Source organism: Bradyrhizobium sp. WBOS08 (genome assembly GCF_024585125.1).
GTDB classification, from domain to species: Bacteria; Pseudomonadota; Alphaproteobacteria; order Rhizobiales; family Xanthobacteraceae; genus Bradyrhizobium; species Bradyrhizobium japonicum_B.
Window position 1 is genome coordinate 2,433,238 of sequence record NZ_CP028988.1, and the last position, 57,671, is coordinate 2,490,908.

Genomic DNA, 57,671 nt, shown 5'->3' on the forward strand with positions numbered 1-57,671 from the left:
TGACGCCTGACCGTTCACTCATCGTCGTCGAGGACGATGCCGGCTTCGCGCGCACGCTGAAGCGCTCGTTCGAGCGCCGCGGCTACGACGTCGTGCTGGCCGCCTCGATCGAGGAGGTGCGCCAGGTGCTGGAGCAGCGCTCCTTCGGCCATGCCGTGGTCGACCTCAAGCTTGGCGGCGCCTCGGGCCTTGCCTGCGTCGAGCTGCTGCACGCACACGACCCCGACACGCTGATCGTGGTGCTCACCGGCTTTGCCAGCATCTCGACTGCCGTGGAGGCGATCAAGCTGGGCGCCTGCCATTATCTGGCAAAACCCTCGAACACGGACGACATCGAAGCCGCCTTCACCAAGGCCGCGGGAAACGCCGAGGTCGCCCTCGACGCACGGCCGACCTCGATCAAGACGCTGGAATGGGAGCGTATCCACCAGACCCTGATCGAGACCGATTTCAACATCTCGGAAGCGGCCCGGCGGCTTGGCATGCACCGGCGCACGCTGGCAAGGAAGCTCGAGAAGCGGCCGGTCAAATAGTGAAGGCGCAGGGTGGGTTAGCTCAGCGGAGGCGCAAAGCGCATCTGCTGGGCGTAACCCACCACTTCTCTCGATGCGGATGCAAAAGCTGGTGGGTTACGCCGCGCGATTGCGCTTTGCGCAATTACGCGGCTAACCCACCCTACAAACTGCATTCCAAACAAAAAGCTCGGCCGAACGGCCGGGCTTTTGATTGCTTGCGATCGACGCGAGGCGCTTACGCGGCCTCGTCGGCTACGGTGGTGTCGTCGCCATCGCTATCGTCGGCCTCACCCTCGGCATCCGCCTCACCCTCGGCGGCTTCCGCCTTGGCGTTGCGGCGCGGGCTCTTGGCGAGCTGGGCCTCGATCTCCTTGACCGCTTCGGTCTCGGTCGAGTGCTGCACCACCGCGATCTCGCGGGACAGGCGATCGAGCGCCGCTTCATAGAGCTGGCGTTCGCTGTAGGACTGCTCCGGCTGCGATTCCGAGCGATAGAGGTCGCGCACGACCTCCGCGATCGCGACGATGTCGCCCGAATTGATCTTCGCTTCGTATTCCTGGGCGCGGCGCGACCACATGGTGCGCTTGACCCGGGCGCGGCCCTTGAGCGTCTCGAGCGCCTTCTTCACCAGCGTCGGCTCGGACAGCTTGCGCATGCCGACATTGGCGACCTTGGCGGTCGGCACGCGCAGCGTCATCTTGTCCTTGATGAAGTTGATGACGAACAGCTCGAGCTTCGCGCCGGCGATCTCCTGCTCCTCGATGGCCAGGATCTGGCCGACGCCGTGAGCGGGATAGACGACGAATTCGTTGGCCTTGAAGCCCTGGCGCTGGGTCACGACCTTCTTTTCCTCGACCTTCGGCGCAGCAGCGGGCTTCGCGGCCGGCTTGGCAGCGACGGGAGCCTTGGCAGCGACGGGAGCCTTGGCAGGAGCAGCAGCAACGGGAGCCTTCGGCGCGGCGGGCTTGGCAGCGGGAGCCTTGGCGGCAACGGGCTTGGCAGCAGCAGGCTTTGCAGTCACAGACTTGGCAGCAGGCTTGGCAGCGGTCGCTTTCGCGGCCGGTTTGGCAGTCTTGTTAGGCATTGCGCTTCTTTTGTTCTTCGAGGACTTTGCAGCCGGCGCCTTCGTCGCGGTCCGACCCTTGGATGCGCTACGGCTGGCCGCGGCGACTTTTTTGGCCTCCTTATGGGAAGCCCTCGCTGAAGTACTCTTTTTACGCGTTTTCTGTGACACAGCCTGCGCGCGGAAACTGCCACGCCCCTGTTCGACATTGGTTTCACGGGAACCCAGAGGGGCCAAGGGGGCTGACGGGGTTCGGCTTAATGTGCCCAATATAGCACATTTCCCGCAAAAATCAATGATTTAGGGGTCTTCAGGGCTGGTTTTCGGCAGCGGTGCCGCTATTAGGGTTAAGTTTGGGCCCGATTTAATCGCCGGAGCCGGGGTTCGGAGAAAAATATTTCTCGAACTTGCCTTCCATGCCGTCGAATTCCTTGGCGTCGGCAGGTGATTCTTTCTTCTGGGTGATGTTCGGCCAGCTCTTGGCGTAGTCGGCGTTGACCTGGAGCCACTTTTCCAGGCCCGGTTCCGTATCCGGCTTGATGGCGTCGGCGGGGCATTCCGGCTCGCACACGCCGCAATCGATGCACTCGTCGGGATGGATGACGAGCATGTTGTCACCCTCGTAGAAGCAGTCGACCGGGCAGACCTCGACGCAGTCGGTGTACTTGCACTTGATGCAGTTTTCAGTGACGACGTAAGTCATCCAACGCTCCGAAAAGCTCTTTTAGAAGTCGCGGCTTGCCTAGCGCGGATGGCCGGGCGCCGCAAGGTCGACAAAGCCCGATCATGACGGCTTTGCGTGTTTGATCGACCAAGAAATGAATGCGATGCGCAATTAATTGCGCATCCCGAGCTCCTCGTAGAGCACGCGGGCCGCGGCAGCATCGCCGCGGCGCTCGCTAAAGCTTGTCACTCTCAACACGCGCACCGTGCGGTCGAGCGCGATGGTGAGCACGTCGCCGACCTTGACCGCGTGCCCCGGCGAGGTCTCGCGGGTGCCGTTGATGCGGACATGGCCGCTGGCCACGAGCTCGGCCGCGGAGGTGCGCGCCTTCACCACCCGCGCGTGCCACAGCCATTTGTCGAGGCGCTGCCGCTCGGTCGTGGCTTTACTCCCTTGAACGCGTTTTCTTCACGCGAACCGCTCCGCACTTCGCTTGAAAACGCGATGTCACTCCTTGCGGCCGGACAGCTGCTCTTTCAGCGCGGCGAGCTTGGCGAACGGCGAATTCGGATCGGCGGGCCGGTCGCGCTCGCGCGGATTTGCGCTCGAGGCGTAGGGCCGCAGCGACGGACCGGACTCGCGATCCCGGCGGTCGCGGCCCTTGTCGCGGTCGCGGCCACGATTGTCGCGGCCCTTGTCGCGATCGCCGCCGAACTTGCCCTTGTCGCGATCACGCCCCTTGTTGTCGCGATCCCTGTTGTCACGATCCTTGCCCTCGAAGCGGCGCTGCTTGTCGTCGCGCCCCTCGGGACGCGGCGCGCCTTCGCCGCCACCTTCGCGCGGCTTGCGGAAGTCTCTGCCGCCGTCCTTGCGATGGCCGCCGTGACGATGGCCCGGCTTCGCGCCTTCGGCGGCTTCGCCGGGCGCGGCGCTCGCAGCGCCGGCCTCGCTGCCCGCCTGCGGTCGCGGCTGATGCTGATGACGCTGGTGGCGGTGGCGCTCGTGGCGCGGCTTGCGGTCCTCGTGACGGCCGCCGGGACGCCAGACCTCGACCAGCTCGGGCTCGGCGGGCGTGGCCGCGGCCTCAGGTGCGGCAGCGTCGGGCGACGCAGCGGCTTCCGTTGCGGCGACCTCCGTTGCGGCGGCTTCGGCGGCAGCCGCCTCGAGGCCGGCGGCCTCCGGGGACGCGGCAGGCTCTTCCGCCGGCGGCGCGATGCCGGGGGCGTCTTCCGGCGTCACGGGCGCTTCGGCGGAGGCTTCCGGCGCGGGCGCGGCGTCGTGAGCCTGCTCGTCCTGCGGCCCGAGGCCGGGAGCATCTTCGACGGTGACGGCTTCAGCGGCAGCTTCGGTGGATGCGGCCGGCGCCTCGGGCAGGCCGGCAACGGCCTCAGCCGCGGTCTCGGCGCTGCCTTCAACCGGCGGCGTCTCTGCCGCGACCGTTTCAGTCACGACCTGCTCGGCCGCGACCTGCTCAGCGACGACAGGCTTCGGCGGCAGCGGCGGACGCTTCTCCATGCGATAGCCGAGCGCGCGCAGCACCGACGCAAAATCCTCGCCGGCGGAGCCGGTGAGCGAGGTCATCGCCTGCGTCACGACGAAGCTGCGGCCATCGAAGGCGCCGGCGGGCTTCTCGCCGGATGCGTTCTCGCGCCAGGCCAGCGCCGGGCGGATCAGATCGGCCAGACGCTCCAGAATGTCGACGCGCACGGCGCGTTCGCCGGCCTGCTTGTAGCCGAGCACGCGATAGGCATCGCGCGGCAGCGCCTTGTCGACCGGGAACGAGGTGCGCCCAGAGGAGGCCAGATGCTGCGCGCCCGACAGCGAGGACAAATCGACATTGTCCTGCTTCAGCGCCCACAGCAGCGCGGCGAGCGCGCGCGCGGCGGGCTTGAGCAGGCCGGGGAAATAGATGTGATAGGCGCCGAAGCGGACGCCGTATTTGCGCAGCACCGCGCGCGAGGACTGGTCGAGATCCTTCAGCTCGCTCGCGATCTTGGGACGCTCGAGCACGCCGAGGGCCTCGACGAGCTGAAAGGCGATGCCGCGGGCGATGCCGGTGACGTCCTCGGCCTTGGAGAGCTCGAACATCGGCCCGAGCAGCTTCTCGATATGGGTCTTGAGCCAGAGCTCGAGCCGCGCCTGCACCTTGTCGCGGGGGGCGCCGGTCAGGCGCTCGTCGGAGATGATGCGGATGCGCGGATGCAGCGCGTCCTCTGCGGCAGACAGCCGCGCCACGGCATCGCCGGTCCAGCGGATGATGCCTTCCGAGGTCAGCACGAACTGGTCGTCCGGCGCGTTGCCGAGCCGTTCGGCGCGCATGTTGATCTCGCCGGCGAGCACCGCTTGCGCTGCAGCCTGCAAGGCCTTCGCATCGGAGCCGGCTTCCGCCGCGTCCGGTGCAAAGGTGAAGCCGTCGAGGCGGCCGATGACATGGCCTTCGACGATGACTTCGCCGGTCTTGCCGATTTCAGTATTCAAGCTCGTGTTCTCCCGCAGGCGGCGCATCAATACACTGGTCCGGCGATCAACGAAACGCTCAGTCAAGCGTTCATGGAGCGCATCCGATAATTTATTTTCGACTTCCCGCGTGATTCCCTGCCAGCGCTCGGGGTCTTTCAGCCAGTCCGGGCGGTTGGCGACGAAGGTCCAGGTGCGGATCTGCGCGATCCGGGCCGACAGCGTGTCGATATCGCCGTCGATGCGGTCGGCCTGGGTGACCTGGGCTTCATACCAGGCATCGGGGATGCAGCCCTTCCGCATCAGGAAGCCGTACAGCGTGGTCACCAGCTCGGCATGGGCGGCCGGCGACAGTTTTCGGTAGTCGGGGACCTGGCAGGCCTCCCACAGCCGTTCCACCGCGACCTTGCCATGCGCGATATCGCGCACCTCGACGTCGCGGGCGGCATGGTCGAGCACGCGCATGTCCTCGGCGATGGGCGCGCGCGTCAGCGCCTCGTGGCCGGGCGCGAGGTTGAGCGACACCTGCAGCGCGCCGAGCGAGGAGAAATCCAGCCTCGAATTGCGCCATTGCAGCATCTTCACGGCATCGAAGGTGTGGTTCTGCAGCGCATTGACGAGCTCGGGCTCGAACGGCGCGCAGCGGCCGGTGGTGCCGAAGGTGCCGTTGCGGGTGGCGCGGCCGGCGCGGCCGGCGATCTGCGCGAATTCGGACGGCGTCAGCCGGCGGAACTGATAGCCGTCGAACTTGCGGTCGGAGGCGAAGGCGACGTGGTCGACGTCGAGATTGAGGCCCATGCCGACGGCGTCGGTGGCGACGAGATAATCGACGTCGCCGTTCTGAAACATCTCGACCTGCGCGTTGCGCGTGCGCGGCGACAGCGAGCCCAGAACAACAGCAGCGCCGCCGTGCTGGCGGCGGATCAGCTCGGCGATGGCGTAGACTTCATCGGCCGAGAACGCGACGATGGCGGTGCGGCGCGGCTGCCGCGTGATCTTGCGGTCGCCGGCAAATTCCAGCTGCGACAGGCGGGGCCGGGTGATCATGGACACGCCGGGCAGCAGGCGCTCGATGATCGGGCGCATGGTGGCAGCGCCCAAGAGCAGCGTCTCGTCGCGGCCGCGGCGGTTGAGGATGCGGTCGGTGAAGACGTGGCCGCGCTCGAGATCGGATGCGATCTGCACCTCGTCGACGGCGAGGAAGGAGAGGTCGAGGTCGCGCGGCATCGCCTCGACGGTCGAGACCCAATAGCGCGGATTCCTGGGCTTGATCTTCTCCTCGCCGGTGACGAGCGCGACCGCCTCGCTGCCGACCCTTGCGGCGATCTTGTTGTAGACCTCGCGCGCGAGCAGGCGCAGCGGCAGGCCGATCATGCCCGAGGGATGCGCGAGCATCCGCTCGATGGCGAGATGGGTCTTGCCGGTGTTGGTGGGACCGAGCACCGCGGTGACGCCAGCGCCGGGCACGCGATCGGACGCTGTGCGCTCGGAAGCGAAGGGGGAGGAGGAAAAAGCCATGTCTGAGGGATTAGGTAGTGGCGATTTGGGCGAATGTCAGTGCTGGATTGGGGCGGGGAGGTGCATGGCCCCAAATGCGGGTACCGCTGTCATCGCCCGGCTCGACCGGGCGATCCAGTACGCCGCGGCGGTCGTGACAAAGCCGAAGGGCCTCGGCGTACTGGATGCCCCGGTCAAGCCGGGGCATGACAGCGGAGGGTGGGGAAGCATCGCCGAAAATCCCGCGCAACTGTCTCACTTTGCGACGCTTTTCCTGTCCGCCTTAAGCTTCGGAACGACTTGAGAACGAATCGCGGCCGAATCGCTGACTCCAGATTGAGTCCCGTTCCGTTCACGCAAGATGTCGCGCCAGTCCTGTCGGTGACGACTAGATGGAGTTTTCGCTCCTCGGACAAGTGACGTTTCGAGGGCGGAACGCCTTAAGTTGGGGACGGCGCGGAGTCGAATCAGAATCGGGGAGGAGTCAAATGGATTCCCGGCGGAGACCGGCCCAACCCATTTTTTGCGAAAACAACCCCATGCACAGTAGAACGGCCATTGAATTTGCTTGCTTTTTAGACCTGCTCCGTCCCTGTCATTCCGGGCCGGCGCGCAGCGACGAGCCCGGAATCCATCGGGCCGCAGAGACGGTCGCCCGATGGATTCCGGGCCCGCGCCTGCGGCGCGGCCCGGAATGACGGCGGTGGTTAGGCCCTACTGCGTCTTCGCCACGCGCGGCGGTTGGGCGGTGGTGACGAAGCTGGTGGCTTCCAGCATGGCCGGGCCGAGCGGCGTCGGCACTTTCAGCCAGAACGGGACCAGGATGCGGGTGCCCGCGACCGGCGCGAAGGCGATCTCGATGTTGCGCTGGGTGGCGAGGTACTTGATCACGGGGCGGTCGGGGATGTAGCCGGCGACCGGCACGAAATAGAGCGAGCAGACCACGACCGGGCCGCGATAGCCCTTTTCCGCCTTCACGGTCTCCATGCGCTTGAAATCGAGCTTGAGGTCGTAGCGCATGCGGCCGTCGAACACCGGGGCTGAGCTGTGGCAGGCCTCGGGCGAGACGGGGTCGCCATTGCCGGGCACGCGCAGCAGCGAGGCCGTCATCGGGTCCCAGACGCCGCGGCGATGGGCGTCGGTGACGACGATGCGGTCAGGATCGACCGGCGGCTCGGGGAGGATGGAAAAATCCTTCACGTTGCCCTTGTCGAGCGTGATGCGGATCTCTTCGGTCTTCTTTTGCGTGGTGGTGGAGGCCTGGTAGCCGGTCGCAACCAAGGCGCCATTGACGATGCGGCCCTGCGCTGCGCCGGTGCCGGAGCCGCCGGTGAACGACTTCAGCAGGCCCGTGGTGCCGCCGGCCGCGGCGGCCGAATACACGTCGTCCTGGATATCGATGTTCCAGCCGCCCTTGCCGACCGGAATGCCTGCCAGCGAGGCCTCATATTGCGCCTCGAGCTTGCCCTGCGCCGCCGCCGGCACCGCGCCCCATACCATCCCCAGGCCGCAAAACGCCGCCAGCCAGCCGGCCAGGCGCGGCCGCAGGGAGCGCGATGGGAGCGCAGAAAAGGGCGATATCAGCACGAAACAATCCAATCGGGCCGCGATATGCTGTTACTTAAGCCAGAAACCGCTGCAAGCAATGTGTCCGGGCCTATCGAACCGGGAACTCCACCGGACTCTTCGATCGCGAATACGCCCTTTATATGATGGTAACGCGCGACAAACATTGCCGTTTTGGTGATGGGACGGTAACCCTCTCTCCCCGTATTCCACTGTCATGCCCCGCGAAAGCGGGGCATCCAGTACGCCGCGGCCCCTCGACTCCGGCCGCGCCGCCTCGGAGTACTGGATCGCCCGCCTGCGCGGGCGATGACACCTCGCGTGGGGCAAAGCGCAGGGCAGGAACCCCCGCCCAAAACCTTGACATCCCTTTCTACCTCGGAGCAGTGATGGCCCCGGAGTAGCGGCCTGGCGTGCCCGCATGGCCAGCGAAGCCGGCAAGGCCCAGTACCAGGCCCGCACGATCTGCGAATGCATCCATGCCCGATGGCGAAACTGGGACCTCAGGCAATTGACCGTCCGCGGCATCGAGAAGGTCCGAGCCGTCGTGCTCTGGTACGCCCTCACCAACAACATCCTGCAAGGACACCGGCTCGCAAAAGCATAGGCAGCACAGCCATACCCGACATCCGATACCGATGTCCTGACATCAACGGGACCGGCGCTCACCCCACTTTGATGTCAAATGCCCAAATGGCTCACAGGCTCTACGCAATCTTCGCTTTTGGCTTGCCCCGCACCATGATCAGCGCCGCGGCAACAACCTCCAGCGCGACGCAGAGATAGAACGGCAGCGAATAACCGCCGGACCAGTCGCGCAGGGCCCCGACGACGCCCGGGCCGAACGCGTAGGTGACCTGGTTGATCGCGGTGTTGAGGCTGATCAGCACGCCGAACGCGGCACTGTCGAACTCCCGCTGCACGATCAGCGACGGCAGCGTGATGAGGTTGCCGACGGAGAAGCCGAACAAGGCGCAGGCCGCGATCAGCACATAGTCGTCGTGCAGGTTGATGACGACGAGGAGCGCCGCGGCCTGGCTGAGGAACGACAGCGCGGACGCCAGGCGCTGGTTGAGGCGGTCGATCACCAGCGAGAAAAGCACGCGGCCGACCACCGCCATCGCGGTCAATACCGCGACCGCGACGGCGGCGCGCTCGCGGCCGATCACGGGATCGAGGAACGAGATCAGGTGCACGATGAAGCCGACCTGCGCGAACAGCACCAGGGCGAAGGCGACGGTCACCGTCAGGAAGCCGACGTCACGCAGCGCCCAGGCGCGGATCTGCGTCGATGATTGCGGCCTGGAATTCGCCGCCGCGTGCCGGCGGTGGTGATCGGGCGGCCGGCCGACGAGAACCAGGATCACCGGCAGCAGCAGCACCAGCATGGCCCCGGCGGCGATGTACATCGCGCTGGCGAAACCGACATGGCCGATCAACATGACCAGCAGCGGCACCCCGGCAATGCCGCCGAAGCTGGCGCCGTTGAGCGCGAGGCTGATCGCCATGCCGCGCTTGTGGTCGAACCACAGGCTGATCGTGTTGGTGATCATGGCGAGGCTGGTGCCGGCCCAGCCGAAGGCGAGCACGGCATTGGCGAGATAGAGCTGCCAGGGCTCGCGCACCGCGCCGATCGCGACGCTGGCTGCCGCCATCGCCAGCGTGCCGGCGACCAGGCTGAGGCGCGGACCGTATGTCCGCACGGCTTCGCCGACGAACACGACGAGCAGCGCGCCGAACAGATAGAAGAACGTCGTGCCGGAGGAGATCAGCGTGGTCGGCCAGCCCCGCGCGCGCTGCAGCTCAGCGACATAGACGCTCTGGCCGTAGAAGCCGAGGCCCCAGCCGAAGGTCGCGAGCAGGAAGCAAACCGCGACGATGCGCCAGCCTTCGTAACGGAGCGAGGATTCGTCAAGCGTGGGATGTCGAGAATTGTCGAGCATTTCATCTGCCGTTCGTTTCGCTCCGTCATGCCCGGACTTGTTCCGGGCATCCACGTTCTTCTTCCGACGTGGCTAGACGTGGATGGCCGGGACAAGCCCGGCCATGACGACATCTAAATTGCCTTCTTCAGAAAATCACTTCGACCGCGATCGAAGCATCAACGCTGCTGACAGCCTCCTGCCAACCTAGACCGCGTCCGGAAACTCGCCCATCGCCGCGTCCAGCCGCGCCTTGCGACGACGGGCCCAGGAGACCAGCGAGAGCACGATGAGGCCGAGCACGACCGGCGGAAACACCACGAGGTTCACCGCAGACCAGCCGTAATTGGCGAGCAGTTGCCCCGAGGCGAACGAGCCGAGCGCCATCATGCCGAACACCAGGAAGTCGTTGAAGGCCTGCACCTTGTTGCGCTCCTGCGGGCGGTGCGTCTCCAGCACCAGTGCCGAGGCGCCGATGAAGGAGAAGTTCCAGCCCACGCCGAGCACGACGAGCGTGGCCCAGAAATGCATGGCCGTGAGGCCCGAAAGGCCGATACCGGCAGCGCCCGCTTCCAGCAGCAGGCCGACGGCCACGATCTTCGGGGCGCCGAAGCGGGCGATCAGCGCGCCCGTGAAGAAGCTCGGCCCGTACATGGCGACGATGTGCCATTGAATGCCGAAATTGGAATCGGACACGGACAGGCCGCACATCTGCATGGCGAGCGGCGCCGAGGTCATCACCAGGTTCATCATGGGATAGGAGATCACGCCGCACAGCGCCGCCGCGATGAAGCGCGGCTGCGTCACGATCGTGAGAAGGGGCCGGCCGCCGTGCAGGTCGGCCGGCCCGGGCTTCGGAATGTCGACGCCGGCGACGATGCCCATCGCGATCAGCGCCACGGCCGCCTGCACCAGGAAGCTGAAGGCGAACAGATAGGGCTGCCAGACGTCCATGGTCCATTGCACGAGCTGTGGACCGAGCACGCCGGCGAACACGCCGCCCGCCATCACCCAGGACAGCGCCTTGGGCCGGTAGGCCGCGCTGGCGCCGTCGGCCGCGGCGAAGCGATAGGATTGTGCGACGGAGCCGTAGAGGCCGCCGAGGAAGGTCGCGACGCAGAACAGCGCGAACGAGCCGTGCAGAATCGCGAACGAGCCGAGCAGGCCGGTCAGCGCGCCGAGGCCTGTGCCGATGACGAAGGCGACGCGGCGGCCGAAACGGCGCGAGATCGCGCCGGTCGGCAGCGTGCCGGCGGCGAGCCCGAGCACGTACATCGACAGCGGCACGGTCGCGAGCGACATGTCGGGTGCGAGGGTGGCGCCGACGATCGAGCCGGTGGCGAAGATCACGGCCGAGTTGGCACCGGTCAGCGCCTGGGCTGCGGCGAGGCGCACCACATTGGCGCGCGCGCGGGCGTCGTCGGCGATCTCGTGGGCTGCAGTCACGTCAAGCATCGGCTTTTCCGCCCCCAACGGGCTTTCAAGGGGCTCTCAGGGCTCTGTTGATTCCCGGCACTATGGAGGGACGCAGGAGGGCGGGCAACCGGCGCAAACGGGCGCAGGCCATGCCTCTGACGCAATCGGCGCAATGATAGCGGCTCGCGCCCTTGACGGCTTGCGCTCGATCAAATCTGATCCGCCGCGATTTTCCCGGGAGTTTCCTTCATGTCCGTCGACGACAGGCCCACGCTTCAAGCTCCCGACGACGATCCCTTCCTGTGGCTGGAGGAGATCGAAGGCAAGCAGGCGCTCGATTTCGTTGAGCGGCAGAACCAGCTCACGCTGCAGGCGTTCGGCGGCAAGGCCTACGAGCACGACCGCGACGTCCTGGCTGCGATCTACGACCGGCCCGACAACATTCCCTATGTCACCCGGCGCGGCTCCGATCTGCACAATCTCTGGAAGGATGCCGCCAATCCGCGCGGCCTGTGGCGGCGGACCACGCTTGCGGAGTTTCGCAAAACCACCCCTGCGTGGGAGACCATGCTGGATATCGACAAGCTCGCCGCGAGCGAAGGCGAGGACTGGCTGCTGAGCGGGATCGCCACCATGCCGGGAAGCTCGCGCGCGGTGCTGAGCCTGTCGCGCGGCGGCAGCGACGCCGTGACGCTGCGGGAATTCGACATGGCGACGAAGAGCTTCGTGGCGGACGGCTTCACGCTGCCGGAGGCGAAGGGCGGTCTCGACTGGCTCGATGCCGATACGCTGCTGCTGTCGAGCGCGCATGGCGAGGGCATGGCGACGAGCTCGGGCTATGCTCGAACGGTCCGGTTGTGGCGGCGCGGCCAGCCCGTCGATCAAGCTGAGGTGATCATCGAGACCGTTGCCGATCACATGACGATTCATGGCATGGTCGACGACACCGGCCCTGAGCCGCGGGCCTGGATCGTCGACCAGATCGATTTCTTCAATCACGCGATCTGGCTGCGCGACGCAGCCGGCAGCATGACGAAGCTCGATCTGCCGACCGGCATCTGGCTGCAGGCCCATGGCGACTGGTTCGCGATGAAGCTGCGCAAGGACTGGACGGCCGGGGGCCGGACCTACGCCACCGACACCGTGCTCGGCATCTCGCTCTCGGCGTTCCTCGCCGGCAGCCGCGATTTTGCGGTGCTGTTCGAGCCGGCGCCGCGGCGCGCGCTGCAGGGCCTGTTCTGGGCGGCGGGCAGGCTCGTGCTGTCGATCCTCGACGAGTTGCGTCCGCGCTTCGAGATCCACACGCCGTCCGCGACCGGCTGGAGCCGCGAAACGCTTGCCGGCCTGCCTGAGATCGGCGTCGTCGACGTCTGGCCGCTCGATCGTCACCCCTCCGAGAGCAACGGCGATCTGCTCGCCAACGTGCAGGATCCGCTCACGCCGCCGTCGCTGCTGTTGCTCGAACGCGGCGTCGCCAGCCCGATCGTGCTCAAGCAGGCGCCGAAGACCTTCACCGCCGACGGGCTCGTGGTGACGCAGCACGAGGCGGTCTCGATCGACGGCGAGCGCATTCCCTATGTGCAGACCGGCCCCGCCAAGGAGACCGGCGATGCACCGGTCTATATGAGCGCCTATGGCGGCTTCGGGCTGGCCGTGAAGCCGTACTACAATTCCTCGCTCGGCAAGCTGTGGCTGGAGCGCGGCGGCACGACGGTGCAGGCAAACTTGCGCGGCGGCGGCGAGTTCGGCACGCGCTGGCACGATGCCGGGCGGCTCGCGGGCAAGAAGCTGTCGCACGACGATTTCGCGGCGGTCGCGGCCGATCTCGTGCGCCGCGGCGTGACGCAGCCGAAGCGCATCGCCGCGCAGGGCGGCTCGAACGGCGGCATCCTCATCACCAACATGCTGGTGCGCTATCCCGAGCGCTTCGGTGCGCTGTTCTGCACCATCCCGCTGGTCGACATGCGCCGCTACACCAAGCTGCTCGCGGGCGCGAGCTGGATGGCGGAATATGGCGATCCCGACAAGCCCGAGGAATGGGACTGGCTGAAGACCTATTCGGCCTACCATAATGTGAGGGCCGGCCAGCCCTATCCGCCGATCCTGATCGCCACCACGCGACGCGACGACCGCGTCCATCCCGGCCATGCCCGCAAGATGGCGGCGAAGCTGCAGGCGATGGGCTATGAAGCCTGGTTCTACGAGCCGGCCGCCGGCGGCCACGGCTACGGTAAGGACAACAAGGAGCGCGCGGGATTCGAGGTGCTCGGCTTCCGGTTCCTGAAGGAGAAGATCGGGTGGGGGGATGGGGAGGCGTGAGATGTCCTGTGAAAGGTGATAGCTCACGGGCGGCCCTTGCCTCTCCCGCGTGCGTGCGGGAGAGGCCGACGCGCTCGCAGAGCGCGGCGGGTGAGGGCTTTATCCTCTTGGGGAATGTCCCATTGCGGAGACACCCTCTCCCCAACCCTCTCAGCGCGAGCGAAGCTCGTCGCGGCCCGCAAACCGGGGAGGGAGCGCACTGGCTGCGTAGCTACCGCGCAAACACCAGCGTGAGATTGTTCGCGGGCATGTCGATGGAATCGACGAGACGAAGGCCCACGGCCATCGCGAGCGTCTCGACATCGCCGATGTCGCGCACGCCCCATTCGGGATTGCCTTCGCGCAAGGAGGTGTCGAACACCGCATTGCTGAGCGCGGTGTGCTTGCCGTCGCGCTTGAAGGGGCCGTAGAGGAACAGCTTGCCGTCGGCGCGCAGATAGCGGCCGGCGCCGGCGAACAGGCCCTCGGCCACGGCCCAGGGCGCGATGTGGATGACATTGGCGCAGAACACGGCGGCAAGGCTCGTCGGCGCCTGCCCGCTCTTCATCTCGGGACACCAGTCGGGATCGGTGAGATCGATCCGCAGCGGTGAGCGGACGTTTGGCAGGCCGGCATAGACGCGCCAAGCCTCGATGCTCCTGAGATGGCGCTGATTGAGGTCGCTCGGCCACCAGACCAGGCCGGGCGTGTGGCGGGCGAAATGGACCACGTGCTGCCCTGTTCCGCTGCCGAGCTCGACCACGTTGCCGGTCAGGCCAGCGAGTTGCTGTTCCAGCGCGGCCCAGATCGGCACGTGATTGCGATGGAACGCCGGCGCGTCGAGCCGCCCATCCGGCTCGACCCGTCCACCATCCCTGCCAAACTCGACGACATATTCAGCCAAGCGAGATCCCCAAAATATGCGAACAGAAAAGGAAAGGCCCGAGGGCCAAACGCCCTAGAATAATTTGCTAGTGCCGCCCTATTGGATGAACGAACTATCTCATGAGTTGCAATGCGGAGGATATTAACTCCATTTTGCCGCGTGCATAGTCTTGATTGTCAGGCGATGCCCTTTGTGCTTTGGAACGCGCTATATATTTCCGCAAATGAGATCATCGACATAACGCTCGGGACGATGCCTTGACCGCTTTTCCTTGCAAGCCTGCCATCCTGGTGGCGCTGGTCCTCTGCGCCGGCACGGCTGCGGCACGGGCGCAATCCAGTGTGGCCGACGGCCAAAAGCTCGCGTTCGACCGCGGCAAGGGCAATTGCCTGACCTGCCACGTCATCAAAGGCGGCGACCTGCCGGGAACGATCGGTCCGGAGCTGAAGGACCTCAGGGCCAAGTATCCCGACCGCAACGAGCTGACCGCGATCATCTTCGACGAGACCAAGCGCAATCCGCAGACCATGATGCCGCCGTTCGGCCGCAACCGGATTTTGACCGAGCAGGAGATCAGCGCGATCGTTGATTTCCTGCAGACCCTGTAACGGCCGGCTGCCAGGAGACCAGAGATGACCATGACTACCGGCCCCCTTGCGACACGACGCCTGATCCTTCAGGGCGCGGCCTCCGTCGCACTGCTCGGCCTTGGCAATCTACCGTTTGCCCCCGCGCGCGCCGCGGCCAACGACAAATATCCGGAAGAGGCCTTCAAGCAGAAGCACGAGGCCGACGCGATCAAGGCGCTTTACGGCAAGACCGCCGAGCCCTCCGACAAGGTCAAGCTGGATGCGCCCGAGATCGCCGAGAACGGCGGCGTCGTGCCGGTGTCGGTGACGACGACGCTCGACAAGGTGAGCTCGATCTCGTTCCTGGTGGCCGAGAACCCCTACGCGCTCGCGGCGTCCTACAAGATCGCCGAGGGCACGCTTCCGGCCGTCGCCAACCGGCTGAAGATGGCCAAGACCACCAAACTGGTCGCCATCGTCGAGGCCGACGGCAAGCTCTACAGCGCGACCAAGGAAGTGAAGGTCACCGTCGGCGGCTGCGGCGGCTAGGAGGATCGGTCCGATGGCATCAAGCATTCGCGTGCGCGCAACATCCAACGGCGACATCACCGAGGTGCAGGCGCTGATCCAGCATCCCATGGATACCGGCCTGGTGAAGGATCCCAAGGGCGAGCTGATCCCCGCGCACTACATCCAGCAGCTGAAATTCGAATGGAACGGCAAGGACGTCTTCGTCGCCGATTGGGGCACCGCGGTCTCCAAGGATCCCTATGTGAAGTTCAGCTTCAAGGGCGCCAAGAAGGGCGACGAGCTCAAGATCTCCTGGACCGACAACAAGGGTGGCTCGGATACGACCACCGCGAAGATCGCGTGATGAAGACCCGGTCTGCCCTGTTGCTTGGCTCGCTCAGCGCCGCGCTCGTTGCGTTCGCCCTCGCCGCTCCGCGCGTCGTCGCAGCCGACAAGGTCGATCCCGTGGCCGACGCCAAGGCGTTCCGGAACTTCTTCTTCCAGAAGTTTCCCGACGTGAAGCACGAGGACTTCGTCAACGGCCCGTACTCCATGAACGCCGATTTGAAGCGGCAGTGGCAGGAGAAGGAGGAATTCCCGCCCTACGAGTTCGCGCTCGAGGCCGGCAAGGAGATGTTTGCGACGCCGTTCAAGAACGGCAAGACCTATGCCGACTGCTTCCCGAACGGCGGTATCGGCGTCCGCCAGAACTATCCTTATTTCGACACGAAGGAAGGCAAGGTCATCACGCTGGAGCTCGCGCTCAACCGCTGCCGCGAGGCCAATGGGGAGGCGCCCTATTCCTACGTCAAGGACGAGATGGCCTCGCTGACCGCCTACATGGCCTACACCTCGCGCGGTAAGCCGATGGACATCAAGATCCCCGACGATCCGCGCGCGCTCGCAGCCTTCGAGAACGGCAAGCGCTATTTCTACACCCGCCGCGGCCAGATGAACTTTTCCTGCGCAAGCTGTCATGTGCAGAGCCCGGGCGAGCGCATCCGCGCCGAGATCCTGGCGCCGGCGCTCGGCATCGTGAACGCGATGCCGATCTACCGCTCCGAATGGAGCGGCATGGGCACGACCAGCCGCCGCTTCGTCACCTGCAACAGCCAGACCCGCGCGGTTCCGCTGGAGCCGCAGGCGGACGAATACCGCGACGTCGAATATTTCCTGTCCTACGTCGCCAACGGCCTGCCGATATCGGGCCCGGGAGCGCGGCCATGAAGCGGACACTTGCTCTCGCCATGCTGCTCGCGCTCGGCCTCGCCGCCACGGCGCGCGCGGCGAGCGAAGCGGACTACAAGGCGGCGTACAGCGCCGCCGAAGCCGCATCGAAGGAGGCCGCCGGCTTGCGCAACCAGTGGACCGTGACCGTCTCGATGCTGGCCGCGGCCAGGAAAGCGGCCGATGGCGGCGACTTCGACCGCGCCATCGCCGCAGCCAGGGAGGCCGAGGCGCTGGCAAAGGCGTCGATCTTCCAGGCGACGTCCGAAAAAGAAGCCTGGAAGGCGATGGAAATCCGCTAGACTGGCCTCAACTGGACCAGTCTTGCGACCATTGAGGGCGCGGAGAATTTTTGGATGGCGATCCGCCGCCGCGATTTCCTGAAGTCTGCAGGCCTTGCCGCCGCATCGCTCGGTCTGCCGCGGCTCGCACGAGGCGCCGAGACCGGGAGCATCTACGATCTCGAGCGGTTCGGCAATGCGCGCATCCTGCACATCACCGACACGCATGCACAGCTGAACCCGGTTTATTTCCGCGAGCCCAGCGTCAATATCGGCATCGGCGAGATGGCCGGACGGCCGCCGCATCTGGTCGGCCGCGCCTTCCTGGAGCGGTTCGGCATCCGCTCCGGCAGCGCCGATGCCTATGCCTTCACCTGCGTCGAATTCGAGAAGTCGGCAGGCCGCTTCGGCAAGCTCGGCGGCTTTGCCCATCTGAAGACGCTGGTCGATCGCTTGCGCGGCGAGGTCGGCGAGCAACGCTCGCTGCTCGTCGACGGCGGCGATCTCTGGCAAGGTACCGGGCTCGCCAATGTCACGCAGGGCCGCGACATGGTCGAGGTCGCCAACCTGCTCGGCATCGAAGCGATGACCGGACATTGGGAATTCACCTATGGCGAGCAGGCGCTGCGCGACAATCTCGAGCGCTTCAAGGGCGAGTTCCTGGCGCAGAACGTCTTCCTGACCGAGGAAGCCGCATTCAACGACGCCCTCGCCTTCGACAAGGCCACGGGACGCGTGTTCAGGCCGTCGATGATCAAGGAGATCGGCGGCCATCGGGTCGCGATCGTCGGCCAGGCCTTCCCTTACGTGCCGATCGCGCATCCGAAGCGGTTCACGCCGGACTGGAGCTTCGGCATCCGCGAGGAGGAATTGCAGAAGCATGTCGATGCCTTGCGCGGCACCGACAAGGTCGATGCCGTGATCCTGCTGTCGCACAACGGCATGGATGTCGACCTCAAGCTGGCAATCCGCGTCACCGGCATCGACGTCATCCTCGGCGGCCACACCCATGATGCCGTGCCGCAGCCGATTGCGGTGAAGAACGCCGGCGGCATCACGCTCGTCACCAATGCCGGCTCCAACGGAAAATTCCTCGGCGTGCTCGATCTCGCGATCGACAAGGGCAAGGTCAGCGACGTTCATTATCATCTGCTGCCGGTCTATTCCGAGCTGCTGAAGCCCGATCCGGCCATGGCCGAGCTGATCGGCCGGCTGCGCGCGCCGCATGTGACCGATTGGTCGGAGAAGATCGCGACACCCGACCGCCTGCTCTATCGCCGCGGCAATTTCTCCGGACCGGTCGACGAGCTGATCTGCACCGCGCTCCGCACCGAGCTCGACACCGAGATCGCGCTGTCGCCGGGCTTCCGCTGGGGCGTCACCGCGCTCTCCGGCCAGGCGTTGACCATGGAGGATCTGCTCGCGGAGACCGCGATCACCTATCCCGAGACCTATGTGCAGGAGATGACGGGCGCCCAGATCAAGGACGTGCTGGAGGACATCTGCGACAACCTCTTCAACGCCGATCCGTACTACCAGCAGGGCGGCGACATGGTGCGCGCTGGCGGGCTCAGCTACACCTGCACACCGACTGCCGCGATCGGCAGCCGCATCTCGGATTTGAGGATCCATAATGGCAAGGCGGTCAGCGCCGGCCATCGCTACAAGGTTGCAGGCTGGGCTTCGGTCAACGAACAGCAAGGCGCGCCGGTGTGGGAGGTCGTCGGCAAATATCTGCGCTCGGGCCGGATGTTTCAGGAGCGGCTCGGCTCCGGGGTCACGCTCAAGGGCGTCGACGACAATCCAGGCATCGCGGGGCAGGGATGAGGCGTGCACAGATCCTATCCGCGCTGATGCTGGCGCTGCTCGCCTTCGCCGTCCCGCCGACGTCGGCGCAACAGGTGCCGCTCCAGGACAAGCCATTCGCCGAGCACAGAATCGTGCTGCAGCTCTCCGATGGCGATGCCAAGAAGCAAGCACTGGTGCTCAGCGTCGCCAACAATCTGCTGAAGGCCTACGCCCCCGACAAGATCGCGCTCGAAGTGGTGGCGTTCGGCCCCGGCATCGACCTCCTGCTGTCAGGCAGCGAGCGCCGCAAGCAGGTCGAGAGCCTGATCGCTCAGGGCGTGCGCTTCGACATCTGCCTCAACACGGTGGACACGATCGAACGCGAGACCGGCAAGCGGCCGGAATTCATCCCCGCGGCAACGCCGGTGCAGGTCGGCGTCGGGCAGATCCTGTTTCTGGCGGAGAACGGGTACACGCTGGTGCGGCCGTAAGGGGGGCCGTCCCGAGTTGTGGCACTCTGTTGCCCACTCTCGGTGTCATTCCCCGCGAAAGCGGGGAATCCAGTACGCCGCGGCTTCTCCGTCCCCCTCGCTGTCTCTGGAATACTTGATCGCCCGCCTGCGCGGGCGATGACAGCTGTGGATGGGAAACAGCGCTGCCCCTTCGCTCAACAATAAGAATCTTCTAAATTCTCCTGCCTACACAGTGAATTGCTTCTCTTTCCGGCCCGTAATGTAGTAGAATCTCCAAAATTAGTTCCACTGCCGGACTTCCTGCCATGATCTTCCGCCAGCTCTTCGACAGCGTTTCGGGCACCTACAGCTATCTCCTTGCCAGCCGCTCCGGCGGCGAGGCACTGATCCTGGATCCGGTGCTGGAGAAGGTCGACCGCTACTGCCAATTGCTACGCGAGCTCGACCTCAAGCTGGTCAAGGCGGTCGATACCCATCTGCATGCCGACCACGTCACCGGCCTCGGCGAGCTGCGCGACCGCACCCATTGCATGACCGTGATGGGCGACCAGACCAAGGCCGACGTGGTGGCGATGCGGGTCGCCGACGGCGACAAGGTGACGATCGAGGGTCTGTCGCTCGACGTGATGTACACGCCCGGCCACACCGACGATTCCTATTCCTACCTGATGGGCGATCGCGTCTTCACCGGCGACACGCTCCTGATCCGCGGCACCGGCCGCACCGACTTCCAGAACGGCTCCTCGCGCGCGCAGTACGATTCGATCTTCAACCGGCTGCTGAAGCTGCCGGACGAGACGATGGTGTTCCCGGCGCACGACTACAAGGGCGACACCGTCTCCACCATCGGCGAGGAGAAGCGCTACAATCCCAGGCTCCAGGTGCGCTCGGTCGACGAATATATCGAGCTGATGGCCAATCTGAAGCTGCCCAATCCGAAGATGATGGACGTGGCGGTGCCGGCCAACATGCATGTCGGCCTGCATCAGGAGGCGCTCGAGAAGGAGGGCCGCGCGCTCAGCGCGACTGAAGCGATCCGCAGTCTCGGCCGGCCGGATATCCTGCTGGTCGATCTGCGCGAGGGCAACGAGCGCGCCAAGCACGGCATGCTCGAAGGCGCACTGCACGCGCCGTATCAGTCGGTGGAGGAAAGCCTCAAGCCCGGCGGCATGCTGCGCGAGGTCGCAGCCGCCACCGGCCGCCGCATCGTGTTCTTCTGCGCCTTCGGCGAACGCTCGGCGATGGCGGTGGCGGCGGCGAAGGAGGCCGGCCTTGCCAATACGGCGCACATCGCCGGCGGCCTGGATGCCTGGAAGAAGGCCGGCGGGCCGCTCGTGCACTGACGGCCCCACGGGGCTTCTTGAGATAAGTCAGCAACCGCCCACATATTCGGACTAGGATCGGATGCAGCATCACCATCCGGGACCAGCCATGAGCAAGACCGCCAAGCCGAGCGCGCCACCCAAGCCTGCCGACGAGAAACCGGCGGACAGCAAGGCGAAGAAGCCGCTGCCACGCGACATCGACGACGACGATTACGAAGACGGCGACATCGCAACACCGAAGCGCGACCGTTATGGTCTCGATGACGAGCCGTTGTGAGGGTGTGAAGCTTCCCCACGAACAGTGCGTTCCCTCCCCTTGCGGGTATGGCTATCGCATATGAATGACACGGGGGCTGTCTGGGCTTGCTCCGCCTCTCCCGCTTTGCTTGCGGGAGAGGCCGACGCGCCCCGGGCGATGCAAAGCATCGTCCCGCGCGCGTCGGGTGAGCGTTCTCGCCGCGCTGAGACGCCCTTGGTTAGTCTCAATAGTCCCCGCACGGAGACACCCTCTCCCCAGCCCTCCCCCGCAAGCGGGGGGAGGGAGCGCAGTGTGTCCAACAGCATCATCAAGATTGCAGCAGCTGCGCCCGCCCTACCTGCCATGCGCTTGCGTTCATGGACAAATAACCGCCCTTCGATAGTTTCCGCATTCTGAAGGAGCAAATCGGAACTGCAATGGTCGACATCCTCGCCGCACCGCAGCAAGGCAAGGCGGACAGCGCGCTGCGCACGCTGACGGGAATCTCGATCGCGCATTGGGTCAGCCATTTTCATCTGCTGGTCCTGCCGATGCTGTTCCCGTTTCTCAAAGCGCAGCTCGGCGTCGGCTATATCGAGCTCGGCTTCGCGCTCACCGTGTTCGCGGTGGTGTCCGGACTGACGCAGGCGCCGACCGGCTATCTCGTCGATCATTTTGGCGCCCGCAGGATCCTGCTGATCGGCCTCACGCTGGGCGGCTTTGCGCTGATCCTGCTCGGCCTGCATCTCAGCTATGTCTCGCTGATTGCCTGCGCCGTGCTGCTGGGCCTCGCCAACAGCGTCTATCATCCCGCGGACTACGCGATCCTGGCCGCGCACATGGACGAGGCGCGAATGGGCCGCGCCTTCTCGATCCACACCTTTGCCGGCTTTCTCGGCGGCGCGGTGGCGCCGGCGATCGTGGCGGCGCTCGTCGCCCTGTCCGGCGGCGTCGGCGCGCTGATCGCATCGGGCGCGATCGGCATTCTGGTGGCGCTGCTGCTGCTCGTCATGAACATTCCCGACGCCGGCGCCGGCAAGGCAAAGCCGGGCGCGGAGAACACGCCGAAGCAGGCGGTCATCACCCCGGCGCTGATCACGCTGACGGCGCTGTTCATGCTGCTCAGCCTGTCGGTCGCCGGCATCAACAATTTCGGCGTCGTCGCGCTGATGAGCGGCTACGGCACGTCCTATTCGGCAGCCAATGTCATGCTGACGGCGTTCCTCGGCGCCAGCGCCGTCGGCGTGCTCGCCGGCGGCTTCCTCGCCGACCACACCGAACGCCACGGCTATGTCGCGGCGGCCTGCTTTGCCGTGAACGCGGCGATCGTGCTGCTGATCGCGCTTGTGACGCTGCCCGGCTGGGCCTTGACCGCGGCGATGACGGTCGCGGGCTTCCTCTCCGGCGTGATCGCCCCGTCGCGCGACATGCTGGTGCGTAACGCCGCGCCCGCTGGCGCCGCGGGGCGCGCCTTCGGCATCGTCTCCACCGGCTTCAATCTCGGCGGCATCGTCTCGCCGCTGCTGTTCGGCTGGATCATGGACCAAGGCGCGCCGCACTGGGTGTTCGGAGCGTCCGTGATCTTCATGGTGGCGACGGTGGTGCTGTCGCCGTTCACGGAGCGGAAGCGGCAGGCTCCTGCCAATTGAGCGGTCGGTAGCGCTGCGAATTCAACTGTCGTCCCCGCGAAGGCGGGGACGACAGTTGCGATTGGAGCGGGCGGTTCGCAGCCTTACGTCGGCGACACCGCGCCCTTTAGCGCGGCCGCCTGTGCCGCGGCACCACGGGTCAACCTCGCCCTCTCCGTGTTCGGCCAGAGCAGCAGCAGGCCGAGCAGACCGGAGCCGACCATGATCACGGCGTTGATGGTGAAGCCGGTCATGTAGCCGTCGAGCGTGCTGCCGGCACGCTGGATCGTCGCGCCCATCACGGCCGGGGCGATGATGCCGGCCAGCGTGTACAGCGCACCGTAGATCGCGAGGATGGCGCCGCGCTGCGAGGTCGGCGTGAACTCGCCGAGCATCGGCGGGCAGACGACATAGATCGCGCCGCACAGGCCCGAGCCGACCACCAGCAGCGCGATCTGCAGGCCCGCACCCTGAACATGCGGCATCATCGCCAGGATCAGCCCACCCATCACCAGCGGCACCGAGCCGAGCACGCCGCGTGCGACGCGGGTGTTGTAGCCGCGCGCCATCATCACCTGCGAAATCCAGCCGGTGAGGATGACGATGGTGGCGCCGAACACCCAGGGCAGGATCGAGACGAAGCCGGCCTGACTCTGCGAGAAGCCGAGGCCCTTGACGATGAACGGCGTGAACCAGGTCAAGCCGAGCGACAGCGCCCAATAGGCACCGAAGGTCGCGGCGACGCAGCCGATGAAGGTGCGCGAGGTGAGAAGCTGCAAGTAGGGAATTTTCTGCTCGGTCTCGGCAAGGACCTGCGTGTCCTCCAGCGGCCCTTCCTTGCCGAGCACGAGCCAGGCCGCAACCCAGATCAGGCCGACGATTCCGAGCGCGCCGAAGGCATAGTGCCAGGAATGATTGACGATGACCCAGTTCAGCGCCGGCACCGCCAGGATGACGCCGAAGGCCGAGCCCTGCGACAGGATCGCGGTCGGCAGCGTGCGCTTCTCGTCGGGGAACCATTTGTAGATGGCGTGCGCGGCGACCGAGAAGGCCGGGCCTTCGCCGGCGCCCAGCACGATGCGGCAGATCAGGAGCGTGGTGAAGGAAACGGTGCCGACCATCGGAAACTGCGCCAGCGCCCAGATCACCGCGAGTGTCAGCAGCACCCAGCGCGTCGGCACCTTGTTGACGATGAAGCCGACCACGATGGCGGCGATCGAGAACAGGAAGAAGAACGAGGAGCCGAGCAGGCCGAACTGCTCCGGCGAGAGCTTCAGATCGGTCATGATCGGCACGCCGGCGAGGCCGACGACGATCTTGTCCGCAAAATTCACGACCATGAAGAGAAAGAGGAGAAAGGTGATGGTCCAGGCGCCCTTCGGCGTTGGCTTCGCCGAATCCCTGGATTGCCCTGCCGTCCTGCCCGCCGCGTCGGGCGTTCCCTGAGCGCTCATCGTTCTCCCCGCATGTGTTTTTGGCACATTTTTGATTTGGCCGTCTTGGAAGCTAACAACGGCTTCGAGACCAACGCAACCCGGCATTTCCACAGCAAGTGTGCTACGCAACAAGTCCTCATTCCGTCCGGCGCCATTCATCGTGCTGAGCATCCGAAATCTTTCCAAGACCTTCTCCTCGGCCGGTGAACCGGTCCATGTGCTGCGCGGCGTCGATCTCGACCTCGGCAAGGGCGAACGCGTCGCGCTGACCGGCGAGTCCGGCAGCGGCAAGAGCACGCTGCTGCACCTGATCGCGGGGTTGGATGCCGCCGACGGCGGCACGATCCGGCTGGAGGACGTTGAGGTGACCCAGCTCTCCGATGCGGGTCGCGCCAGCTTGCGCCGCGACCGGGTCGGCCTGGTTTTTCAGCAGTTCAACCTGATCCCGAGCCTGTCGGTTGCGGACAATCTGGTGTTTCAGGCGCGGATCGCCGGCCGTCACGATGCAGCCTGGACCAAGGAGCTGACCGAACGGCTCGGGCTTGGATCACTTCTGAAGCGCTATCCCGAGCAATTGTCCGGAGGTCAGCAGCAACGGGTCGCGATCGGCCGGGCCCTGGCGACAAAGCCCTCGCTGCTGCTGGCGGACGAGCCGACCGGCAATCTCGACGAAGACACCGCCGAGGACGTGCTGGCGTTGGCGCGCGACCTCGTCGCGCGCACCGGCTGCGGCTTCCTGATGGTGACGCACAGCCTGCATCTGGCCGCAACACTCGACCGCCACCTCACCCTGCATGCGGGGCGGATCGCATGAGACGCGCGCTCTGGATCCTCGCGGTGCTGCTCAGCCATTGGCGTCGCCACAAGATGCAGTTCGCGACGCTTCTGGTCGGGCTGATCGCGGCGACCGCGCTGTGGAGCGGCGTGCAGGCCATCAACCAGCAGGCCCGCACCGCCTATGACCGTGCCGCAGCGACATTCGGCGGCACCCGCACGCCGATGCTGGTGGCACCGCATGCGGCAACGTTCTCGCAGGATCTTTTCGTAAAGCTCCGCCGCGCCGGCTGGGCGGTGTCGCCGGCACTGGAAGGCCGGGTCCAGATCAACGGCCGCTCGGTGCGGCTGCTCGGAATCGAGCCGGTGACGCTGCCGGCCGAAATCGGCAATGCGTCCCGCCTCGGTGCCGCCGATTTGAGCAGCTTCGTGGCGCCGCCGGGTCAGACCTTGGCGGCCCGCGAGACGCTGAGCGACTTACAGGCAGCGGAAGGCGCGGCACCTGCGATCAGCAACGGCGCAACATTGCCGCCGCTGCGCGTGCTGCCGCAGCTCGCGCCCGGCGTGCTGGTGGTCGATATCGGCGTGGCGCAGCGCCTGTTGAACAAGCCGGATCAGCTGTCGCGGCTGCTGATCGGCAAGCCGAAGAGCAAGCCCGCGCCGCTGGTCAGCGTCGTCGGCGACCAATTGCAGCTGGTCGAGCCGAATGCGGAGACCGAGTTGGAGCGCCTCACCGACAGCTTTCATCTCAACCTCACGGCGTTCGGCCTGCTGTCGTTCTTCGTCGGGCTCTTCATTGTCAATTCAGCCGTCGGCCTCGCCTTCGAGCAGCGGCTGCCGATGCTGCGGACGCTGCGCGCCTGCGGCGCCTCGGCGCGGCTCGTCAATTCCGTGCTGGTGGTCGAGCTCGTCGCGTTGGCGCTGGTCGCAGGATTGAGCGGGCTCGTGTGCGGCTATTTCATTGCCGCCGTGCTTCTGCCCGACGTCGCGGCGTCGCTGCGCGGGCTCTATGGCGCGCAGATCCCGGGGCAGCTCAGCTTGCGCCCCGAATGGTGGCTCGCCGGCATCGGCATCAGCATTGCGGGCGCGCTGGTCGCGGCGGCCACCAGCCTGATCAAGGCGATCACGATGCCGGTGCTGGCGACGGCGCAGCCGCGCGCGTGGCAGCAGCGGCAGCGCCGCTGGCTGGTTCTGCAAAGCTGCGCGGCCGGCGCCGTGTTCGCGGTCGCGCTGCTGCTGCTTCGCTACGGCGAAACGCTGATCGCGGGCTTTGGCTTGCTGGCGGCCCTGATGCTCGGCGCGGCCCTGATCCTGCCGGCGTTGCTCGAGCTCCTCCTGCTTGCAGGCCAACGTGCCGCGCGAAGACCGCTGGCGCTGTGGTTCTGGGCGGACAGCCGGCAGCAGCTCTCCGGCCTGTCGCTGGCGCTGATGGCGCTGCTGCTGGCGCTCGCCGTCAATGTCGGGGTGTCCACCATGGTGGAGACGTTCAGCCGCACCTTCCTCGGCTGGCTGAACGGGCGGCTCGCCGCCGACGTCTACATCAGCGCCTCCGACAACGCACAAGGTGTCGCGATCCGCAACTGGCTGAAAGAGCGCAGCGACGTGCAGGCGATCCTGTCGGGCGGGCGCGCCGAAGCGCAGCTTCAGGGCCAGCCGGTTGAGCTGCTCGGCCTGCCCGATCACGCGCTCTATCGCGAGCGCTGGCCGCTGCTGGAAACCGCGCCGCGCGCCTGGACCCGGCTGGTGCCCGGCAACGCCGCCTTCATCAGCGAGCAGCTCAGCCGCCGCCTGAATGTCCGCATCGGCGACGTCGTCGCGGTGCCGGCGCCTGGCGGGACTTGGGAGCTCGACATCGTCGGCATCTATGCCGATTACGGAAATCCCAGGGGACAGCTGACCGTGAACGTCGCGGCGCTGATCCGGCAATTTCCGCAGACGCCGCAGACGCGGATCGGCCTGATCGTCGCGAAGGAGAACATATCGGGCTTGATCGCGGCGTTGCAGAAGCAGTTCGCGCTCGACGACCGCAGCGTCGCCGACCAGGCGACGGTGAAGGCGGAATCGATCCGAATCTTCAACCGTACCTTTGCGGTGACCTCGGCGCTGAACGCCTTCACGCTCGGTGTCGCCGGGATCGCGCTGTTCACGAGCCTGCTCACGCTGGCGAATTCCCGCCTGCCGCAGCTCGCGCCGTTGTGGGCGATCGGCATCACGCGGCCGCGCCTTGCCGCAATCGAGCTGACCAAGACGCTGTCGGTGGCGCTGTTCACGGCGCTGCTGGCGGTGCCGCTCGGCCTTCTGGTGGCATGGTGCCTGATCGCGATCGTGAACGTGAAGGCGTTCGGCTGGCGGCTGCCGTTCCATGTGTTTCCGGAGCAATTGATCGGGCTGGTCGCGGTGGCGCTGCTGGCCTCGCTGCTGGCGGCCCTCCCGCCGGTGGTGCGGCTGGCGCGGATGCAGCCGGCGAGCCTCGTCAAGGTGTTCGCCAATGAGCGCTGATCGTATCTCGCGCCGCGCCTTCGGCGGCGGCATTGCCGCGCTGGCGCTCGCGCGCCGCGCCGCTGCGCAAGGCTATGCCGGGCTCGGCGAGACCGCGGACGGCTTTGCGAAGGTGACGCCGGGACGACCATTTGCCTTTCCGGCCGATCACGGGCCGCATCCGGAGTTTCGCATCGAATGGTGGTATCTCACGGCCAACCTCGTCGATGCCAGCGGTGCGGCTTGCGGCCTGCAATGGACGCTGTTCCGCCAGGCGGCGCAGCCGGGCCCGCAAGGCGAAGGCTGGGCCAATCAGCAGGTCTGGATGGCCCATGCCGCGGTGACGCGCGCCGACACTCATCGCTTCAACGAAACATTTTCGCGCGGCGGCGTCGGGCAGGCCGGAGTCACGGAAAAGCCGTTCGATGCCTGGATCGACGATTGGCAAATGAAGGGCCTCGAGCCCACCGACGATCGCAATCTGGCGCCGCTGACGCTGAAGGCGTCCGGCACCGATTTCAGCTACGCGCTGACGCTCGAGGCCGACCGTCCCGTGGTGTTGCAGGGCGACGGCGGCTACAGCCGCAAGTCCGAACGCGGCCAGGCGTCCTATTATTACAGCCAGCCGTTCTACCGCGCCCGCGGCACGCTCACCATCGACGACAAGGCGGCCAGTGTCTCGGGCCAGGCCTGGATGGACAGGGAATGGAGCAGCCAGCCGCTCGACACGGATCAGACCGGCTGGGACTGGCTGTCGCTGCATCTGTCGTCGGGCGACAAGCTGATGCTGTACCGGCTGCGGCAGAGGGACGGCAAGAATCATCCGTTCGGCAATTGGATCGACGCCTCCGGCAACACGCAGATGATCGCGGGGGACGACATCCAGATGATTCCGAAAGCGACGGTGGAGGTCGCAGGACGCAAGGTGCCGGTGGAATGGCACATCGCGATCCCGTCGCGATCGTTCTCGATCCTGTGCAAGCCGCTCAATCCGAAAGCCTGGATGGGGACCGGCTTTCCCTATTGGGAAGGGCCGATCGGCTTTGCCGGAAGCCATGACGGTGTTGGTTATCTCGAGATGACCGGCTATTGAAGCCGCGACCTCTAAAGGGACCTCGCGATGTATCACCTCACCGCCCTCGTCACCCTGCTGGCGATCGCATTTTACTTCTTCACCATCATCAACGTCTCGCGCGCGCGCACCAAGACCGGCGTCAAGGTGCCCGCGACGTCAGGCCATCCGGATTTCGACCGTGCCTTCCGCATCCAGATGAACACGCTGGAATGGATGCCGATCGTCCTGCCGGCGCTGTGGCTGTTCGCAGTCTACATCAGCGACGCCATCGCCGCGGGGCTCGGCGCGGTCTGGATCATCGGCCGCGTCGTCTATTTCATCGGCTATTCGAAGGCCGCGGCCAAGCGCGGCCCAGGGTTTGCGATCCAGATACTCGCGGCGTTTGCGCTGTGGGTGGGAGCGCTGGGGGCGGTGGTGTTGCGGCTGGTGAAGTAAACCGCGGGATCACACGGCTCGTGTCCCGGGCGCGGTGCAGCGTGTAGCGCTGCGCCGCTGAACCGGGACCCAGTCAGGCCTCGACGCCCGGAGCGGCCTGGGTCCCGGCTCTGCGCAGTAGCGTTTCACGCTGCAGCGCGTCCGGGACACGATACCCTCACTTCGTCAGCGGGCAGCCGCTTTCCTTGGCGGTGAAGAAGGCCTTGTCGCCGGGGACGGTGGCGAGCAGCTTGTAATAGTCCCAGGGCTTCTTCGAGTCCGCGGGCTTCTTGACCTCGAACAGATACATGTCGTGGACCATGCGGCCGTTCTCGAGCACCTTGCCGCCTTGCGCGAAGTCGTCGTCGACCGGAAGCTCCTTCAGCTTCTTGGCGACGGCATCCGGATCCTTGGTGCCCGCGGCCTTGACCGCCTTCAGATAGCTCAGCGTCGCCGAATAGGTGCCGGCCTGGATCATGTTCGGCATCCGCCCGGTGCGCTTGAGGAAGCGCTCGCCGAGATTGCGGCTCTTGTCGTTGACGTCCCAGTAAAAGCCTTCAGTCAGCACCAGGCCCTGCGCGGCCTGCAGGCCGAGACCGTGCACTTCGGCAAGCGTCATCAACAGGCCGGCGAGCTTCTGACCACTGGCGACGATGCCGAACTCGGACGCCTGCTTGATCGAGTTGGTGGTATCGAGGCCGGCATTGGCGAGGCCGACGATCTTGGCCTTGGAGCTCTGCGCCTGCAGCAGGAAGGAGGAGAAGTCCGAGGAGTTGAGCGGCACGCGTACCGAGCCGACCACCTTGCCGCCGTTGGCGGCGACGATCTCGCTGGTGTCCTTCTCCAGCGCATAGCCGAAGGCGTAATCCGCGGTGAGGAAGAACCAGGTGTCGCCACCGGCCTTGGTCAACGCGCCGCCGGTGCCGACGCCGAGCGCACGGGTGTCGTAGGCCCAGTGGAAGCCATAGGGCTGGCAGGCATCGCCCGTCAGCCGCGAGGTCGCGGCGCCGACGACGATGTCGATCTTCTTCTTTTCCTTGGACAGCTCGTGGATCGCGAGCGCGACAGAGGAGGTCGTCAGCTCCGTGATCATGTCGACGTTCTCGACGTCGTACCAGCGCCGCGCGATCGAGGCGGCAAGGTCCGGCTTGTTCTGGTGGTCCGCGGTGACGAGCTCGATCTTCTGGCCGAGCACCTCGCCGCCAAAATCCTCGATCGCCATCCTGGCCGCCTCGACCGACCATTTGCCGCCGTAATCGGCATAGACGCCGGACTGGTCGTTGAGGATGCCGATCTTGACGCCTTGGGCGGAGGCCGGCGCGGCAAGCACCAGAGCGGAGGTTACGACGGCGGCCAAAAGTGCTGATTTCATCTATTATCTCCCAGCAGTTTCTGTTTTGAAATCGCGCGGATATTAGGGAAGAACCCCGCGCCTGCCCATCCGTTTCAAGTTGGTCGTTAGTATGAAGGGCTCGCCGCACAACAACTGGTGTCGTCCCGGACGAGCGAAGCGAAGATCCGGGATCCATAGCCACAGGGAGTAGTTTGACGAAGACTCGTGGTTGCCTGTCTTCGCCAAACCTCTCCCTGTGGTTATGGATCCCCGCCTACGCGGGGATGACGGCCGAGGGTGTGGAGGCGCCGGTGGCCATCACTTGCCTCTAAGAGGCCGCCAGCTCCGGCTTCTTCCCCTCGTTCCGCCCCTCCGCCAGGTTCCGCACCACCACATAAAAGATCGGCGTGAACAGCAGGCCGAACAGGGTGACGCCGATCATGCCGAAGAACACGGCGACGCCAACCGCCTGCCGCATCTCGGAACCGGAGCCGGTCGAGATCACCAAAGGCAGCACGCCGAGGATGAAGGCGAAGGAGGTCATCAGGATCGGCCGCAGGCGCAGACGGCAGGCCTCGATCACGGCCTCCAGCCGTGGCCTGCCTTCGTTCTCGATGTCGCGCGCGAACTCGACGATCAGAATCGCGTTCTTCGCCGCCAGCCCCACCAGCACGACGAAGCCGATCTGGGTGAGGATGTTGACGTCCTGGCCCATGAGCCGCACGCCGATGGTGGCAGCCAGCAGGCACATCGGCACGATCAGGATCACCGCGAACGGCAGGGTCCAGCTGCCATATTGCGCGGCCAGCACGAGATAGACGAACAGCACGCAGATCGGGAACACGTAGAGGCCGGCATTGCCGCCGGTGACCTGCTGATAGGATAGATCCGTCCATTCAAAGGTAAAGCCGCTCGGCAAGGTGTCGTTCGCCAGCTGCTTGATGGCGTTGAGCGCGGTGGTCGAGCTGGTGCCTGGCGCGGGCTCGCCCTGGAGCTCGGAGGCGGCATAGAGATTGTAGCGCGCGACGCGGTCGGGACCCGAGACGTCCTTGAACTCAACCACGCTGCCGAGCATCACCATGTCGCCGGAGGCATTGCGCGTGCGCAGGCGTGCAAGATCGCTGGGCTCCTTGCGGAACGGGAAGTCGGCCTGCGCGGTGACGTGATAGGTGCGCCCGAACAGGTTGAAGTCGTTGACATAGGTCGATCCGAAATAGCTCTGGATCGTGTCGTTGATGTTCGAGATGGGGACGCCGAGCTTCTGCGCCTTGGTGCGGTCGATATCGACGAAGAGCTGCGGCGTGTTGGCCGTGAACGGCGAGAACACCGAGGGGCCGAGCAGGAGCGGCGATTTGCGCGCTGCGGCGACGAGTTCGTCGGTGGCCGCGGCGAGCATTTCGGGCCCGCGGCCCTGGCGGTCCTGGATGCGGATGGTGAAGCCGCCGCCGGTGCCGATGCCGGGCACGGCCGGCGGTGGAATCACGATGATGAATGCGCCCTGGATCGCGGACAGGCGCTTGCGCAGTTCGACTGTAATGGCGGTTGCGGACAGCCCCTTCTTGATCCGCGCCTCGGGCTCGTCGAACACCGGGAACAGCGCCGCCGCATTGCCGGCCTGCGTGCGGGTGGCGCCGGAGAAGCCGGCAAAGGCGGCGACGCGGACGATGCCCGGCGTATCGAGCGCGATCCGCTCGATCTCGCGCACGACCTCGGTGGTGCGCGCCAGCGAGGCCGCGCCCGGCAATTGCACGGAGACGATGACGTAGCCGCGATCCTGCGCCGGAATGAAGCCCTGCGGCGTGGTCACGATCAGCCAGCCGGCGCTGCCGATCAGCACGACGTAGATCAGGAGCATCAGCACCGAATGCCGGATCACGAAATTGGCGAGGCCGGCATAACCGTGCGCCAGGCGGTCGAACACGCGGTTGAACACGCCGGTGAAGGCACCCCACGCCCGTGCGACGACATTCCAGCTCGCCGGCGGTCGCTTCTCCTCGTGCGGGGTGAGGATCAGCGATGCCAATGCCGGCGACAGCGTCAGCGAGCAGAAGCACGAGATCGCGGTCGCAACCGCGATGGTGACGGCGAATTGCTGGAAGAACTGCCCGGAGATGCCGCCCAAGAATGCCGTCGGCACGAACACCGCGCACAGCACCAAGGCGATCGAGACCAGCGCGCTGCCGACTTCCTCCATCGTCTTCAGCGCGGCGTCGCGCCGGCTCATGCCGTGCTCGAGATGCCGCTCGACATTCTCGACCACCACGATCGCGTCGTCGACCACGATGCCGACGGCCAGGACGAGGCCGAACAGCGTTAGATTGTTGATGGAAAAGCCCAGCGCCGCCATCACCGCGAAGGTGCCGACCAGCGACACCGGGATCGCGATGATCGGAATGATCGCGGGACGCCATCCCTGCAGGAACACCAGCACCACGATCACCACGAGCAGCATGGCCTCGTAGATGGTCTTGATCAGTTCGTGGACCGACTGGGCGATGAACTCGGTCGGGTTGTAGCCGATATTGTAATCGAGGCCCTTCGGGAAGCTCTCCTTCAGCCTCGTCATGGTGTCGTTGATGTTCTTTGCCGTGGCGAGAGCGTTCGACCCCGGCCGCTGCGTCACCAGCATGGCGACCGCGGATTTGCGCAGCAGGAAGCTGTTGGTGGAGTACGCCAGCGCACCGAGCTCGACGCGGGCGACGTCGCGCAACCGCACGACGCGGCCGTCGGACCCGGCCTTGATCAGGATGTCCTCGAACTGTTTCTGGTCCTTCAGGCGCCCGGTGAAGGTGAGATTCGGCTGGAAGGCGCGGTCGGCGATCGGCGGCTCGGCGATCTGGCCGCCGGCGATCTGCACGTTCTGGGCCCGGATCGCAGCCAGCACCTCGGCCGAGGTCAGGCCGAGATTGGCGATCCGGTCAGGGTCGAGCCACAGCCGCATCGAATAGTCACGCGCGCCGAAGATCTGGATGTCGCCGACGCCGTCGAGACGCAGCAGCTGGTCGCGGACCTGGAGCAGCGCGTAGTTGGAGATGTAGAGCTGGTCGAAGGTGTCGTCAGGCGACAGCATGAACACGACCATCAGGATGTCGGGCGAGTTCTTGCGCGTGGTGACGCCGTTGCGCTGGACTTCCTCGGGCAGCCGCGGCTGCGCGATGGCGACGCGGTTCTGCACCAGCACCTGGGCCTTGTCGAGGTCGGTGCCGAGCTTGAAGGTGACGGTGATGGTGAGCTGGCCGTTCGAGGTGGCCTGGCTGTAGAGGTACAGCATGTCCTCGACGCCGTTGATCTCCTGCTCGATCGGCGCGGCCACCGTGTCGGACACCGTCTGCGCGGAGGCGCCGGGATATTGCGTCGTGACCACCACGGTCGGCGGCACCACTTGCGGATATTCGGAGACCGGCAGCGTGGTGTAGGCGAGCGCGCCGACGATCAGGAGCACGATCGACAGCACCATCGCCAAGATGGGCTGGTTGATGGAGAGACGGCCGAGATTCATGACTTGTTACCGGCTGGGGCTGGCGCGGTCTGCGGAGCGACCTTGGCGCCGACCCGGGCGCGCTGGATGCCGTTGACGATGACGCGGTCCTCCGCCTTCAACCCCTCGCGGATCACGCGCAGGCCGTCGTCCAGCGGGCCGAGCACCACGGGACGGGCCTCGACGGTGTCATCGGGCTTCACCACGAAAACGATCTTGCGGGACTGGTCGGTCGCGACGGCGGCATCGGGAATCAGCAGAGCCTCGTAGGGCGCGCTGCCGATCAGCCTGACACGGCCGAACTGGCCGGGCAGGATCGAAAGGTCGGTGTTCTTGACGACCGCGCGGCTCCTCAGCGTGCCGGTCGAGACGTCGAGGCGGTTGTCGAGAAAGTTGATGGTGCCTTCGTGCGACGGCTTGGTCTCGCCGGCGAGCGTGACCTGCACCGGGTTCGCCGTATCGCGCGAGCTTGGGCGCCGGCCTTCGAACCACAGCTTGCTGTATTTGATGAAGGTCGCCTCGTCCATGTCGAAATAGATGTAGATCGGATCAAGCGTGACGATGGACGTCAGCAATGTCGACGTGCCGCTGTCGCTGCCCTGCACGAGATTGCCGGGACTGACGAGATGGCGGCTGACGCGTCCCGTCAGCGGCGCCGTCACATGGGTGAACTCGATGTTGAGCTTGGCGGCCTTCAGGGCGCCTTCGGCCTGCATCTCGGCGGCATGCGCGGCCTGCAGGGCTTGGCGGCGCTGATCGACGACTTGCTCGGAGACCGCGCTGGTCTGCACCAGACTGAGGCCGCGGTCGAGCTCGCGCTTGGCAAGCTCCACCTTGGCCCGTGCATCGGACAGCTGCCCTTCCGCCTGTATCGCCACCGCCTCGAACGGGCGCGGGTCGATCACGTAGAGCAGATCGCCCTGTCGCACGATCGCGCCGTCCTGGAAGTCCACCGAATTGACGAAGCCGCCGACGCGCGGGCGCACCTGCACCTCCTCGACCGCCTCGAAGCGTCCGGTGAACTCGTCCCAATCGGTGACGGTGCGCTTGACCGGCTGGGCCACCGTCACCGCCGCCGGCGGCGGCGCGGCGGCCTGCGAAGCCGGCTTGTCACAACCAGTGAGCGCGACAGCCGCGACGAGCAGCGCGGCGATTGCAATCGGTCGGGTCAGAACGAAATCGTGCTTTTTGACAAACCGCCCGCTTCCATCCGGTCCGCTCATCCCAGGTCCTCGCGCAAAAGCCGCAGAAAGCCACATGGTACGCTTCTACCTGCGGGCGCCACAAGATGAGTGGCCAAGATGAACTCTTCAAGACCGCGGTGCGCGCAATGCTCGGGCCAGCGCCCTGGCCGGAAGACGGGTTGACAGTTCGAGAGCCGGCTTCGGCGCCCTCAGCGCCTTCACACATGACGAGACCCGGCAGCTCGGCTAGATTAACCTGCACAAAAACAAGGCGAATTGTCCGGGAGGACAGGCGTGCACCAGGGACGTGTCGTTTTCGGCGCGATCGAGGAGGTCGTATTCGGCCATCCCGCGGCCGACGCCATCGTCGCGCAGATGGACCGGCTGGGAACGCGCCGCGCCTTCCTGATGGTCTCCGGCACGCTCAACCGGCAAACCGACGAAATCGAGACGATCAAGCAGGCGCTGGGCCCGCGCTGCGCCGGCCTGTTCGACGCCATGCCGGCGCATACGCCGCGCGAGGCGGTGATCGCGGCCACACATGCGGCCCGCGCGGCGGAGGCTGATCTGATCGTCACCGTGGGCGGCGGCTCGATCACCGACGGTGCCAAGGCGGTGCAGCTTTGCCTCGCCAATGGCATCACCGATGTCGAGGGCATCGAGCGCATCCGCGTCCGCAAGGGCATCGCGCCCGAGATGAATGCGCCGACGGTGCGGCAGGTCAGCGTGCCGACCACGATCGCCGGGGGCGAGTTCAGCGCGATCGCCGGCGTCACCGACCGCAGCACGAACGTGAAGCAGATGCTGCGGCATCCGCTGACGGTGCCGCGCGCGACCATCCTCGATCCGGCCATCACCGTGCACACGCCGGAATGGCTGTTCCTGTCGACCGGCATCCGTGCCATCGACCATTGCGTCGAGGCGATCTGCTCGCGCGAGACGCATCCCTATGCCGACGCGCAGGCGGTGAAGGGCCTCGCCATGCTCGCCGACGCGCTGCCGCGGGTGAAGGCCAATCCCGCAGATCTCGACGCACGAATGGACGCGCAGATCGGCACTTGGCTATCGATGGGCGCGCTCGCTGCCGGCGTGCCAATGGGCGCGAGCCACGGCATCGGCTACGTGCTGGGGGCGGCCTTCGACGTGCCGCACGGCTACACCTCCTGCGTCATGCTGCCGGCGGTGATGCGCTGGAACGGGCGCGACAATGCCGAGCGGCAGATGATCGTCGCCGCCGCCATGGGCTATCCCGGCCACAACGCCGCCGACGTGCTCGATGCCTTCATCCGCTCGCTCGGCATGCCGCGCAGCCTCGCTGAGGTGCATGTGTCGCCCGAGCATTTCGAGTCGATCGCCGAACAGGCGATGCGCACGCCCTGGGTGCCGCGCAACCCGCGCAAGATCGAAGGCCCGGCAGAGGTGCGCGAAATCCTGCTTCTCGCCGCATGATTCAAGCCGGAGGATAGATGTATACAGGTCACCACGCCCGCCTGCGCCCGCTGCAGCCCGCCTTCATCATGGCGTCGACCGGCGAGGCCGTCACCTATCGCGAGCTCGAGGCGCGCAGCAACCGGCTGGCGCATCTGTTCCGCAAGCACGGCTTGAGGCGGCTCGACCATTACTCGATCTTCATGGAGAACAATTCGCGCTACCTGGAAGCCTGCGGCGCGGGCGAACGCTCCGGGCTGTACTACACCTGCATCAATTCCTTCCTGACACCGGGCGAGCTCGCTTATCTGCTCGTCAACAGCCAGTCGAAAATCCTGATCACGTCGGTGGCGAAGCTCGACATTGCGCGCGAGGCGATCAAGTCCTGCCCCGATATCAAGCTCTGCATCGTCGCCGATGGCCCGGGCGAAAGCGAGCGCATCGTCGGGCTTGCGGACGTGACCGCAGGTCTGCCGGCGACACCGATCGCGGACGAATGGCTGGGCACGGCCATGCTGTACTCGTCCGGCACGACGGGACGACCGAAAGGCATCCTGCGGCCGCTGCCGGAGGAGCCGCCGAAGCACAATCTGCCGCTGTTCGATTTCCTGACCAAGCTCTGGCACTACCGTGAGGGCATGGTCTATCTCTCGCCGGCCCCGCTCTATCATTCCGCACCGCAAGCCGCCGTGAACCTCACGATCCGCATGGGCGGCACCGTGATCATCATGGAGAGCTTCGATCCCGAAAGGTACCTCGAGCTGGTCCAGCGCTGGGGCATCACGCACACCCAACTGGTGCCGACGATGTTCTCGCGCATGCTGAAGCTGCCGGAGGAGGTCCGCAAACGCTACGACCTGTCGTCGCTCGAGATCGCGATCCATGCCGCCGCGCCCTGCCCGGCTCTGGTCAAGGACGACATGATGAGATGGTGGGGACCCATCATCCACGAATATTACGGCGCGACCGAGGGCCTCGGCTTCACCGCCTGCAACAGCGAAGAATGGCTTAGCCATCGCGGCACCGTCGGCAAGGTGCTGCTCGGCGACCTCCACATCCTCGACGAGAACATGCGGGAATGTCCGGCCGGGACGCCCGGCCAAGTCTGGTTCAAGACGGCGACGGCGTTCGAATATTTCAACGACCCGGAGAAGACCAAGGAGGCGCGCTCGGCCGACGGCAGCATGAGCACGGTCGGCGATGTCGGCTACGTCGACCAGGACCGCTTCCTGTACCTGACCGACCGTGCGACCTTCATGATCATTTCCGGGGGAGTGAACATCTATCCGCAGGAATGCGAAAACCTCCTGATCACCCATCCGAAGGTCGCCGATGCCGCGGTGTTCGGTGTGCCCAATGCCGATCTCGGCGAGGAGGTGAAGGCGGTGGTGCAGCCGATGCCGGGCGTGGTGCCGGACGCGGAGCTGGCCGAGGAGCTGATCGCGTTCTGCGCGAAATCGCTGTCGCGGCAGAAGGTACCGCGCTCGGTCGATTTCGAGAAGGAATTGCCGCGGCTGCCGACCGGGAAGCTGTACAAGCGCCTGCTGCGGGACCGCTATTGGGGAAACAAGGCGTCAAGGATCGTGTGAGCTCCAAGCGCCGCGGTCGTCAGGCACAGGCGGAGCGCAGATCCGAGACGACAGCGGAATGTGTTGGTGCAATCGCGCACAACGTCTGCGCCGGGAACCATCTCTTCGCACCTGCACTCTCACACTGTCCGATGTGAGACCATCCGGCCTGTCCGTCATCCGAAATGTCGAGACGGCGCGATCGGGGTTGCCACGCGCGGCTTGCGTGCTATCGTCGCGACAAACAGGCCGCAAAAAGGCCGATGTCCAGGGAGGATGAGCATGCGGAGCGTGTGGGCGCTCGCCGTGACGGCGGTGCTATCTGTGCTGACGGCCTCAACTGCCACGCTTGCCGGCGAGCCCAAGCAGGGCGGCGTCCTGCGGATGTATCACCGCGACAGTCCGGCCAACGCCTCGATCCTCGAAGGCGCGACCTATTCGGTCAACGTGCCGTTCATGGGGGTCTTCAACAATCTCGTCATCTACGATCAGCACATCGCGCAGAACACTCCCGATACGCTCAGGCCCGAGCTCGCCGAAAGCTGGTCCTGGAGCAGCGACAACAAGAAGCTGACGTTCAAGCTGCGTCGGGGCGTCAAATGGCACGACGGCAAGCCGTTCACGTCGGCCGACGTCAAATGCAGCTTCGATCTCCTGATGGGCAAATCGCAGCAGAAGCTGCGGCAAAATCCACGCAAGGCCTGGTACAACGAAGTCAACGAGATCACGACGAGCGGAGATTTCGAGGTCTCATTCGCCCTGAAGCGGCCGCAACCCTCGCTGCTGGCGATGCTGGCATCCGGCTATACGCCGGTTTATCCCTGCCACGTCTCTCCGGCGGACATGCGCACCCATCCGATCGGGACCGGACCGTTCAAGTTCGTCGAGTTCAAGGCCAATGAATCGATCAAGCTGACGCGAAATCCGGACTATTGGAAGAAGGGCCTGCCCTATCTCGACGGCATCGAGTACACGATCATCACGAACCGCTCGACCGCGATCCTCGCTTTCGTCGCCGGCAAGTTCGACATGACCTTCCCGACGCACATCACGATCCCGCTGCTGAAGGACATCAAGTCGCAGGCGCCGAACGCGACCTGCGTCGTCGAGCCGACCAACGTCTCGACCAACATCATCGTCAATTCGACCTCGGCGCCGTTCGACAACATCGATGTTCGCAGAGCCATGTCGCTCGCGCTCGACCGCAAGGCCTTCGTCGACATCCTGTTCGAGGGCCAGGCCGATATCGGCGGCACCATGTTGCCGCCGCCCCAGGGCATCTGGGGCATGCCCAAGGACAAGCTCGAGACCATTCCGGGCTACGGCCCGAACGTCAACGCGAACCGCGAGGAGGCGAAAAAGCTGATGCAGAAGGCGGGCTACGGTCCCGACAAGCATCTTGCGGTGAAGGTCTCGACACGCAACATCGCGGAATATCGCGACCCCGCGGTGATCCTGATCGACCAGCTCAAGAGCATCTATATCGACGGCGAGCTCGACGTGGTGGAAACCGCCAACTGGTTTCCGAAGGTCGCGCGCAAGGACTACATGCTCGGCCTCAACCTGACCGGCAGCGCGGTCGACGACCCCGACCAGTCCTTCTACGAGAACTATTCCTGCGGCTCGGAGCGCAACTACACCAATTACTGCAACAAGGAGATCGAGAAGCTGTTCGACGTGCAATCGCAGGAGACCGACGTCAACAAGCGCAAGCCGCTGGTGTGGGACATCGACAGGAAGCTGCAGGAGGACGTCGCCCGCCCGATCATCTTCCATGCACGCGCCGGCACCTGCTGGCAGCCTTACGTCAAGGGCGTTACGATCATGTCGAACAGCTCCTATAACGGCTTTCGCTACGAGGATGTGTGGCTCGACAAGTAGCACGGCAGGCTGAAGGCTAGCGGCTCGCGGAGGGCGAAGGATGTTTGCCTATCTGGTGCGACGCCTGTTCCTGATGCTCGTGACCCTGCTCGGGATCTCGGTCGTCATCTTCGTCCTGCTGCGCGTCGTGCCCGGCAATATCGTCGACATCCTGTTCGCCGCCGCCGGCTATGTCGACCCCGCCGACAAGGCCAATCTGGAGAAGGAGCTCGGCATCGACCAACCGCTGATCGTGCAATATTGGCATTGGATCAGCGGCTTTGTGCGCGGCGACTTTGGTTTTTCCTACGTTTCCGAGAAGCCGGCGCTGCAGGAGATATTGCCGCGAATTCCGATCACGGCAAAGCTGGCCGGCCTCGCGCTGCTATTCTCGGCCTCGATCGGGATTCCCTTGGGCGTCATCAGCGCCGTGAGGCAAGGCGCGCGGCTTGATTACGCCTTGCGCGTGGTCAGCCTCAGCGGCCTGTCGCTGCCCTCGTTCTGGCTCGGCCTTCTGATCCTCACCGCGTCGGTGGCGATGTTCGGCCAGATGCCGATCTTCAACCCGAACCCGCAGACCTGGCTCGAGGCGTTCGCGACCTACGCCGTGCCGGCCGCCGCCGTCGGCTTCCGCAGCGCGGCGCTGACGATGCGCATCACCCGGTCCTCGATGCTGGAAGTGCTGCGGCAGGACTACATCCGCACCGCGCGCGCCAAGGGCGCCTCCGATGCCGCCGTGAACTACCGTCACGCGCTGAAGAACGCGATTCTGCCCGTGATCACCGTGATCGGCATCGAAGCGGCCTTCCTGATCGGCGGCCTGATCGTCACCGAGACCGTGTTCAACATCCCCGGTGTCGCCCGCTTCCTGGTCGAGGCGATCCGCTGGCGCGACTATCCGATCGTGCAGAACCTCGTGATGTTCATCGCCGTGGTCGTCGTGGTCGCGAATTTCACCGTCGACATGCTCTACGCGGTGTTCGACCCGCGGATCAGGTACACGGATTAGGCGCCGTGATGTGGAAACAGCCAGACGCGACGGCGGTGCTCCACCTCTCCCGTAGGGAGAGGTCGGATCGCATCGGAAGATGCGATCCGGGTGAGGGGTTGCGTCTCGTTAGGCCTGAGCCCCCTCACCCGGCGCTACGCGCCGACCTCTCCCCGACGGCGAGAGGTGCATCTCCCTGCGGAGGCCCACATGGCCGCGATCGACTTCGACGTTGAACTGAGGCGCGCCGGCGCGCATGCCACCGGCGGCTGGCGGCGCGTGCTGTTCCTGGCGCAGCGGCACGTGCTCGGCGCGGCCGGGCTCGTCATCATGACGGTGTTCGTGCTCACCGCGGTCTTTGCCGATTTCATCGCGCGCTATGACCCGCTGACGGTCGATTCCGCGCGCGCGCTGGCGCGCCCGAGCTGGGCGCACTGGATGGGGACCGATTCCTTCGGCCGCGACGTGTTCAGCCGCATCATCCACGGCGCGCGCATCTCGCTCGCCGTCGGCATCGGCTCGACCGCGCTCGGCGGCACGATCGGCGTCATCGTCGGGCTCACGTCCGGCTATCTGTCCGGCTGGGTCGATCTCGTGTTCCAGCGCGTTTCCGACGTTCTTCAGGCGCTGCCGCTACTGGTCCTCGCCCTGATCATGACGGCGGCGCTCGGCCCGTCCCTGCCGAACGTCATCATCGCCATCGCGATCCCGCTGATCCCGACCGTGTCGCGCGTCACCCGCGCCAACACGCTGGCGCTGCGCGAGCAGCCCTTCGTCGAGGCCGCCAAGTCGATCGGCATGAGCGAGGTGCGCATCGCGCTGCGCCACGTGCTGCCGAACACGCTGGCGCCGCTGATCGTGCTCGCGACCGCCCAGCTCGGCTCGACCATCCTGACCGAGGCTTCCCTCTCCTTCCTCGGGCTCGGCATTCCCGAGCCCTATCCGTCCTGGGGCCGCATGCTGTCGGAATCCGCCGCCGAATATGTCCGCACGGCGCCCTGGCTCGTGATCTTTCCGGGCATCGCCATCAGCCTCGCCGTGTTCGGCGCCAACCTGTTCGGCGACGCCCTGCGCGACATTCTCGATCCCCGGCAGCGCGGCTGATGACGAATCAATCCGATCTCGTGCTCGAGGTGAAGAACCTGAAGACGGTGTTCTTCACCAATTCCGGCCTGTTCAAGGCCGTTGACGACCTCTCCTTCAGCGTGAGGCGCGGCGAAACCCTGGCGATCGTCGGCGAATCCGGCTGCGGCAAGAGCGTCACCGCGCTGTCGCTGATGCGGCTCGTGCCCGACCCGCCCGGCCGCATCGTCGGCGGCTCCGTCTCGCTCGAAGGCACCGATCTGCTGGCGCTGGACGAAGCCGAGATGCGCGCCGTCAGAGGCAATCGCGTCTCCATGATCTTCCAGGAGCCGATGACGTCGCTCAATCCGGTGATGCGGATCGGCGACCAGATCGTCGAAGCGGTGCGGCTGCACCGGAACATCCCGGCCAGGGAGGCCCAGGACATCGCCGTCGAGATGCTCCGCCTGGTGCGCATTCCCGAACCGGCGCGACGCGCGCGGGAATATCCGCATCAGCTGTCCGGCGGCATGCGCCAGCGCGCGATGATCGCGATGGCACTGGCCTGCCGGCCGGCGCTGCTGATCGCGGACGAGCCGACCACGGCGCTCGACGTCACCATCCAGGCGCAGATCCTGGCGCTGATCCTCGACCTCCAGAAGGAGCTCGGCACCGGGCTCGTGCTGATCACCCATGATCTCGGCGTCGTCGCCCAGACCGCGCAGCGCGTGATCGTGATGTATGCGGGGCGGAAGGTCGAGGAAGCCAGCGTCGAGGCGCTGTTCGCCTCGCCAAAGCATCCTTACACGCGCGGGCTGATGGCCTCGATCCCGGCCGTCCCCGCCCCCGGCATCGTCGCGCCGGCGCGGCTGAACGAGATCCCCGGCACGGTGCCGTCGCTGGTGCGCCTGCCGAAGGGGTGCGCCTTCGCGCCGCGCTGCAAGCTCGCCATCAAACGTTGCGAGGCCGAATATCCGCCGCTGGCGGATTGGGGCGGCGGCCATCTCGCCGCCTGCTGGCGCGCGGAAGAAGTCGCGGAGGTGGCATGACCGAAGCGCTGCTCGAGGTCACCGACCTCAAGAAATATTATCCGGTGCGGGCCGGCGTGCTGCGGCGGCAGGTCGGCACGGTGCATTCGGTCGACGGCGTCTCGTTTTCCCTTCAGGCCGGCGAGACGCTCGGGCTCGTCGGCGAGTCCGGCTGCGGCAAGTCGACGGTGGCGCGCAGCGTGCTGCGGCTGGTCGAGCCGACCTCCGGCCAGATTCGCCTCGACGGGGAGGACATCACCTACCTCTCCAAGTCTGCGCTGCGCCCGCACCGACGCTCGATGCAGATCGTATTCCAGGATCCGTTCGCCTCGCTCAATCCGCGCATGACCGCCGGCGACATCGTCGGCGAGCCGCTGATCGTGCATGGTCTCGCGACCGGCAAGGCGCTGGAGGCGCGGGTTGCAGAGTTGTTCGAGCAGGTGGGCTTGCGCCCCGACCAGATGCGCAACTTTCCGCATCAATTCTCCGGCGGCCAGCGCCAGCGCATCTGCATCGCGCGCGCGCTGGCGCTGGGGCCGCGCCTGATCGTCTGCGACGAGCCGGTCTCCGCGCTCGACGTCTCGATCCAGGCGCAAGTGATCAACCTTCTGATCGACCTGCAGCGACAGCACGGCTTCTCCTACCTCTTCATCGCCCACGACCTCGCCGTGGTCGCCCATATCAGCCACCGTGTCGCCGTGATGTATCTCGGCCGCATCGTCGAGATCGCAGGCAAGGACGAGCTGTTCCGCAATCCCAGGCATCCCTACACGCAGGCGCTGCTCGCCTCGGTGCCGATCGCCAACCCGCTGGCGAAGAAGCTCGCGCCGCTGGTCGACGGCGACGTGCCGAGCCCGGTCAATCCGCCGCCGGGCTGCGCGTTTCACACCCGCTGCCGGTTTGCGATGGAGCGGTGCAAGATCGAGCGGCCGGCGCTGCTGGATGCGGGCGACGGCCACCAGGTGGCGTGTCTGCTCAATGAGGGGACTGGGCGCAGCAACACCATCGCGTAGGGTGGGTTAGCCAAGCGGACTGTGCGAAGCGCAGGCCGATTGGCGTAACCCACCTCCTTGGTCTCCGCGGTGACCCAGCGCCCGGATCACCGGCCAGGCCGCAAGCGCGGCGGCCAGATGCTTGAGCGTGTGGCCGGAGACGATGTGGCCAGTCGCGTCGAACACCATTGCATCGCCAAGCTCGAACAGCTTGGCCAATGCGTAGAAGAAGATCACGCCGCCGAGCGGCACGCCAAGCGCACCGGGCCGGGGCCGCGTCAACGCCAGTGCCACGGCGAGCGCGATGCCGCCGTACTGCACGACGACCCATGGCATGAGATTCTCGCGCGCGACCCAGGCGGCCAGCAAGCCCGCGATCATCATCAGCACCAGCACCGCCTCGCCCGCGCGCACGCTGATGCGCTCGCAGGCTGCGATGCCCAGAAATCCCGCAAACGCCACGGCCATGCCGAGACGATCGGCGACCAGCCGTTGCGGCACGTCGGGGTCCAGATGATAGAAGCCTGAGCCCAGGCAGGTGAGGATCAGTCCGACGAAAAACCAGCTTGCACCGACCGGCACATCGAGACGGCCGCGCAGCCGCTCCGTGCCCCAGACACCCATGGCGAGAAAGGCGAGATTGCTCAGCACGTCGGCGGCGTTGGGCACGCCGAGCCAGGGGCGGCCGTCGACGAAATGCGGGATGTGCCAGGCGGCGGCAGGCAGCGCGGGTGCGAAGAGCGCCGCCAGCGCCAGCACGAGCAACGCCGCGGCCAGATATTTTTCGCGGGCTTGCGGAGCGCCGAACGCGAGGCGGCGGGACACTGAGGGGAGGATGGCAGCCGCCTGGAGGGGATCGTTTGCGCGCGACATGCGGGTCTCCTGAATTGAACCTTGTTCAATATTAGTAGCATTGGAATGAACAATGTTCAATGAAGATCATTCATGGTCGCGAAATATCATCTATCTCATTGAGATCATGATATTTTTAAGATAGATGAGGCCACTGTCACGTGCGGACCACCTCAGCCAAGCTCGCGCCTTGGGCGACATGGGTCCCGGCTCGCGCCTCGCGCGTCCGGGACACGAGGTTTAGGCGCCGATCTCCGCCACGATCCTGCCCGTGGTCACCTGATCGCCCTCGGCGACGTCGATCGCGGCAACGACGCCGTCGATGCCGGCCTTGTGGACGTGCTCCATCTTCATCGCCTCCAACGTCATCACCGGCTGGCCGGCTGCGACGCGGTCGCCCGGTTTGACCAGGACGGCGACGACGCGGCCATTCAGGGCCGCGCGGACCTTGCCGTCGCCGCCATTGCTTGCGGCCGCCTTCGGCGCAGCGAGGGTCAGGTCACTCACGGTCAGCGGGATACCGCGATGCTGGAGGTGGAGCCGGTCGCCGTCGCGCAGGAATTTGGCGCTGTCCATCACGCCGTCATGGCGGAAGCGGATCACGTCGGAATCGAGCTGCTCGATCTCGAACCGGTCCTGCCGGCCATCGGTCGCCACTGTGTAGCTGCCGTCGCGCTCGCGCGTGATGTCGAGCTCGTGCGCGTGGCCTGCGATCTCGATCTTCGCAGGAAGCGGGAAGGTGGCCGACAGGCTCCGGCCACTTTGCCAGGACGGCGCGCGCGGATTGGTGACGTAGAGCAGCAGGCCTGCGAGCGCCGTATCGAATGCCGCCTCTCGCCGCGGCGCCAGCAATTCGTCGCGATGCGCTCCGATGAAAGCCGTGGTCGCCTCGCCCCTGGCAAAGCCGGGATGGCGCAGGCACGACATCAGGAACGCCTGGTTGGTCGTCAAGCCGAACGCGGTGAGCTGCTCCAGGCCGACGATCAGCCGCCCCCTCGCCTCCTCGCGCGTGGTGCCATGGCTGATCACCTTGGCGATCATGGAATCGTAGAACGGGGGAATCTCCGAGCCCGATTGCAGCGCGTGCTCGACACGGATGCTGTCAGGCACCTGCCAGCGCGCCATGCGGCCCGACTGCGGCATGAAGTCGTGCGCGGCATCTTCCGAGCACAGCCGCACCTCGATGGCATGGCCGGAGAACTTGATGTCCTGCTGCTTCACCGGCAATTGCTCGCCGCGCGCGACGCGCAGCTGCAGCTCGACCAGATCGAGCCCGGTGATCGCCTCAGTGACGGGATGCTCGACCTGAAGACGCGTATTCATCTCCATGAAATAGAACTCGCCGCTGGCATCGAGCAGGAATTCAAGCGTGCCCGCGCCCTCATAGCGCAGCGCCTTCACCGCAGCGACCGCGACCTCACCCATCCTGGCGCGCAGCTCCGGCGTGACCGCGGGCGATGGCGCCTCCTCGATCAGCTTCTGGTGCCGCCGCTGCACTGAGCAGTCGCGCTCGCCGAGATGAATGGCGTTGCCGTGGCTGTCGCCGAACACCTGGATCTCGATGTGCCGTGGATTCTGGATCGCGCGCTCGAGGATGATCGTGGGATCGCCGAACGCGGCCTTGGCTTCCGACCGCGCACTGCGCAGCGCATCCGGGAACGAGGCCGCTTCGGTGACGAGCCGCATGCCGCGGCCGCCGCCGCCGGCGACGGCCTTGATCATGACGGGGAAGCCGATCCTCCTGGCCTCCGCGAGCATGATTTCGTCGCCCTGCTCCGCGCCCTGATAGCCGGGCACGACGGGAACGCCGGCCTGCTTCATGATATCCTTGGCACCGGCCTTGTTGCCCATCGCCTCGATCGCCTGCGGCGACGGGCCGATGAAGACCAAGCCCGCATTCTTGCAGGCGAGCGCAAACTCCTCGTTCTCGGCGAGGAAGCCGTAGCCGGGATGGACGGCATCGGCGCCGCTCGCCTTGGCCGCGGAGATGATCGCGGGGATGTTGAGATAGGACTGCGCCGGCAAGGCTTCGCCGATGCGCACGGCCTGGTCGGCTTGCCGCACATGGAGCGCATCGCGATCCGCGTCCGAATAGACCGCGACGACGCCGAGGCCGAGCCGCCGCGCGCTGCGCATCACGCGCAGTGCGATCTCGCCGCGATTGGCCACAAGGACCTTGAAGAACGGCCGGTGCTGCACTGATCCGTTCCTCATGGGCGGGCCACCGAGAATTGCATGCGCTGGGGCGCGCGCGCATCGCCCTCGCGGCAGATCGCGAGCACTTCCGACAGCACCGCACGGGTGTCGCGCGGGTCGATCACGCCGTCGTCGAGCACGCGGGCGCTGGTCGAGAACACGTCCATCTGGCCGTCGAACACGCCGATGATCTGCGCCTTCATCGCGTCCAGCTTGTCCTTCTCGATCGGCTTGCCGCGTCGGGCAGCAGCGGCCTCGGTGACGATGGCCATGGTCTCGGCGGCCTGCTCGCCGCCCATCACGGCGGTCTTGGCGTTGGGCCAGGAGAAGCAGAAACGCGGATGGAAGCCGCGGCCACACATGCCGTAATTGCCGGCGCCGAAGGAAGCGCCGCAATAGATGGTGATTTGCGGCACCGTCGCCGACGTGACCGCCTGGATCATCTTCGAGCCGTGCTTGATCATGCCGGCTTCCTCATAGGCCTTGCCGACCATGTAGCCGGTGGTGTTGTTGAGATAGAGCAGCGGCGTACGCGTCTGGCAGCAGGCCTGGATGAAATGCGTCGCCTTGTTGGCGCCGGCGGGATCGAGCGGGCCGTTGTTGGTGATGATGCCGATGGCCTGTCCCTCGATCCGGGCATGACCGCAGACGGTGGCCGGACCGTAATTCGGCGCCATCTCGGTGAAATCGGAATCATCGACGATGCGCGCGATCACTTGGCGCATGTCGACGGGACGCTTGTGGTCCATCGGCATGATGCCGAGCAGCTCGTCCTGATCGTAGCGCGGCGGCTTGAGCTCCGGAGCCGGCCGGCCCGGCCGCTCCCATTGCAGCGCCGCCATGATTTCGCGCGCGATACGCAGCGCGTCGCGGTCGTCCTCGGCGAGATAGTCACCGAGACCAGAGACCTGCGTGTGCATCTCGGCGCCGCCAAGCTCTTCCTCGGTCGCGATCTCGCCGGTCGCGGCCTTCAGCAGCGGCGGACCTGCGAGAAAGGCGCGGGTGCGGCCGCGGACCATCACGATGTAATCGGACAGGCCGGTCTGGTAGGCGCCGCCGGCGGTCGAGGAGCCGTGCGTGACGGTGACGACAGGCAAGCCTGCCGCCGACAGCCGCGCCAGATTGCGAAAGATGTTGCCGCCGCGGACAAAATCCTCGACGCGGTAGCGCAACAGATTGGCGCCGGCGCTTTCGACGAGCTGGACAAAAGGCAGCTTGTTCTCCAGCGCGAGCTCCTGCACCCGCAGCGTCTTGTCGAGGCCGAAAGGCTGCAGCGCGCCGGCATCGATGCCGGAATCGCTGGCGCTGACCATGCAGCGGACGCCCGAAACGAAGCCGATGCCGGCGATGACGCCGCCGCCGGGCACGCTCTTGCTCGCGTCCGGCACGTCGAACATGTAGCCGGCCAGCGTGGACAGCTCGATGAAGGGCGCGCCGGGATCGAGCACCAGCGCGACACGCTCGCGCGGCAGCAGCTGGCCGCGCTTGTGGAAACGGTCCTTCGCCGCCGCCGAGGCCGCACGCGTGCGCTCCTCCAGCGTGCGCATGCGGTCGATCAGGCCGAGCATGCCGTCGCGGTTGGCCTGGTAGGCTGCCCCGCTGGGGGAGATGGTGTTTTCGAGGATGGACATGACTTGATCCTGCTCGTCATTGCGAGGAGCGAAGCGACGACGCAATCCAGACCGCAGCTGAGGAGAGATTCTGGATTGCTTCGCTTCGCTCGCAATGACGGGTGAGGCGATACCTTACCTGTTCGTCCCGAAGATCTTCCGCGCTTCGGCCGGGCTCGCGATCTCGCGCCCCGCACGCCTTGCGCAGGCGGCGATCGCCTCGATCAACTGGCCGTTCGACGTCACTTTCTTGCCGTCGGCGAGATAGAAGGTGTCCTCGAGCCCCGTGCGCAAGTGTCCCCCGAGCTCGGCGCAGCGCTGGTGCAGCGGCCAGATCTCCTCGCGGCCGATGGCGGTGACCTGGAAATGCGCCTCGGGACGCTTCAGCTTGATCAGGATCGGCAGCAGCTCGAGATCGGCGGGCATGCCGGAGGCAACGCCCATCACGAAGTTATATTCGAGCGGTCCCCTGTACATGCCGACCTGGTGGTACATGCCGACGCAGCGGACGATGCCGACGTCGAAGCATTCGAATTCGGGGATGGTGCCGACCGCGTTCATGACGTCGAGATAGTCCTTCACCTTCTCGACCGCGTTGTCGAACATCATCGGCGGCCAGGCCCAGGTGTTGTCGGCCTTCACCTTCAAGTAATTGAGCGAGCCGGCGTTGCAGGCCGCGATCTCGGGCTTGGTCTCGCGGATGCAGTCGAGCGCGCCCGAGTAGTTCGGCCCAGACACGCCCGAGGTGTGGTTGATGATGACGCCGGGGCAGGCTTCACGGATGGCCTGCTGGATCTCCCTGCTGACGCTCACCTCCCAGGACGGCAGGTGTCCCTTGCCCGGCGCTTGCTGGCGCAGATGGATGTGCATGACCGACGCGCCGGCCTCGAACGCGGCCTTGGCTTCGCGCGCCATCTGCTCGGGCGTCACGGGTACGTTGTGCTGCTTGGGGTCGGTGAGCACGCCGTTCAGCGCGCAGGTGATGACGGCCTTGTCGCTCATGCCAACAATATCTCGCACGTTGAGAATTCAACGTTTGCGATCATGTGATGGGCGGCATGCGGCTTCTTGCGCGGAGAAGCTGGAAAAGGGCAGGCTTTCGTAGGGTGGGCAAAGCGAAGCGTGCCCACCATCTTTGCCAGTTGCGAGAGGTGGTGGGCACGGCGCAAGTGCGCCTTTGCCCACCCTACGAATCTACGAAGCCTCCGCCAGCCGCACCGTCTCGGTGCTGCGGTAGATCGCAAGGTCGCGCGAGCCGACGAAGATCGCGCGCGGCTTCAAGCCATAGAAGCGGCGGATCGAGTGGCTGAAATGGGTCGAGTCGGGATAGCCGATGTCCTGCGCGAGATGGGCGAGGTTGAGATCCTGGTTGGCGAAGTGCAGCAGATGCCGCGCGCGCTTCCAGGCGCGGAAGGAGCGGAACGAGATGCCGGTCTCTTCCTTGAACAGGTGCAGGAAGCGCGAGGCGGACAGTCCGGCTTCGGCGGCGCAAGTATCGGCCGTCACCGGCTCGCCGGAGAAGCGCTCGATGCGGGCGACGGCCCGAGTGATGCGCGGATCGAGCACGCGGCGCGGCAGCGCCTCGCCAAAGCACATCTCGTCGAACTCGGCGGTGGTGATGTCGCCGTAGCGGCGCTGGCGCAGCAACGCGTAAGCGGCGAGGATCTTGCGGGCATAGGCGGCCTTGTCCGGCCCGCGCAGCCGCATGGCCAGGGCCTCGATCACGCCATCCGGCATGCTCTCCGGCTCCAGCGTCACGCTGATGACGGTGCGATAGTCGCTGGCGATGGTGTGGCGCTGGTTCGGCAGGGTCACGATCAATTCGTCCGAGGTGTGGACGTCGTCGATCGTCAGATGCAGACTGCCCTTCACCGCGACATAGACGTGGCAGCAGCCGGGGGTCCGCTTGCGAGGGCGCCCGAGCAGGCCCGCATAGAAGACCCGCTCCGGCGTGATCAGCATCAGATGGTCGGATTCGCGACCTTTATCTTCCATTGGGTTCCTCCTCGCGCGGCTCTCTGGCCGCTGCGGACGGAGGTCACCTTAGCGGAAATTTGGCCGCTGTCACGATAGGATAGCGCTGTCATGAAAACAGGCATCGTCGTTCCGGGGCGCGCGCAGCGCGAACCTCAGGTGCGCAATTGCGCACCGGGGAACCTGGAGATTGCTGCGCGAGATTCCGGGTTCGATGCTGCGTATCGTCCCGGAATGACCGTCTGCTCTACGGCCTCGCCCTCGGCGCAACATTCTGCTCGACGCCAGCCTTCTGTTCCGCGGCTACGGCACGCTTGAAGCCGTCGCGCTGCTGCAGGCGGGCCCAATAGGCTGCGACATTTGGCCCAAAATCCTTGGCGAGCCCGATATTGTCGGCGAGCCGAAGCGCGTAGCCGATGACAATGTCAGCGGCGGTGAAGCGGCCGGCGCACAATGTTTCGGCATTGGCCGTGGCTGCCTCGACGGCGCGCAGTCTCCCCAAGAACCATTTGGCGTAGTCGCCGGCGACTTGCGGGTTGCGGCGCTCCTCCGGCTCGAGCTGGGTGTATCGGAGCACCAGCGTCTGCGGAAAGGTTAACGTGGCATCGCTGAAATACATCCAGTTCAGGAAGGCGCCATAGGCGGGATCCTCCGGTCCGACCATCAGCGGCGTCGGACCGTGTTTGATGCCGAGATAATGGCAGATGCCGGAGGACTCGGTCATCTTGGTCTCGCCGTCGACCATGAAGGGAATCGTGCCGAGCGGATTGAGCGCAAGATAGTCCTTGGCGAAGACGCGCGGCGGGAACGGCAACATCTTCAGCTCATAGGCCAGCCCCATCTCCTCCAGCATCCAGAGCGGGCGAAACGAGCGCGCGGCGTCGCAGTGATAGAGCGTGATCATCAGGCGTTTCCCTTGCTCCCAGGCAACGTGCCCATCATCTTGCACAGGACCATCAGCATGACCTCGTCGGCACCGCCGCCGATCGAGGTCAGGCGGCTGTCGCGATAGGCGCGGCTGACCGGCGTCTCGTTCGTAAAGCCCATTCCGCCCCAATATTGCAAGCAGGCGTCGGTGAGCTCGCGGCCGAGCCGACCGGCCTTCAGCTTGGCCATGGTCGCAAGCCTGGTGACATCCTCGCCGGCGACCAGCTGCTCCCCGGCGCGATAGATCAGCGCGCGCAGCAGCTCGACCTCGGTCTGCATCTCCGCGAGCTTGAAGTGCACGACCTGGTTGTCGAGGATGCTCTGGCCAAAGGCCCTGCGGTTGCGGGTGTACGCGATGGTTTCGTTGATGATGTATTCGTGCGACTTGAGGCAGGCGGCCGCGCCCCACAGCCGCTCCTCCTGGAACTGGATCATCTGGTAGGTAAAACCCTTGCCCTCCTCGCCGATCCGGTTGCGCTTGGGCACGCGGACATTGTCGAAGAATATCTGCGCGGTGTCGGAGGAGCGCATTCCCATCTTGTCGAGCTTGCGCGCAACGGTGACGCCCTTGCTCTTCATGGGCACGCAGATCAGGGACTTGTTGCGGTGAACGGGCCCGTCGCCGGTATTGGCAAGCAGGCAGATCCAGTCGGCCTGCGTGCCGTTGGTGATCCACATCTTGCCGCCATTGATGACGTAATCGTCGCCGTCGGAGCGCGCCTGGGTCTTGATCGAGGCGACATCGGAGCCCGCGCCGGGCTCGGACACGCCGATGCAGGCGACATAATCTCCCGCAATCGAAGGCGCCAGAAACTCGCGCCGCACCTCATCCGAGCCGAAGCGCGCCAGCGCGGGCGTCGCCATGTCGGTCTGCACCCCAATCGCCATCGGCACGCCGCCGCAGGTGATGGCCCCCAGCTCCTCCGCCATCATCAGCGCATAGGAATAATCGAGACCGGACCCGCCGAACTCGACCGGCTTGTTCAGGCCGAGGAAGCCGAGGCTGCCCATCTTCTTGAACAGCTCGTGGGCCGGGAAGATGTCGGCCTTCTCCCATTCATCGACATGGGGATTGATCTCGTTCGCGATGAATTTTTGTAACGAACGACGGATGTCGTCGTGGTCGGCGGTGAATAGCATGGTCTCTCAGCCTCGTCATTCCGGGACGCGCCACTTGGCGCGGGCCCGGAATCCATAGCCACGGTCGTGAGTATGGATTCCGGGCTCGCTCCGCTTCGCTCGCGCCCCGGAATGACGCGAGGAGAGAGCACTCATAGCCCCATCTGCCGCGACGCCAGATCCTTCATGATCTCCTCGGTGCCGCCGCCGATGGCGTTGACCTTGACCTCGCGGTAGATCCGCTCGGCCTTGATGCCGCGCATGAATCCGGCGCCGCCAAAAATCTGTACGGCTTCCGAGGCGCAGAACGCCATGGTCTGCGTCGCCTGGTTCTTCATCATGCAGATTTCCGCGACCGGGCTCTCGCCCTGCTCGAGCCGCCAGGCCAGCATCTCCAGCATCGCTTGGGAGGCCGCCACCTTCTGCGCCATGTCGACGATCTTGTGCCTGATGACTTGGTGCTGGGCGAGCGGCTTGCCGAAGGTCTTGCGCTCCTTGGCGTAGGCAATCGCCTCGTCGAGGCAGACGCGGGCGAAGGCGGTGCAGCCTGCCGCCATGCCCATGCGCTCGCTGTTGAAGTTCTGCATGATGATCTTGAAGCCCTGGCCCTCCTCGCCGATCAGGTTCCCGGCCGGCACGCGGCATTCGTCGAAATGCAGCGTCGCAGTGTCGGAGGCCCACCAGCCCATCTTCTTCAGCTTGGTCCGGGACAGGCCGGGCGTTTCGCCTTCGATCAGGAGCAGGCTGACGCCGCCGGCACCCTCGCCGCCGCTGCGCACTGCTACGGTCAGATAATCGGCCCGCATCCCCGAGGTGATGAAGGTCTTTTCTCCGCTCACCACATAGTGATCGCCGTCGCGCCGTGCCCTGGTGCGGAGGCCCGCGACATCGGAGCCACCGCCCGGCTCGGTGATCGCGAGCGCGGAGATCTTCTCGCCCGACAGCACCCGCGGCAGCACGCGCGCCTTCACCTCGGGCCGAGCCGCGCGAGCGATCGGCGGCGAGCCGATGGTGTGGCTCATCAGGCTGGCACTGACGCCGCCCGCACCGGCGCGCGCCAGCTCCTGGCTGGCCACGATCTTCATGAACTGATCGGCGGCGATCCCGCCATATTCCTCGGGAAATCCGAGTCCCAACAGGCCGATCTCCGCCGCCTTGCGATAGAGCTCACGGGGAAATTCGCCGGCCTCGTCCCATTCATGAGCGAACGGGGTGATCTCCCTGTCGACGAAGCGGCGCATCACGTCGCGGAAGGCGTCGTGCTCGGCGGTATAGAACGGGCTCTTCATAGGTCTCGCCCTGTTGGCGGATTCGCTGGTCCACCATGGCTGGAACATTTGCCATTCACTTGCGCAGAGTGGCTGACCGCAAGGAGCCGCTCCACCGCGGCCTACGGCCTAGCAACTCAACGCAAGACGATTTTCGTCGCGCACAGGCCAACTCTGGCGCAAAAAAACGTTGCTGCACAGACTCCGGCTGGCCCCAGGGCCACGCCGGCATAGTGCGCAGGGGAGGTATTTTTGGCCGTTCGTTACTACGACTGGATCGTTCATCATGGCCGCCGCACTCCGAACAAGGTCGCGGTGATCGACCTCGCGAGCGAGCGCCGCTTCACCTATTCGCAGTTGGACGCCCGTGTCTCGCGCCTCGCTTCGTTGCTGCGTCATACGCTGAACGTCTCGCGCGGCGACCGTGTCGCGGTACTGGCGCTGAACACGACCGATACGCTGGAGGTGCAGTTCGCCTGCGGCCGGCTCGGCGCCATCTTCGTGCCGCTAAACACCCGCCTCACCGTTCCCGAGCTTCAATTCATCACCGGCGATTGCGCGCCGAAGGTGATGATCCACGACGTCGATCTCGCCGAGACGGCGCTTGCCGTTGCCAAGCTCTGCGGCGTCGCGACCAGCCTGCTGCTCGGCCCGGGCGGGTCCTACGAGGCCGGCATCGCCGCCGCAAAGCCGCTCGACCGCGCCGAGGAAGTCACGCTCGATGACGTCTCGACCATCATGTACACATCGGGCACGACGGGCCATCCGAAGGGCGCGACCATCACCCACGGCATGACCTTCTGGAATTGCGTCAATCTCGGCGGCCCCGCCTGCATCGGGCCATCCTCGGTGTTGCTCACCGTGCTGCCGCTATTCCACACCGGCGGTCTCAACTGCTACACCAATCCGGTTCTGCATGCCGGCGGCACCGTGATGATCATGCGCGCTTTCGATCCCGGCACGGCGCTCGGCCTGATCAACGACCCCGCGCAGGGTATCAACGTGTTCTTCGGTGTACCGGCGATCTACCAGTTCATGGCGCAGCATCCCGCGTTCGCGACGGCCGACCTCAGCCGGCTCATCGTCGGCGGTGTCGGCGGCGCGCCGATGCCGGTACCGCTGCTGAAAGTGTGGGAGGCGCGCGGCGTCGCCCTGCAGCAGGGTTACGGCATGACGGAGACCTCGCCGGCCGTGCTGGTGCTCGACCGCGAGGATGCCGCGCGCAAGGCCGGCTCCGCCGGCAAGCCGGTGCTGCATACCGAGGTGCGCATCGTGCGCCCCGACGGCAGCGATGCCGACGTCGGCGAGCTTGGCGAGCTCTGGGTTAGGGGTCCCAACATCACGCCGGGCTATTGGAACAGGCCGGAGGCGAACAAGACCTCCTTCACCGACGGCTGGCTGCATACGGGCGATGCAACGCGCATCGACGAGGAAGGCTTCTACTACATCGTCGACCGCTGGAAGGACATGTACATCTCCGGCGGCGAGAACGTCTATCCGGCCGAGGTCGAGAACGTCCTGCATCAGCTCAGTGCCATCGCCGAAGCCGCCGTGATCGGCATTCCCGATCCGCAATGGGGCGAGGTCGGCCTCGCCATCGTCGCGGTCAAGCCCGGCCAGAAGCTCACCGAGGCCGACGTCTTGGCACATTGCGCGGCCAATCTCGCGCGCTTCAAGTGCCCGCGCCGGATCCGCTTCGTCGACGCGTTGCCGCGCAACGCCACCGGCAAGATCCACAAGCCGACCTTGCGCAAGGAATTCTCGGTGGCCTCCGAGGTCGACAAGAAGGTGGCCAACGGCTGACCACAGCGTCCATAGCGGGCGCTTTATTTTCCAGCGGCGCCGGCCCGTCGATCGCGGATCATTGCGTCAAGAACAGCGCAAAAGGCTCTTCCACCGTGCGGCGCAGATGTTTTCGATACAGGGCGTGGTTGGCATCGCCAGGTGCAACCCGTCCCAGGGATGGCTGCGGGACGTTCCTGAGCGGCACGTAGGCGATCGGTGCCGCGATCGGCGTGAGCTGCGAACCAGGGCCTGCACGAAGGGTCGAGATGATGCCGTACATCTCACCGGATACCGTCGGCCGCGACACCGTGATCACGCGGTGCTGGCCGTGCTTGATGATGACGAGGTAGATGAAGCCGGACTGATGGGGGACGGCGACCTCGCCGGTATGCTCGTAGGCAGCATCGGTTCGATCGCCCTCGCGAAAGACCAGCGAAGAGACTTTCGGCTCCCACACGATCTCGGTGTGGTAGGCGAAAATCGCGTCCTTGTCGCCGAAGGACGGTCGCAACGTGATGTAGACGTCTTCGAGCCAGGTCACGGCGCGATGCGCATAGGAGCCGAGGCTGTCGGGAGCGACATCGTTGGCAGCCTGAGGCGCCGGCACGACGGGACCTTTGCGTAAGGAAACGCCCAGTGCCTGCTCCAGCCGTACCGTCGTCGCCAGCGTGAATGGGCGTCGTCCGCCGAGCACCTTCTCCAGCGTGGAGAGGCTGAGCTTGGCCTGCTCGGCCAGCGCCTGCCGGGACATCCGGCGCCGCGCGAGCTCCTCGCGGATGGTCTCGGCGATCTCGCGGCTCTGTTCATCCGAAAGCTGCTTGTCGGAAACCTTGTCCTGCATCTGCATCGTTAGCCCTGCTCCAGCACGGCCACTCTAGCAGGCCGGACAAACCAGCACAAAACCGCACATGGCCGCCCCGGCCACGGCGCACCCGGCCGGCCGTGGCGGAACATTGCCGATCATTCTGCTCGCGAAAGCGGCCGCTCCCGGCGAATGCTCGGAGCCAGCAAAAGCCCTTTCGGGAGCAGACCAATGGACACCTACGACACTGCCGACAACGACGAGCACCCCCTGTTGAAAGGGCTGATCAAGTTCGGATTGTTGCTCCTCGCGCAGGGCATCGCGGTGATGCTGATGGCCTTCGTGGCCCTGCTCGTCAGCTTCGGGACGAGTTGGTCGGCAACGACCGAGCAGGCCAGCCTGCTCCAACCCGGCGATGCCAGGTCCGGAAGCCTGCTTCTGAAGGACGGCGACGCCATCACGGAAGCGATCCGCCTCGGCATCGACGTCGACATCACGGTTTCCGGCCCGACCTTGCGTGCCCGGATCACTCAGGTGTTCCGCAACCCGACCCAGGATTGGGTCGAGGCGACCTATGTCTATCCGCTCGCGACCGGCGGTGCCGTCGATACGCTGAAGATGGTGGTCGGCGACCGCATCATCGTGGGAGACATCAAGGAGCGGCAGCAGGCGCGCGTGATCTACGAAGAGGCGCGCCGCGCCGGTCAGAGGGCCGCGCTCACCGAGCAGGAACGGCCGAACATCTTCACCAATTCGGTTGCCAATATCGGCCCCGGCGAAACCGTGCTGGTGCAGGTCGAATATCAGGAGCCTGTGCATCAATCCGGCAACGAATATTCGCTCCGGCTGCCGCTGGTGGTCGGACCGCGCTACAATCCGGCGCCGATCGTCCAGAGCGTCGACTTCCGCAAGGACGGATCGGGCTGGGGCGCGACGACGTCGGATCCGGTAGCGGATCGTGACCGCATCTCGCCGCCCGTGCTGGATCCCGCCAAGGCTGCGCCGGTCAATCCGACCAGCATCACGGTGCGCCTGAACGCCGGCTTCGCGCTTGGCGAGGTCAAGAGTCACCACCATAACGTCAAGATCGACAGCCCGGACAGCGCGACACGGACCGTCACGCTCGCCGACGGCGTCGTCCCCGCAGACCGCGACTTCGAGCTGACCTGGAAGCCCGCCGCCGAGAAAGCGCCATCGGTCGGCCTGTTCCGCGAACGCGTCGGCAACGCCGATTATCTGCTCGCCTTCGTCACCCCGCCCGGCGCCGAGCAGGCGACAAAAAAGCCGCTGCCACGCGAGGTCGTGTTCGTGATCGACAATTCGGGGTCGATGGGCGGCACGTCGATCGTCCAGGCCAAGGCGAGCCTCACTTACGCGCTCTCCCGGCTCCAGCCAACCGACCGCTTCAACGTCATTCGCTTCGACGACACCATGGACGTGCTGTTTCCCACTTCCGTGCCGGCAGATGCCGCGCATGTCAGCGAGGCCACCTCGTTCGTGAGCGCTTTGCAGGCGCGGGGCGGCACCGAGATGGTGCCAGCGATGCGCGCAGCGCTGGCCGACAAGCTCGGCGACACCGGCATGGTTCGCCAGGTGGTTTTCCTGACCGACGGCGCAATCGGCAACGAGCAGCAATTGTTCGAAGCGATCACCGCGATGCGCGGCCGCTCGCGTGTCTTCATGGTCGGCATCGGGTCGGCGCCCAACACCTATCTGA

General features: G+C 65.7%; 47 protein-coding genes and 2 pseudogenes (3 of these 49 cut by a window edge). 28 read left to right on the plus strand and 21 right to left on the minus strand.

Annotated features, from left to right (window positions below; translation table 11 throughout):
• A protein-coding gene (locus tag DCM80_RS11660) for an ATP-binding protein (protein ID WP_257197086.1) crosses the window boundary here: on the plus strand, positions 1 to 10 show its 3' end. It extends 1,394 nt beyond the left edge of the window; 10 of the gene's 1,404 nt are visible here — the last part of the coding sequence; the start codon falls outside the window, past its left edge; its stop codon occupies positions 8 to 10.
• Positions 1 to 533, plus strand: partial view of a response regulator transcription factor gene (locus tag DCM80_RS11665; RefSeq protein WP_257179418.1) — the 3' portion only. 1 nt of this gene lie to the left of the window's left edge; the window shows 533 of its 534 coding nt (coding positions 2–534); the start codon is cut by the window's left edge — 2 of its three bases fall inside, at positions 1 to 2; it ends in the stop codon at positions 531 to 533. The genes DCM80_RS11660 and DCM80_RS11665 overlap by 11 nt, the downstream gene beginning before the upstream one ends.
• A 217-nt stretch (positions 534 to 750) precedes the next feature.
• On the opposite strand, the gene DCM80_RS11670 is transcribed toward DCM80_RS11665, so the two are convergent.
• The 4 genes and pseudogenes from DCM80_RS11670 to DCM80_RS11685 all read right to left on the minus strand — a co-directional run bounded on the left by DCM80_RS11670 (position 751) and on the right by DCM80_RS11685 (position 6,217).
• Positions 751 to 1,599: a CarD family transcriptional regulator gene (locus DCM80_RS11670; protein ID WP_257197087.1), complete on the minus strand. Its 849-nt coding sequence runs from the start codon at positions 1,597 to 1,599 to the stop codon at positions 751 to 753.
• A 343-nt stretch (positions 1,600 to 1,942) separates the two neighbouring features.
• Positions 1,943 to 2,281 (minus strand): ferredoxin FdxA, encoded by a 339-nt coding sequence (fdxA, locus tag DCM80_RS11675; protein WP_018643465.1) that lies wholly within the window; start codon positions 2,279 to 2,281, stop codon positions 1,943 to 1,945.
• Between the two features lie 132 nt (positions 2,282 to 2,413).
• A pseudogene (locus DCM80_RS11680) lies at positions 2,414 to 2,677 on the minus strand (RNA-binding S4 domain-containing protein); the annotation flags it as partial.
• Between the two features lie 72 nt (positions 2,678 to 2,749).
• Entirely contained in the window at positions 2,750 to 6,217 is a 3,468-nt protein-coding gene (locus DCM80_RS11685; protein WP_257197088.1) for a helicase-related protein, read from the minus strand.
• 64 nt (positions 6,218 to 6,281) lie between these two features.
• Here DCM80_RS11685 and DCM80_RS11690 point away from each other — a divergent pair, with 64 nt between their 5' ends.
• Positions 6,282 to 6,500 carry a hypothetical protein gene (locus DCM80_RS11690; RefSeq protein WP_257197089.1) on the plus strand — a complete coding sequence of 73 codons (219 nt, stop codon included), beginning with the start codon at positions 6,282 to 6,284 and terminating at the stop codon, positions 6,498 to 6,500.
• 410 nt (positions 6,501 to 6,910) lie between these two features.
• Here the strand turns inward: DCM80_RS11690 and DCM80_RS11695 are convergent, their stop codons facing one another.
• Positions 6,911 to 7,696, minus strand: coding sequence for a DUF3108 domain-containing protein (locus DCM80_RS11695; RefSeq protein WP_257197931.1), 786 nt, complete (start codon positions 7,694 to 7,696; stop codon positions 6,911 to 6,913).
• Positions 7,697 to 8,129: 433 nt separating this feature from the next.
• On the opposite strand from DCM80_RS11695, the pseudogene DCM80_RS11700 reads away from it, so the two are divergent.
• Positions 8,130 to 8,369, plus strand: a pseudogene (locus tag DCM80_RS11700) (transposase); the annotation flags it as partial.
• 100 nt (positions 8,370 to 8,469) lie between these two features.
• Here DCM80_RS11700 and DCM80_RS11705 read toward each other — a convergent pair.
• Both DCM80_RS11705 and DCM80_RS11710 read right to left on the minus strand, forming a co-directional pair.
• Complete coding sequence (locus DCM80_RS11705) at positions 8,470 to 9,705, minus strand: MFS transporter (protein WP_257197091.1); 1,236 nt, start codon at positions 9,703 to 9,705, stop codon at positions 8,470 to 8,472.
• A 186-nt stretch (positions 9,706 to 9,891) separates the two neighbouring features.
• Positions 9,892 to 11,139, minus strand: coding sequence for an MFS transporter (locus DCM80_RS11710; RefSeq protein WP_257197092.1), 1,248 nt, complete (start codon positions 11,137 to 11,139; stop codon positions 9,892 to 9,894).
• A 210-nt stretch (positions 11,140 to 11,349) separates the two neighbouring features.
• On the opposite strand from DCM80_RS11710, the gene DCM80_RS11715 reads away from it, so the two are divergent.
• The gene (locus DCM80_RS11715) at positions 11,350 to 13,419 is read left to right on the plus strand and encodes a prolyl oligopeptidase family protein (protein ID WP_257197093.1); all 2,070 of its coding nucleotides are present in this window, start codon (positions 11,350 to 11,352) and stop codon (positions 13,417 to 13,419) included.
• Positions 13,420 to 13,630: 211 nt separating this feature from the next.
• On the opposite strand, the gene DCM80_RS11720 is transcribed toward DCM80_RS11715, so the two are convergent.
• Entirely contained in the window at positions 13,631 to 14,302 is a 672-nt protein-coding gene (locus DCM80_RS11720) for a class I SAM-dependent methyltransferase (RefSeq protein ID WP_257197094.1), read from the minus strand.
• 239 nt (positions 14,303 to 14,541) lie between these two features.
• On the opposite strand from DCM80_RS11720, the gene soxX reads away from it, so the two are divergent.
• From soxX to DCM80_RS11770, 10 genes are all read left to right on the plus strand, one after another.
• Positions 14,542 to 14,892: a sulfur oxidation c-type cytochrome SoxX gene (gene soxX / locus DCM80_RS11725; RefSeq protein ID WP_257197095.1), complete on the plus strand. Its 351-nt coding sequence runs from the start codon at positions 14,542 to 14,544 to the stop codon at positions 14,890 to 14,892.
• A 24-nt stretch (positions 14,893 to 14,916) separates the two neighbouring features.
• Complete coding sequence (gene soxY, locus DCM80_RS11730; protein ID WP_257197096.1) at positions 14,917 to 15,402, plus strand: thiosulfate oxidation carrier protein SoxY; 486 nt, start codon at positions 14,917 to 14,919, stop codon at positions 15,400 to 15,402.
• A gap of 13 nt (positions 15,403 to 15,415) precedes the next feature.
• Positions 15,416 to 15,727, plus strand: a complete 312-nt coding sequence (gene soxZ / locus DCM80_RS11735; RefSeq protein WP_126257185.1) for a thiosulfate oxidation carrier complex protein SoxZ — start codon at positions 15,416 to 15,418, stop codon at positions 15,725 to 15,727.
• Positions 15,727 to 16,590 (plus strand): sulfur oxidation c-type cytochrome SoxA, encoded by an 864-nt coding sequence (gene soxA, locus DCM80_RS11740; RefSeq protein ID WP_257197097.1) that lies wholly within the window; start codon positions 15,727 to 15,729, stop codon positions 16,588 to 16,590. Before soxZ ends, soxA begins: the two co-directional genes overlap by 1 nt.
• The gene (locus DCM80_RS11745; protein WP_257197098.1) at positions 16,587 to 16,892 is read left to right on the plus strand and encodes a hypothetical protein; all 306 of its coding nucleotides are present in this window, start codon (positions 16,587 to 16,589) and stop codon (positions 16,890 to 16,892) included. The genes soxA and DCM80_RS11745 overlap by 4 nt, the downstream gene beginning before the upstream one ends.
• A 54-nt stretch (positions 16,893 to 16,946) precedes the next feature.
• Entirely contained in the window at positions 16,947 to 18,698 is a 1,752-nt protein-coding gene (soxB, locus tag DCM80_RS11750) for a thiosulfohydrolase SoxB (protein ID WP_257197100.1), read from the plus strand.
• The gene (locus DCM80_RS11755) at positions 18,695 to 19,150 is read left to right on the plus strand and encodes a hypothetical protein (protein ID WP_257197101.1); all 456 of its coding nucleotides are present in this window, start codon (positions 18,695 to 18,697) and stop codon (positions 19,148 to 19,150) included. The genes soxB and DCM80_RS11755 overlap by 4 nt, the downstream gene beginning before the upstream one ends.
• Positions 19,151 to 19,437: 287 nt before the next feature.
• Complete coding sequence (locus tag DCM80_RS11760; protein ID WP_257197102.1) at positions 19,438 to 20,475, plus strand: MBL fold metallo-hydrolase; 1,038 nt, start codon at positions 19,438 to 19,440, stop codon at positions 20,473 to 20,475.
• Between the two features lie 88 nt (positions 20,476 to 20,563).
• Positions 20,564 to 20,734, plus strand: coding sequence for a hypothetical protein (locus DCM80_RS11765; protein WP_257197103.1), 171 nt, complete (start codon positions 20,564 to 20,566; stop codon positions 20,732 to 20,734).
• Positions 20,735 to 21,132: 398 nt separating this feature from the next.
• Positions 21,133 to 22,344, plus strand: coding sequence for an MFS transporter (locus DCM80_RS11770; protein ID WP_257197104.1), 1,212 nt, complete (start codon positions 21,133 to 21,135; stop codon positions 22,342 to 22,344).
• 83 nt (positions 22,345 to 22,427) lie between these two features.
• Here the strand turns inward: DCM80_RS11770 and DCM80_RS11775 are convergent, their stop codons facing one another.
• Positions 22,428 to 23,777, minus strand: a complete 1,350-nt coding sequence (locus DCM80_RS11775; RefSeq protein WP_257197105.1) for an MFS transporter — start codon at positions 23,775 to 23,777, stop codon at positions 22,428 to 22,430.
• Positions 23,778 to 23,919: 142 nt separating this feature from the next.
• Between DCM80_RS11775 and DCM80_RS11780 the strand changes: the two genes are divergently transcribed.
• The 4 genes from DCM80_RS11780 to DCM80_RS11795 are packed head-to-tail and all read left to right on the plus strand — an operon-like array spanning position 23,920 to position 28,521.
• A complete protein-coding gene (locus DCM80_RS11780) occupies positions 23,920 to 24,573 on the plus strand; it encodes an ABC transporter ATP-binding protein (protein WP_257197106.1) in 654 nt (217 codons plus the stop codon).
• The gene (locus DCM80_RS11785; RefSeq protein ID WP_257197107.1) at positions 24,570 to 27,032 is read left to right on the plus strand and encodes an FtsX-like permease family protein; all 2,463 of its coding nucleotides are present in this window, start codon (positions 24,570 to 24,572) and stop codon (positions 27,030 to 27,032) included. Before DCM80_RS11780 ends, DCM80_RS11785 begins: the two co-directional genes overlap by 4 nt.
• Entirely contained in the window at positions 27,022 to 28,104 is a 1,083-nt protein-coding gene (locus DCM80_RS11790) for a lipocalin-like domain-containing protein (RefSeq protein WP_257197108.1), read from the plus strand. Before DCM80_RS11785 ends, DCM80_RS11790 begins: the two co-directional genes overlap by 11 nt.
• A 27-nt stretch (positions 28,105 to 28,131) precedes the next feature.
• Positions 28,132 to 28,521: an MAPEG family protein gene (locus DCM80_RS11795; RefSeq protein ID WP_257197109.1), complete on the plus strand. Its 390-nt coding sequence runs from the start codon at positions 28,132 to 28,134 to the stop codon at positions 28,519 to 28,521.
• A gap of 157 nt (positions 28,522 to 28,678) precedes the next feature.
• Here the strand turns inward: DCM80_RS11795 and DCM80_RS11800 are convergent, their stop codons facing one another.
• From DCM80_RS11800 to DCM80_RS11810, 3 genes are all read right to left on the minus strand, one after another.
• On the minus strand, positions 28,679 to 29,872 hold the full coding sequence (locus DCM80_RS11800) for an ABC transporter substrate-binding protein (RefSeq protein WP_257197110.1): 1,194 nt from the start codon (positions 29,870 to 29,872) through the stop codon (positions 28,679 to 28,681).
• Positions 29,873 to 30,161: 289 nt separating this feature from the next.
• A complete protein-coding gene (locus DCM80_RS11805) occupies positions 30,162 to 33,332 on the minus strand; it encodes an efflux RND transporter permease subunit (protein ID WP_257197111.1) in 3,171 nt (1,056 codons plus the stop codon).
• Positions 33,329 to 34,534, minus strand: coding sequence for an efflux RND transporter periplasmic adaptor subunit (locus DCM80_RS11810; protein WP_257197112.1), 1,206 nt, complete (start codon positions 34,532 to 34,534; stop codon positions 33,329 to 33,331). The genes DCM80_RS11805 and DCM80_RS11810 overlap by 4 nt, the downstream gene beginning before the upstream one ends.
• 255 nt (positions 34,535 to 34,789) lie before the next feature.
• On the opposite strand from DCM80_RS11810, the gene DCM80_RS11815 reads away from it, so the two are divergent.
• The 7 genes from DCM80_RS11815 to DCM80_RS11845 all read left to right on the plus strand — a co-directional run bounded on the left by DCM80_RS11815 (position 34,790) and on the right by DCM80_RS11845 (position 43,442).
• The gene (locus tag DCM80_RS11815) at positions 34,790 to 35,944 is read left to right on the plus strand and encodes an iron-containing alcohol dehydrogenase (protein WP_257197113.1); all 1,155 of its coding nucleotides are present in this window, start codon (positions 34,790 to 34,792) and stop codon (positions 35,942 to 35,944) included.
• A gap of 17 nt (positions 35,945 to 35,961) precedes the next feature.
• The gene (locus DCM80_RS11820; protein WP_257197114.1) at positions 35,962 to 37,512 is read left to right on the plus strand and encodes an AMP-binding protein; all 1,551 of its coding nucleotides are present in this window, start codon (positions 35,962 to 35,964) and stop codon (positions 37,510 to 37,512) included.
• A 261-nt stretch (positions 37,513 to 37,773) separates the two neighbouring features.
• Positions 37,774 to 39,372 carry an ABC transporter substrate-binding protein gene (locus DCM80_RS11825; protein ID WP_257197115.1) on the plus strand — a complete coding sequence of 533 codons (1,599 nt, stop codon included), beginning with the start codon at positions 37,774 to 37,776 and terminating at the stop codon, positions 39,370 to 39,372.
• Between the two features lie 40 nt (positions 39,373 to 39,412).
• On the plus strand, positions 39,413 to 40,360 hold the full coding sequence (locus DCM80_RS11830) for an ABC transporter permease (protein ID WP_257197116.1): 948 nt from the start codon (positions 39,413 to 39,415) through the stop codon (positions 40,358 to 40,360).
• Between the two features lie 189 nt (positions 40,361 to 40,549).
• Positions 40,550 to 41,443: an ABC transporter permease gene (locus DCM80_RS11835; RefSeq protein WP_028133855.1), complete on the plus strand. Its 894-nt coding sequence runs from the start codon at positions 40,550 to 40,552 to the stop codon at positions 41,441 to 41,443.
• Positions 41,443 to 42,450: an ABC transporter ATP-binding protein gene (locus DCM80_RS11840; protein WP_257197117.1), complete on the plus strand. Its 1,008-nt coding sequence runs from the start codon at positions 41,443 to 41,445 to the stop codon at positions 42,448 to 42,450. Before DCM80_RS11835 ends, DCM80_RS11840 begins: the two co-directional genes overlap by 1 nt.
• Positions 42,447 to 43,442 (plus strand): ABC transporter ATP-binding protein, encoded by a 996-nt coding sequence (locus DCM80_RS11845; RefSeq protein WP_257197119.1) that lies wholly within the window; start codon positions 42,447 to 42,449, stop codon positions 43,440 to 43,442. The genes DCM80_RS11840 and DCM80_RS11845 overlap by 4 nt, the downstream gene beginning before the upstream one ends.
• Positions 43,443 to 43,448: 6 nt before the next feature.
• Here the strand turns inward: DCM80_RS11845 and DCM80_RS11850 are convergent, their stop codons facing one another.
• The 8 genes from DCM80_RS11850 to DCM80_RS11885 all read right to left on the minus strand — a co-directional run bounded on the left by DCM80_RS11850 (position 43,449) and on the right by DCM80_RS11885 (position 53,388).
• Positions 43,449 to 44,294, minus strand: a complete 846-nt coding sequence (locus DCM80_RS11850; RefSeq protein WP_257197121.1) for a hypothetical protein — start codon at positions 44,292 to 44,294, stop codon at positions 43,449 to 43,451.
• Positions 44,295 to 44,513: 219 nt separating this feature from the next.
• Positions 44,514 to 46,487 (minus strand): acetyl-CoA carboxylase biotin carboxylase subunit, encoded by a 1,974-nt coding sequence (locus DCM80_RS11855; RefSeq protein ID WP_257197122.1) that lies wholly within the window; start codon positions 46,485 to 46,487, stop codon positions 44,514 to 44,516.
• On the minus strand, positions 46,484 to 48,100 hold the full coding sequence (locus tag DCM80_RS11860) for an acyl-CoA carboxylase subunit beta (protein WP_257197124.1): 1,617 nt from the start codon (positions 48,098 to 48,100) through the stop codon (positions 46,484 to 46,486). Before DCM80_RS11860 ends, DCM80_RS11855 begins: the two co-directional genes overlap by 4 nt.
• A gap of 114 nt (positions 48,101 to 48,214) precedes the next feature.
• The gene (locus DCM80_RS11865) at positions 48,215 to 49,081 is read right to left on the minus strand and encodes a 3-keto-5-aminohexanoate cleavage protein (protein ID WP_257197125.1); all 867 of its coding nucleotides are present in this window, start codon (positions 49,079 to 49,081) and stop codon (positions 48,215 to 48,217) included.
• 192 nt (positions 49,082 to 49,273) lie between these two features.
• Positions 49,274 to 50,074 carry an AraC family transcriptional regulator gene (locus tag DCM80_RS11870; RefSeq protein ID WP_257197126.1) on the minus strand — a complete coding sequence of 267 codons (801 nt, stop codon included), beginning with the start codon at positions 50,072 to 50,074 and terminating at the stop codon, positions 49,274 to 49,276.
• A gap of 226 nt (positions 50,075 to 50,300) precedes the next feature.
• Complete coding sequence (locus DCM80_RS11875) at positions 50,301 to 50,957, minus strand: glutathione S-transferase family protein (RefSeq protein WP_257197127.1); 657 nt, start codon at positions 50,955 to 50,957, stop codon at positions 50,301 to 50,303.
• On the minus strand, positions 50,957 to 52,120 hold the full coding sequence (locus tag DCM80_RS11880; RefSeq protein WP_257197128.1) for an acyl-CoA dehydrogenase family protein: 1,164 nt from the start codon (positions 52,118 to 52,120) through the stop codon (positions 50,957 to 50,959). The genes DCM80_RS11875 and DCM80_RS11880 overlap by 1 nt, the downstream gene beginning before the upstream one ends.
• Positions 52,121 to 52,251: 131 nt before the next feature.
• Complete coding sequence (locus DCM80_RS11885) at positions 52,252 to 53,388, minus strand: acyl-CoA dehydrogenase family protein (protein ID WP_257197129.1); 1,137 nt, start codon at positions 53,386 to 53,388, stop codon at positions 52,252 to 52,254.
• Positions 53,389 to 53,619: 231 nt separating this feature from the next.
• Here DCM80_RS11885 and DCM80_RS11890 point away from each other — a divergent pair, with 231 nt between their 5' ends.
• Positions 53,620 to 55,170, plus strand: a complete 1,551-nt coding sequence (locus tag DCM80_RS11890) for a long-chain fatty acid--CoA ligase (protein WP_257197130.1) — start codon at positions 53,620 to 53,622, stop codon at positions 55,168 to 55,170.
• A gap of 58 nt (positions 55,171 to 55,228) precedes the next feature.
• On the opposite strand, the gene DCM80_RS11895 is transcribed toward DCM80_RS11890, so the two are convergent.
• Complete coding sequence (locus DCM80_RS11895) at positions 55,229 to 55,999, minus strand: helix-turn-helix transcriptional regulator (protein ID WP_257197131.1); 771 nt, start codon at positions 55,997 to 55,999, stop codon at positions 55,229 to 55,231.
• 186 nt (positions 56,000 to 56,185) lie between these two features.
• On the opposite strand from DCM80_RS11895, the gene DCM80_RS11900 reads away from it, so the two are divergent.
• Positions 56,186 to 57,671, plus strand: partial view of a marine proteobacterial sortase target protein gene (locus tag DCM80_RS11900; protein ID WP_257197132.1) — the 5' portion only. Its footprint extends 776 nt past the window's final position; 1,486 of the gene's 2,262 nt are visible here — the first part of the coding sequence; the start codon lies at positions 56,186 to 56,188; its stop codon lies beyond the right edge, outside the window.

Coding starts and splice junctions, on each gene's coding strand:
- DCM80_RS11755 (WP_257197101.1), top strand. CDS start 18,695: ATGAGGCGTGCACAGATCCTATCCGCGCTGATGCTGGCGCTGCTCGCC.
- DCM80_RS11810 (WP_257197112.1), bottom strand. CDS start 34,534: ATGAGCGGACCGGATGGAAGCGGGCGGTTTGTCAAAAAGCACGATTTC.
- DCM80_RS11880 (WP_257197128.1), bottom strand. CDS start 52,120: ATGCTATTCACCGCCGACCACGACGACATCCGTCGTTCGTTACAAAAA.
- DCM80_RS11775 (WP_257197105.1), bottom strand. CDS start 23,777: ATGAGCGCTCAGGGAACGCCCGACGCGGCGGGCAGGACGGCAGGGCAA.
- DCM80_RS11875 (WP_257197127.1), bottom strand. CDS start 50,957: ATGATCACGCTCTATCACTGCGACGCCGCGCGCTCGTTTCGCCCGCTC.
- DCM80_RS11845 (WP_257197119.1), top strand. CDS start 42,447: ATGACCGAAGCGCTGCTCGAGGTCACCGACCTCAAGAAATATTATCCG.
- DCM80_RS11860 (WP_257197124.1), bottom strand. CDS start 48,100: ATGTCCATCCTCGAAAACACCATCTCCCCCAGCGGGGCAGCCTACCAG.
- DCM80_RS11825 (WP_257197115.1), top strand. CDS start 37,774: ATGCGGAGCGTGTGGGCGCTCGCCGTGACGGCGGTGCTATCTGTGCTG.
- DCM80_RS11870 (WP_257197126.1), bottom strand. CDS start 50,074: ATGGAAGATAAAGGTCGCGAATCCGACCATCTGATGCTGATCACGCCG.
- DCM80_RS11820 (WP_257197114.1), top strand. CDS start 35,962: ATGTATACAGGTCACCACGCCCGCCTGCGCCCGCTGCAGCCCGCCTTC.
- DCM80_RS11695 (WP_257197931.1), bottom strand. CDS start 7,696: ATGGTATGGGGCGCGGTGCCGGCGGCGGCGCAGGGCAAGCTCGAGGCG.
- DCM80_RS11765 (WP_257197103.1), top strand. CDS start 20,564: ATGAGCAAGACCGCCAAGCCGAGCGCGCCACCCAAGCCTGCCGACGAG.
- DCM80_RS11685 (WP_257197088.1), bottom strand. CDS start 6,217: ATGGCTTTTTCCTCCTCCCCCTTCGCTTCCGAGCGCACAGCGTCCGAT.
- DCM80_RS11715 (WP_257197093.1), top strand. CDS start 11,350: ATGTCCGTCGACGACAGGCCCACGCTTCAAGCTCCCGACGACGATCCC.
- DCM80_RS11795 (WP_257197109.1), top strand. CDS start 28,132: ATGTATCACCTCACCGCCCTCGTCACCCTGCTGGCGATCGCATTTTAC.
- DCM80_RS11670 (WP_257197087.1), bottom strand. CDS start 1,599: ATGCCTAACAAGACTGCCAAACCGGCCGCGAAAGCGACCGCTGCCAAG.
- DCM80_RS11885 (WP_257197129.1), bottom strand. CDS start 53,388: ATGAAGAGCCCGTTCTATACCGCCGAGCACGACGCCTTCCGCGACGTG.
- DCM80_RS11855 (WP_257197122.1), bottom strand. CDS start 46,487: ATGAGGAACGGATCAGTGCAGCACCGGCCGTTCTTCAAGGTCCTTGTG.
- DCM80_RS11705 (WP_257197091.1), bottom strand. CDS start 9,705: ATGCTCGACAATTCTCGACATCCCACGCTTGACGAATCCTCGCTCCGT.
- soxA (WP_257197097.1), top strand. CDS start 15,727: ATGAAGACCCGGTCTGCCCTGTTGCTTGGCTCGCTCAGCGCCGCGCTC.
- DCM80_RS11760 (WP_257197102.1), top strand. CDS start 19,438: ATGATCTTCCGCCAGCTCTTCGACAGCGTTTCGGGCACCTACAGCTAT.
- soxY (WP_257197096.1), top strand. CDS start 14,917: ATGACCATGACTACCGGCCCCCTTGCGACACGACGCCTGATCCTTCAG.
- DCM80_RS11785 (WP_257197107.1), top strand. CDS start 24,570: ATGAGACGCGCGCTCTGGATCCTCGCGGTGCTGCTCAGCCATTGGCGT.
- DCM80_RS11710 (WP_257197092.1), bottom strand. CDS start 11,139: ATGCTTGACGTGACTGCAGCCCACGAGATCGCCGACGACGCCCGCGCG.
- DCM80_RS11690 (WP_257197089.1), top strand. CDS start 6,282: ATGGCCCCAAATGCGGGTACCGCTGTCATCGCCCGGCTCGACCGGGCG.
- DCM80_RS11800 (WP_257197110.1), bottom strand. CDS start 29,872: ATGAAATCAGCACTTTTGGCCGCCGTCGTAACCTCCGCTCTGGTGCTT.
- DCM80_RS11865 (WP_257197125.1), bottom strand. CDS start 49,081: ATGAGCGACAAGGCCGTCATCACCTGCGCGCTGAACGGCGTGCTCACC.
- DCM80_RS11835 (WP_028133855.1), top strand. CDS start 40,550: ATGGCCGCGATCGACTTCGACGTTGAACTGAGGCGCGCCGGCGCGCAT.
- DCM80_RS11840 (WP_257197117.1), top strand. CDS start 41,443: ATGACGAATCAATCCGATCTCGTGCTCGAGGTGAAGAACCTGAAGACG.
- DCM80_RS11745 (WP_257197098.1), top strand. CDS start 16,587: ATGAAGCGGACACTTGCTCTCGCCATGCTGCTCGCGCTCGGCCTCGCC.
- DCM80_RS11805 (WP_257197111.1), bottom strand. CDS start 33,332: ATGAATCTCGGCCGTCTCTCCATCAACCAGCCCATCTTGGCGATGGTG.
- soxZ (WP_126257185.1), top strand. CDS start 15,416: ATGGCATCAAGCATTCGCGTGCGCGCAACATCCAACGGCGACATCACC.
- DCM80_RS11790 (WP_257197108.1), top strand. CDS start 27,022: ATGAGCGCTGATCGTATCTCGCGCCGCGCCTTCGGCGGCGGCATTGCC.
- DCM80_RS11850 (WP_257197121.1), bottom strand. CDS start 44,294: ATGTCGCGCGCAAACGATCCCCTCCAGGCGGCTGCCATCCTCCCCTCA.
- DCM80_RS11770 (WP_257197104.1), top strand. CDS start 21,133: ATGGTCGACATCCTCGCCGCACCGCAGCAAGGCAAGGCGGACAGCGCG.
- fdxA (WP_018643465.1), bottom strand. CDS start 2,281: ATGACTTACGTCGTCACTGAAAACTGCATCAAGTGCAAGTACACCGAC.
- soxB (WP_257197100.1), top strand. CDS start 16,947: ATGGCGATCCGCCGCCGCGATTTCCTGAAGTCTGCAGGCCTTGCCGCC.
- DCM80_RS11830 (WP_257197116.1), top strand. CDS start 39,413: ATGTTTGCCTATCTGGTGCGACGCCTGTTCCTGATGCTCGTGACCCTG.
- DCM80_RS11895 (WP_257197131.1), bottom strand. CDS start 55,999: ATGCAGATGCAGGACAAGGTTTCCGACAAGCAGCTTTCGGATGAACAG.